Annotated in this window: 51 protein-coding genes (2 of these 51 only partly in view); 3 read left to right on the top strand and 48 right to left on the bottom strand. The window is 37.4% G+C overall.

Annotation, left to right across the window (positions count from 1 at the left end):
• The 12 genes from smc to NSQ92_RS06645 all read right to left on the bottom strand — a co-directional run.
• A protein-coding gene (smc, locus tag NSQ92_RS06700; protein WP_095257562.1) for a chromosome segregation protein SMC crosses the window boundary here: on the bottom strand, nt 1–1,738 show its 5' end (the start). It extends 1,832 nt beyond the left edge of the window; 1,738 of the gene's 3,570 nt are visible here — the first part of the coding sequence; its start codon is at nt 1,736–1,738; the stop codon falls past the left edge of the window.
• Between the two features lie 64 nt (nt 1,739–1,802).
• Nucleotides 1,803–2,543: a ribonuclease III gene (gene rnc / locus NSQ92_RS06695; RefSeq protein WP_047939968.1), complete on the bottom strand. Its 741-nt coding sequence runs from the start codon at nt 2,541–2,543 to the stop codon at nt 1,803–1,805.
• A gap of 427 nt (nt 2,544–2,970) precedes the next feature.
• The gene (locus tag NSQ92_RS06690) at nt 2,971–3,201 is read right to left on the bottom strand and encodes an acyl carrier protein (protein WP_016201082.1); all 231 of its coding nucleotides are present in this window, start codon (nt 3,199–3,201) and stop codon (nt 2,971–2,973) included.
• Between the two features lie 114 nt (nt 3,202–3,315).
• Nucleotides 3,316–4,059, bottom strand: a complete 744-nt coding sequence (gene fabG / locus NSQ92_RS06685) for a 3-oxoacyl-[acyl-carrier-protein] reductase (RefSeq protein ID WP_047939967.1) — start codon at nt 4,057–4,059, stop codon at nt 3,316–3,318.
• Complete coding sequence (gene fabD / locus NSQ92_RS06680; RefSeq protein ID WP_047939966.1) at nt 4,060–5,004, bottom strand: ACP S-malonyltransferase; 945 nt, start codon at nt 5,002–5,004, stop codon at nt 4,060–4,062. It lies immediately after the preceding gene.
• Nucleotides 5,005–5,062: 58 nt separating this feature from the next.
• Nucleotides 5,063–6,052 carry a phosphate acyltransferase PlsX gene (gene plsX, locus NSQ92_RS06675; protein WP_047940269.1) on the bottom strand — a complete coding sequence of 330 codons (990 nt, stop codon included), beginning with the start codon at nt 6,050–6,052 and terminating at the stop codon, nt 5,063–5,065.
• Between the two features lie 16 nt (nt 6,053–6,068).
• Entirely contained in the window at nt 6,069–6,632 is a 564-nt protein-coding gene (gene fapR / locus NSQ92_RS06670) for a transcription factor FapR (RefSeq protein ID WP_047939965.1), read from the bottom strand.
• A gap of 278 nt (nt 6,633–6,910) precedes the next feature.
• A complete protein-coding gene (recG, locus tag NSQ92_RS06665; protein ID WP_061796734.1) occupies nt 6,911–8,959 on the bottom strand; it encodes an ATP-dependent DNA helicase RecG in 2,049 nt (682 codons plus the stop codon).
• Nucleotides 8,956–9,843: an L-serine ammonia-lyase, iron-sulfur-dependent, subunit alpha gene (sdaAA, locus tag NSQ92_RS06660; protein WP_047939963.1), complete on the bottom strand. Its 888-nt coding sequence runs from the start codon at nt 9,841–9,843 to the stop codon at nt 8,956–8,958. Before sdaAA ends, recG begins: the two co-directional genes overlap by 4 nt.
• Nucleotides 9,844–9,857: 14 nt before the next feature.
• Nucleotides 9,858–10,520 carry an L-serine ammonia-lyase, iron-sulfur-dependent subunit beta gene (sdaAB, locus tag NSQ92_RS06655; RefSeq protein WP_047939962.1) on the bottom strand — a complete coding sequence of 221 codons (663 nt, stop codon included), beginning with the start codon at nt 10,518–10,520 and terminating at the stop codon, nt 9,858–9,860.
• Nucleotides 10,521–10,924: 404 nt separating this feature from the next.
• Complete coding sequence (locus NSQ92_RS06650) at nt 10,925–12,604, bottom strand: DAK2 domain-containing protein (RefSeq protein ID WP_341152494.1); 1,680 nt, start codon at nt 12,602–12,604, stop codon at nt 10,925–10,927.
• A 16-nt stretch (nt 12,605–12,620) separates the two neighbouring features.
• Complete coding sequence (locus NSQ92_RS06645; protein WP_047939960.1) at nt 12,621–12,983, bottom strand: Asp23/Gls24 family envelope stress response protein; 363 nt, start codon at nt 12,981–12,983, stop codon at nt 12,621–12,623.
• Between the two features lie 383 nt (nt 12,984–13,366).
• Between NSQ92_RS06645 and rpmB the strand changes: the two genes are divergently transcribed.
• Nucleotides 13,367–13,555: a 50S ribosomal protein L28 gene (rpmB, locus tag NSQ92_RS06640; RefSeq protein ID WP_016201071.1), complete on the top strand. Its 189-nt coding sequence runs from the start codon at nt 13,367–13,369 to the stop codon at nt 13,553–13,555.
• Between the two features lie 149 nt (nt 13,556–13,704).
• Here the strand turns inward: rpmB and spoVM are convergent, their stop codons facing one another.
• The 15 genes from spoVM to NSQ92_RS06565 form a co-directional block, all read right to left on the bottom strand.
• Nucleotides 13,705–13,785, bottom strand: a complete 81-nt coding sequence (gene spoVM, locus NSQ92_RS06635; protein ID WP_016201070.1) for a stage V sporulation protein SpoVM — start codon at nt 13,783–13,785, stop codon at nt 13,705–13,707.
• 89 nt (nt 13,786–13,874) lie between these two features.
• Complete coding sequence (locus tag NSQ92_RS06630; RefSeq protein ID WP_336044719.1) at nt 13,875–14,519, bottom strand: thiamine diphosphokinase; 645 nt, start codon at nt 14,517–14,519, stop codon at nt 13,875–13,877.
• 301 nt (nt 14,520–14,820) lie between these two features.
• The gene (gene rsgA / locus NSQ92_RS06625; RefSeq protein WP_047939958.1) at nt 14,821–15,702 is read right to left on the bottom strand and encodes a ribosome small subunit-dependent GTPase A; all 882 of its coding nucleotides are present in this window, start codon (nt 15,700–15,702) and stop codon (nt 14,821–14,823) included.
• Between the two features lie 138 nt (nt 15,703–15,840).
• Nucleotides 15,841–17,841, bottom strand: a complete 2,001-nt coding sequence (pknB, locus tag NSQ92_RS06620) for a Stk1 family PASTA domain-containing Ser/Thr kinase (protein WP_341152493.1) — start codon at nt 17,839–17,841, stop codon at nt 15,841–15,843.
• On the bottom strand, nt 17,838–18,596 hold the full coding sequence (locus tag NSQ92_RS06615; RefSeq protein ID WP_095257564.1) for a Stp1/IreP family PP2C-type Ser/Thr phosphatase: 759 nt from the start codon (nt 18,594–18,596) through the stop codon (nt 17,838–17,840). Before NSQ92_RS06615 ends, pknB begins: the two co-directional genes overlap by 4 nt.
• Before the next feature lie 6 nt (nt 18,597–18,602).
• Nucleotides 18,603–19,700, bottom strand: a complete 1,098-nt coding sequence (gene rlmN, locus NSQ92_RS06610; protein ID WP_095257565.1) for a 23S rRNA (adenine(2503)-C(2))-methyltransferase RlmN — start codon at nt 19,698–19,700, stop codon at nt 18,603–18,605.
• Nucleotides 19,697–21,049, bottom strand: coding sequence for a 16S rRNA (cytosine(967)-C(5))-methyltransferase RsmB (gene rsmB, locus NSQ92_RS06605; protein ID WP_047939955.1), 1,353 nt, complete (start codon nt 21,047–21,049; stop codon nt 19,697–19,699). Before rsmB ends, rlmN begins: the two co-directional genes overlap by 4 nt.
• Nucleotides 21,036–21,995 carry a methionyl-tRNA formyltransferase gene (fmt, locus tag NSQ92_RS06600; protein ID WP_095321277.1) on the bottom strand — a complete coding sequence of 320 codons (960 nt, stop codon included), beginning with the start codon at nt 21,993–21,995 and terminating at the stop codon, nt 21,036–21,038. The genes rsmB and fmt overlap by 14 nt, the downstream gene beginning before the upstream one ends.
• Nucleotides 21,988–22,476 carry a peptide deformylase gene (gene def / locus NSQ92_RS06595; RefSeq protein ID WP_047939953.1) on the bottom strand — a complete coding sequence of 163 codons (489 nt, stop codon included), beginning with the start codon at nt 22,474–22,476 and terminating at the stop codon, nt 21,988–21,990. The genes fmt and def overlap by 8 nt, the downstream gene beginning before the upstream one ends.
• A gap of 422 nt (nt 22,477–22,898) precedes the next feature.
• Nucleotides 22,899–24,734 carry a glycoside hydrolase family 2 protein gene (locus NSQ92_RS06590; RefSeq protein ID WP_341152492.1) on the bottom strand — a complete coding sequence of 612 codons (1,836 nt, stop codon included), beginning with the start codon at nt 24,732–24,734 and terminating at the stop codon, nt 22,899–22,901.
• A 17-nt stretch (nt 24,735–24,751) separates the two neighbouring features.
• Complete coding sequence (locus NSQ92_RS06585; protein ID WP_095321276.1) at nt 24,752–26,494, bottom strand: glycoside hydrolase family 2 protein; 1,743 nt, start codon at nt 26,492–26,494, stop codon at nt 24,752–24,754.
• Entirely contained in the window at nt 26,494–26,931 is a 438-nt protein-coding gene (locus NSQ92_RS06580) for a hypothetical protein (RefSeq protein ID WP_047939950.1), read from the bottom strand. Before NSQ92_RS06580 ends, NSQ92_RS06585 begins: the two co-directional genes overlap by 1 nt.
• Entirely contained in the window at nt 26,931–27,776 is an 846-nt protein-coding gene (locus NSQ92_RS06575; RefSeq protein WP_047939949.1) for a carbohydrate ABC transporter permease, read from the bottom strand. Before NSQ92_RS06575 ends, NSQ92_RS06580 begins: the two co-directional genes overlap by 1 nt.
• A 16-nt stretch (nt 27,777–27,792) precedes the next feature.
• A complete protein-coding gene (locus tag NSQ92_RS06570) occupies nt 27,793–28,716 on the bottom strand; it encodes a carbohydrate ABC transporter permease (protein ID WP_341152491.1) in 924 nt (307 codons plus the stop codon).
• 268 nt (nt 28,717–28,984) lie between these two features.
• Complete coding sequence (locus tag NSQ92_RS06565; RefSeq protein ID WP_053215544.1) at nt 28,985–30,250, bottom strand: extracellular solute-binding protein; 1,266 nt, start codon at nt 30,248–30,250, stop codon at nt 28,985–28,987.
• 224 nt (nt 30,251–30,474) lie between these two features.
• Here NSQ92_RS06565 and NSQ92_RS06560 point away from each other — a divergent pair, with 224 nt between their 5' ends.
• Entirely contained in the window at nt 30,475–31,395 is a 921-nt protein-coding gene (locus NSQ92_RS06560) for an ArsR/SmtB family transcription factor (protein ID WP_047939948.1), read from the top strand.
• Between the two features lie 111 nt (nt 31,396–31,506).
• Here NSQ92_RS06560 and priA read toward each other — a convergent pair whose 3' ends face one another.
• The 7 genes from priA to NSQ92_RS06525 form a co-directional block, all read right to left on the bottom strand.
• Nucleotides 31,507–33,918: a primosomal protein N' gene (gene priA, locus NSQ92_RS06555; protein ID WP_047939947.1), complete on the bottom strand. Its 2,412-nt coding sequence runs from the start codon at nt 33,916–33,918 to the stop codon at nt 31,507–31,509.
• A complete protein-coding gene (gene coaBC / locus NSQ92_RS06550; RefSeq protein WP_061796745.1) occupies nt 33,915–35,129 on the bottom strand; it encodes a bifunctional phosphopantothenoylcysteine decarboxylase/phosphopantothenate--cysteine ligase CoaBC in 1,215 nt (404 codons plus the stop codon). The genes priA and coaBC overlap by 4 nt, the downstream gene beginning before the upstream one ends.
• Before the next feature lie 405 nt (nt 35,130–35,534).
• Complete coding sequence (gene rpoZ / locus NSQ92_RS06545; protein ID WP_047939945.1) at nt 35,535–35,753, bottom strand: DNA-directed RNA polymerase subunit omega; 219 nt, start codon at nt 35,751–35,753, stop codon at nt 35,535–35,537.
• A 3-nt stretch (nt 35,754–35,756) separates the two neighbouring features.
• Nucleotides 35,757–36,371, bottom strand: coding sequence for a guanylate kinase (gene gmk / locus NSQ92_RS06540; RefSeq protein WP_047939944.1), 615 nt, complete (start codon nt 36,369–36,371; stop codon nt 35,757–35,759).
• 9 nt (nt 36,372–36,380) lie between these two features.
• Complete coding sequence (gene remA, locus NSQ92_RS06535; protein WP_016201046.1) at nt 36,381–36,644, bottom strand: extracellular matrix/biofilm regulator RemA; 264 nt, start codon at nt 36,642–36,644, stop codon at nt 36,381–36,383.
• Between the two features lie 60 nt (nt 36,645–36,704).
• Complete coding sequence (locus NSQ92_RS06530; RefSeq protein ID WP_341152490.1) at nt 36,705–37,577, bottom strand: YicC/YloC family endoribonuclease; 873 nt, start codon at nt 37,575–37,577, stop codon at nt 36,705–36,707.
• 317 nt (nt 37,578–37,894) lie between these two features.
• Nucleotides 37,895–40,573, bottom strand: a complete 2,679-nt coding sequence (locus NSQ92_RS06525) for a calcium-translocating P-type ATPase, SERCA-type (RefSeq protein WP_047939942.1) — start codon at nt 40,571–40,573, stop codon at nt 37,895–37,897.
• 377 nt (nt 40,574–40,950) lie between these two features.
• Between NSQ92_RS06525 and NSQ92_RS06520 the strand changes: the two genes are divergently transcribed.
• Nucleotides 40,951–42,663 (top strand): Rqc2 family fibronectin-binding protein, encoded by a 1,713-nt coding sequence (locus NSQ92_RS06520; RefSeq protein ID WP_061796747.1) that lies wholly within the window; start codon nt 40,951–40,953, stop codon nt 42,661–42,663.
• Between the two features lie 336 nt (nt 42,664–42,999).
• Here the strand turns inward: NSQ92_RS06520 and pyrE are convergent, their stop codons facing one another.
• The 14 genes from pyrE to ileS all read right to left on the bottom strand — a co-directional run.
• Complete coding sequence (pyrE, locus tag NSQ92_RS06515) at nt 43,000–43,620, bottom strand: orotate phosphoribosyltransferase (protein ID WP_341152489.1); 621 nt, start codon at nt 43,618–43,620, stop codon at nt 43,000–43,002.
• On the bottom strand, nt 43,617–44,333 hold the full coding sequence (gene pyrF / locus NSQ92_RS06510) for an orotidine-5'-phosphate decarboxylase (protein ID WP_047939939.1): 717 nt from the start codon (nt 44,331–44,333) through the stop codon (nt 43,617–43,619). Before pyrF ends, pyrE begins: the two co-directional genes overlap by 4 nt.
• On the bottom strand, nt 44,305–45,246 hold the full coding sequence (locus tag NSQ92_RS06505; RefSeq protein ID WP_341152488.1) for a dihydroorotate dehydrogenase: 942 nt from the start codon (nt 45,244–45,246) through the stop codon (nt 44,305–44,307). The genes pyrF and NSQ92_RS06505 overlap by 29 nt, the downstream gene beginning before the upstream one ends.
• Nucleotides 45,243–46,022, bottom strand: a complete 780-nt coding sequence (locus NSQ92_RS06500) for a dihydroorotate dehydrogenase electron transfer subunit (RefSeq protein WP_095319938.1) — start codon at nt 46,020–46,022, stop codon at nt 45,243–45,245. The genes NSQ92_RS06505 and NSQ92_RS06500 overlap by 4 nt, the downstream gene beginning before the upstream one ends.
• A complete protein-coding gene (carB, locus tag NSQ92_RS06495; RefSeq protein ID WP_341152487.1) occupies nt 46,019–49,231 on the bottom strand; it encodes a carbamoyl-phosphate synthase large subunit in 3,213 nt (1,070 codons plus the stop codon). The genes NSQ92_RS06500 and carB overlap by 4 nt, the downstream gene beginning before the upstream one ends.
• A complete protein-coding gene (locus NSQ92_RS06490; RefSeq protein WP_341152486.1) occupies nt 49,218–50,315 on the bottom strand; it encodes a carbamoyl phosphate synthase small subunit in 1,098 nt (365 codons plus the stop codon). The genes carB and NSQ92_RS06490 overlap by 14 nt, the downstream gene beginning before the upstream one ends.
• Nucleotides 50,312–51,598 (bottom strand): dihydroorotase, encoded by a 1,287-nt coding sequence (locus tag NSQ92_RS06485; protein WP_341152908.1) that lies wholly within the window; start codon nt 51,596–51,598, stop codon nt 50,312–50,314. Before NSQ92_RS06485 ends, NSQ92_RS06490 begins: the two co-directional genes overlap by 4 nt.
• The gene (locus NSQ92_RS06480) at nt 51,564–52,502 is read right to left on the bottom strand and encodes an aspartate carbamoyltransferase catalytic subunit (protein WP_047939933.1); all 939 of its coding nucleotides are present in this window, start codon (nt 52,500–52,502) and stop codon (nt 51,564–51,566) included. Before NSQ92_RS06480 ends, NSQ92_RS06485 begins: the two co-directional genes overlap by 35 nt.
• A gap of 186 nt (nt 52,503–52,688) precedes the next feature.
• On the bottom strand, nt 52,689–54,014 hold the full coding sequence (locus NSQ92_RS06475; protein WP_095321266.1) for a solute carrier family 23 protein: 1,326 nt from the start codon (nt 54,012–54,014) through the stop codon (nt 52,689–52,691).
• A gap of 177 nt (nt 54,015–54,191) precedes the next feature.
• Complete coding sequence (gene pyrR, locus NSQ92_RS06470; RefSeq protein WP_047939931.1) at nt 54,192–54,734, bottom strand: bifunctional pyr operon transcriptional regulator/uracil phosphoribosyltransferase PyrR; 543 nt, start codon at nt 54,732–54,734, stop codon at nt 54,192–54,194.
• Between the two features lie 189 nt (nt 54,735–54,923).
• A complete protein-coding gene (locus NSQ92_RS06465; protein ID WP_061796762.1) occupies nt 54,924–55,835 on the bottom strand; it encodes an RluA family pseudouridine synthase in 912 nt (303 codons plus the stop codon).
• Nucleotides 55,804–56,337 carry a signal peptidase II gene (gene lspA, locus NSQ92_RS06460; RefSeq protein WP_082138207.1) on the bottom strand — a complete coding sequence of 178 codons (534 nt, stop codon included), beginning with the start codon at nt 56,335–56,337 and terminating at the stop codon, nt 55,804–55,806. Before lspA ends, NSQ92_RS06465 begins: the two co-directional genes overlap by 32 nt.
• A 64-nt stretch (nt 56,338–56,401) precedes the next feature.
• Nucleotides 56,402–56,683 (bottom strand): hypothetical protein, encoded by a 282-nt coding sequence (locus NSQ92_RS06455; protein WP_047939929.1) that lies wholly within the window; start codon nt 56,681–56,683, stop codon nt 56,402–56,404.
• A 343-nt stretch (nt 56,684–57,026) separates the two neighbouring features.
• A protein-coding gene (gene ileS / locus NSQ92_RS06450; RefSeq protein ID WP_047939928.1) for an isoleucine--tRNA ligase crosses the window boundary here: on the bottom strand, nt 57,027–57,671 show its 3' portion. The gene runs 2,115 nt beyond the window's last position; only the last 645 of its 2,760 coding nucleotides appear in the window; its start codon lies off the right edge, out of view — the gene reads right to left on this strand; its stop codon occupies nt 57,027–57,029.

Genomic DNA, 57,671 nt, shown 5'->3' with positions numbered 1-57,671 from the left:
CATTCATTGGTAAAAACGTAGCTCGTCCAAACCCATTCTTCTTTAAAAAAGCGATTGCTTCCCGTCCATTTTGTTCTGTTTCCACCACAATATGCTGCATCGATCCACCTAATGCAATCTCTAAGCTCACACTATATTCCTTTGGTACTTGCATTAATTCTGCAACTGCACCTCTAATCCCTTGTAAGGATTTCCCTCTAGCTTTAAGTACTTCCTTTACTCCGTGGAAAAATCCAGAATAGTCATCTTCTAATTCCTCAAGCATTTCTTTACGTGATTTCGCCTGCTGTGCATATTGATAAGATTGATAAAGCGCCTTCTCTACTTGTTGAACCTTTGCTTCTATTCCTTGAAAATGACTTTGCTTTTCCTGCCAGTGTTTAGACCATTTCTCCAGTTCATCAGATAGTTCCTTCAATTTCTCCGTAAACTTAGTCTTTTTTTCTTGAATTTGCATACGCTCATTTGTGAAGTTAGCATTTTCTTCATCAAGCTGCGACGTCCTTTTTTCATGATTTTCTAGTTGTTGAATAACCGAATTCAATTCATTTTTTGCCGCTGCTTGATTACTCACTATCTCAATATAGTCGCTTTTTAGCATCTCAATTTTTTCTTCTAGGTTCTCATTAAAAAGAGCAAGATTTTTTTCATTAGCTTTTAAAGTTTCTTCAATCGCTTTCGACTCTGCTTGCAATTCATGAACAAGCTTTTCTTGCGTTTCTTTTTGCAGCACAAGAGTTTCTACTCTTTCTTGCAGCTCCACCTTGCTCTTTTCAAGCTGATCACGATTTTGTGTTGCATTCTTCTTTCGTTCTTTTAATACTTCTTTTCGACCTTCTAATTTTTCTAATTCTTCACTCACTAAAAGAAGTACTTGTTGAAGATCATCAATCGATTCATCTAAAGCGGCTACTTCATTTTTCACTTCCTCCATCTTCGCTTCCTTATTTTGCAGCATAGAGGATAGCTTTAACTCTTCTTGTTTATATGTTTCTAATTGCTTTGAAATAGCTTCAAATCGCTCATGCGCTTCTTCAATATCATGAACCATTAAGGCCACTTCAATCGATTCAAGATTCTCTCGATGATGTAAATATTCCTTAGCCATTGAGCTTTGAATCTTTAGTGGCTCAACCTGACTTTCTAATTCATGTAATATGTCATTTACACGGTTTAGGTTATCTTGTGTTTCTACAAGCTTTCCTTCTGCCTTTTTCTTACGAGTTTTATATTTCAATACGCCTGCTGCTTCTTCGAAGATAGACCGGCGATCCTCTGCCTTACTATTTAAGATTTCTTCGACTTTTCCCTGACTAATAATCGAAAATGCTTCGCGCCCAAGCCCTGAGTCCATAAATAAATCAATAATATCTTTTAGACGACAAGATTGTTTATTAATTAAAAATTCACTATCTCCTGATCGATATACACGCCTCGTTACACTTACTTCATGGAAATCCAATGGCAGGAAATGATCTTCATTTTCTAAAGTTAACGTCACTTCTGCAAAGTTAACCGCTTTTCTTGAGTCACTACCTGAAAAGATAACATCCTCCATCTTACTTCCACGCAAGGACTTTGCAGATTGTTCTCCAAGTACCCAACGAATTGCATCCGTAATATTACTCTTCCCACTTCCGTTTGGTCCTACTACTGCCGTCACACCTGGCACAAAATCGACAGAAATCCGATCTGCAAATGACTTAAAACCGATAACATCTAACCGTTTTAAGAACATGACCTCACCCCGATTCTTCCTTGTTTTCCTCTAGTTGTTTTTCTTCGTTCGTTTTTTTGAGCATTTAGTTTTCACTTTCCGCCTTTAGCATTAATAATGATTTTTGGGCAGCTTGCTGCTCTGCTTCTTTCTTGGAACGACCCATACCTGTTCCAAGTTCTCGATTATTTAAAAAGACTTGTGAAATAAACTCTCTATTGTGTGCGGGTCCTTTTTCAAGCAATATTTTATACTCAATTGTTCCAACAGCATCTCTTTGTACATATTCTTGTAGTTGACTTTTAAAATCCATCACATGAGAAAAAGCACCGTTATTAATTTTCGGGAAAATAACTTCCTCTAAAAATGCTACCACTGAATCCAATCCTTGGTCTAAATATAAAGCACCAATAAACGCTTCAAATACATCAGCAAGCAGCGCTGGTCTAGTTCTTCCCCCAGTCATTTCCTCTCCTTTGCCTAAGAGCACATACTTACCAAAGGAAAGTTCATTAGCAAAGGAAACAAGCGATGGTTCACACACGATTGCAGCCCGCAATTTAGTCAGCTCTCCTTCGCTCATCATCGGAAATTTGTTGAAGAGAAATTTAGATACCGTTAATTCTAGAACGGCATCCCCAAGAAATTCTAATCTTTCGTTATCTTCATGTGGTTTTCTTCGATGCTCATTCACATATGATGAATGGGTAAAAGCCTGCTTCAATAGTTTTTCATTCGTAAAATGAATCCCCAATTTTTCTTGGAGTTCCTTCATTTTTTTCTCATTTGGTCGAACAGTTCTTTTGTCTTTTCGATTGCCTCGCATTTTGCATCCACCTTAGCACTAAGTTTACAATTCATTTCAAGTTTAAGTAAAAAAGATAAAAAACGCAAAGAAACTTGGAAAGTTTTTTCTCTCCAAGCCTTTTCTATTACAGAAATCGGGCTACCACTAGGGGGCTAACCCCACTTCACATAAGAAAAACTATTTCTATCCTTTTATGCGTCAATAAACGCTGTATTTGTTATTCTTTTGAACGAATCCATATCTGTCCGTCCAATAACTCATATTTCGCCTATAATAATAAGTATTTAGTTATTAGTATACATCAAACAAACAGATATTGTCATCTATTCTTAGGGCCATTTTCATAATGGATTTTCCTGATATTTCCTCAGTCATAGAATATACATAAATCACCGCTAATATACAAAATTAAAAGCCCCGTTGCAACGGAGCTTTTAAACACTGATTAGCGATTACTTATGTAATTCACAGCATCACCAACTGTAGAAATCTTTTCAGCATCGTCGTCAGAAATTTCCATATCAAACTCATCTTCTAATTCCATAACAAGTTCAACTACATCAAGAGAGTCAGCGCCTAAATCATCTTTGAAAGAAGCCTCTAAAGTTACTTCTGATTCTTCTACGCCAAGACGATCTACAACGATTTTTGTTACACGCTCTAATACATCTGCCATTTATTTCACCTCCCCTCAAATGCATTATAGAGTATTTTAACGAAATAATAAATGAGAACTTTATCTGATGTTTATTCTCTTACTATTCGCATTTTTCCCTTTGTTTAGGAAAGATTACATATACATTCCACCATCAATATGCAATGTTTGCCCTGTAATATAGCTGCTCTCATCAGAAGCTAAAAAGACAACAGCATTAGCAATATCTTCTGGTTTACCAAATTGACCTAAGGGAATTTGCGTAAGCATGCCATTTTTCACTTCTTCTGTCAGTTTATCCGTCATATCTGTTGTAATAAATCCAGGAGCAATCGCATTTACCGTAATATTACGCTGAGCAAGTTCTTTCGCAGTTGTTTTTGTAAAACCAATCACCCCTGCTTTTGCTGCAACATAATTAGCTTGACCAGGGTTTCCTGTCACACCAACAATGGAAGTAATGTTTATTATTCTCCCTTTTCTTTGCTTCATCATTGGTCTTGTTACTGCTTTCGTGCAGAGGAACACACCTTTAAGATTGGTATTAATAACATCGTCCCACTCTGAATCCTTCATACGCATTAATAAATTATCTCTTGTAATTCCAGCATTATTCACCAAAATATCCAGACTGCCAAACGCGTCTAACACTTCTTTCATCATCGCATTTACAGCAGCACTATCGGATACATCACATTGAATGCTCATTGCTTTTCTTCCTAAAGCTTCGATTTCCTTCACTACTTCATTGGCACGATCTACACTTCCTGCATAGTTAACAACAACATCCGCACCTTGCTTTGCTAACTCAAGTGCAATCGATTTACCAATTCCTCGAGATGCTCCAGTGACAACAGCAACTTTACCAGCTAATTTCACTTACATATCCCCCTTTAATTCTTCTGCAACTTTACTACTTGTTTCCATATCGTTTACAGCATATACTTTTGCTTTTCGATCAATTTTCTTGATTAAACCGGAAAGAACTTTGCCTGGTCCAATTTCAATAAATGTATCTACTCCTAAATCAAGCATTTTGCGAACGGAATCTTCCCAAAGGACAGATGAATACAATTGCTCCACTAGCTTTGCTTTTATTTCTGCATGATCTTGAATTGGAGCTGCCGTTACATTAGCAATGACCGGAATTTTTGCATCTGTTAATTGCAATCCGTCTAATACGGAAGCAAATTTTTCCGCTGCAGGTTTCATTAACTCTGAATGGAATGGACCACTTACTTCCAGAGGGATTGCACGCTTTGCGCCTGCTTCCTTCGCTTTTTCTCCCGCTAATTCAACACCCTTTGTAGTGCCTGAGATCACAATTTGTCCAGGACAATTAAGATTAGCCAACTGTACAGAATTGCCTGCATCTGAAATCTCTTGTGTGACCGCAGTTAATTTCTCTCTTTCTAACCCTAGCACAGCGGCCATTGCTCCTTCGCCTGCTGGAACTGCTTCTTGCATATATTCTCCACGCTTGCGAACTGCAAATACAGCCTCTTCAAAAGACAGCACACCTGCTGCCACTAACGCTGAATACTCACCTAAACTATGGCCAGCAACAAAATCTGGCTGTATATTAAACTGCTTAAAGTGTTCTAAAATAGCGATGCTTGTTGTAAGTAAAGCTGGCTGTGTATTATGGGTAAGCGTAAGCTCTTCCTTTGGCCCTTCAAAAATTAAGTCTGTTAAAGAAAAGTTTAATTTTTGATCCGCTTTTTTAAATACATTTGCTGCCGGTTCAAATTGTTCAAATAAATCTTTTCCCATTCCGACTGCTTGTGAGCCTTGACCTGGAAAAACAAAAGCAATTTTACTCATTTATTTTTACTCTCCTTTTCTTCCCATTAGAAGTGGAATTCACCATATCTGTCTCAATTTATTCTACATAGCTCTCCATTGCATTCTTTATTTGAGCGACTACACCTGATTGCACAAATTCTCTAGTTTGTCTGATTGCACTAAATATCGCTTGACTATCAGACGAACCATGAGCCTTGATAACAGGGGCATTTAAACCGAATAAAGCAGCTCCGCCATACTCTGAATAATCTAACTTATTTTTAATCTGCTTTAGATTAGGCTTCAAGACGGCAGCAGCCATTTTGGAAGTAAAGCTGCTCATTAACTCGGCCTTAATCATTTTAAACATAGACATCGCTGTTCCCTCGACCGTTTTTAAAATCATATTTCCTGTAAAACCATCTGTCACAGCAACATCACATACTCCATCAAGCAAATCACGTGCTTCCACATTTCCGATGAAATGAATATTGGTGCTTTGGAGAAGTTCAAAGGTTTTCTTTGTTAACTCATTCCCCTTTTTCTCTTCTGTTCCAATGTTCAATAAGCCGACTCTTGGTTTAGCAACTCCTCTTACTTTTTCGGAATAGATGCTTCCCATCATGGCATATTGAACTAAGTTTTCAGGCTTAGCGTCTACATTTGCACCAACATCAAGTAAAAGGAAGCCTTCTCCACTGATCGTCGGCAAGGTTGGTGCTAATGCTGGACGGTCAATTCCCTCCATTCTACCAACAACGAATAATCCAGTTGCCATTAAGGCACCTGTATTTCCTGCTGATATGAACGCATCTGCTCTTCCCTCTTTTACTTCTGTAGCACCAAGGACCATACTAGCTGTTTTTTTCCGGCGTACTGCTCTTACTGGTTCATCTGTTGCTAAAATTTGCTCTTCTGTATGTAAAATATCAATTCGTTCTTTATTGGTTAGAAAAGATTGAATCTGTTTTTCATCCCCAACAAGAAGTATCTCTAGGTCTGAAAAAGTTTCAATTGCTTTTTGGGCACCAATAACTATTTCCTTCGGGGCATTGTCTCCCCCCATTGCATCCATTGCAATTTTCATCATATTGATTACTCCTTTATCTTTTGGCACGGTACATATCAAATTCGCCTTTAAAAACTAATTCTGTGTTCACATAACTATTCACTTCTACTGTTGTTCTGCCGGTCATACTATCTATATGCTTTACTTTTGCTTTGGCAATAATTCGTTCACCTAATTTAACCGATCTCGTAAAGTGAATATTTGCTTTTGCTGTTAATGCTAGCTCATCGTTAATCAGGGCAACTGCAAGAGAATTCGCTTGTGCAAAAAGATGATGTCCCCTTGCAATGCCATTTCTTTTAAAAACATGCTCTTCTTTCACTTCAAAGATAGATATAGCTGAACTATCTAATTCCATATCGATTATTTCACCAATGACTTCTTCGATAGGCAATGCTTTCACTTCGTCTTCAAGTGATTGTTTGGCGACATTTTTAATGCGCTCTCTAAGCTCTGGAATGGATAGTTCTAACCGATCTAGTCTTATCGTCTGTACACTAACAGAGAATTTTTCCGCCAATTCCTCGTCTGTAATAAATGGAGTTTCCTTGATTGTCTCCACTAAAAGCTCTTGACGTTCTCTTTTGTTCCTCTTCATTTATTCACACCACCGCACTATTAAGACTAGGTACTAATAGTAGTATATAATTTATACAATGGGATTGCAAGCCGAAGTTTTGTTCTAACTACTGGTGAATAAAAACGTAAACCTTGAGCATGAATCCCCTGCCCTATCTTTTCGGCTCTACGATAAGGGGCTTTACTATTACTATGTTGTCTGTAGTGTATTCAAGCTAGTTTAGGCTTCTTATCTCTCTATAAAAAAGCAAGTCAAAATACTTACACTTGTTTTATTTACTAGAAAATATCTTGTGATTAATCTAGCTTTTCTCCGTTAAGGACCCCTGTTTCTTTTAAAGTATCTCTTAGCGCTTTGTAGTCATCATTTTGCCAGAATGCAGTTGACTCGATTAGGATAGCAGCGTCATTTCTGGCTGTTTCCAAGATGCGATAATCGTGTATCATATCACCCATTTTGAATTCAGGTAGACCACTTTGTTTTTTCCCAAAAAAATCTCCTGGTCCTCTTAATTCTAGATCCTTTTCACTTAACACGAACCCATCGCTCGTTTCCGTCATAATTTTCATTCGTTCTTTTCCAACATCTGTTTTGGGATCTGCGATTAATACACAGTAAGACTGAGCATCCCCTCGCCCTACTCTTCCTCTAAGCTGATGAAGCTGTGATAACCCAAAACGTTCTGCATCATATACGAGCATAAATGTCGCATTTGGTACATTAACTCCGACTTCAACAACCGTTGTACTTACAAGCACTTGGATTTCATTTTGGCTGAACTGTTTCATCATATTATCTTTCTCTTCTGGATGCAGTTTTCCGTGCATAAGCCCAACATTGTATCTGCCTTGGAAAAAGGTAGATAACATTGCATGCACATCGATTGCATTTTGAACATCCAGCTTTTCGGATTCCTCGATTAACGGACAAATTACATATGCTTGTCTTCCTTGATGAAGTTCTTTTTCCATAAACTGCAGGATTCTTGTTAACATATCATGCTTTACCCAATATGTTTCGATATTTTTTCGCCCTGCTGGCATTTCATCGATAATACTGACATCCATCTCACCAAATACCGTGATGGCAAGTGTTCGTGGAATTGGGGTCGCCGTCATAAACAGAACATCTGGATTTTCCCCCTTCTCCCGCAGTACTCTTCTTTGTTCCACACCAAAGCGGTGCTGTTCATCAGTAATGACTAATCCTAATGATTTGAATACTACATCATCTTGGATCAATGCATGTGTCCCTATCAAAATATCGATTTTTCCTTCTTTTAATTGGGCTAGTAATTCTTTTCTTTTTTTACCTTTAACAGAACTTGTTAACAAACCACATACTACTCCAAATTCTGAAAAAATCTGATGCAATGAATCTGCATGTTGCTCTGCCAGGATTTCTGTCGGTGCCATTAGCGCACCTTGGTTGCCAGAAAGGATCGAAGCATATAACACAATCGCAGCAACAATTGTTTTTCCTGATCCTACATCCCCTTGCAGTAAACGATTCATTCGCACCTCTGCTTTCATATCTGTGAGAATTTCGTTTACTACCCTTTTTTGAGCATTTGTCAACGGAAAAGGAAGTGCCTCGATGAAAGTGGTTAGTTTTTCAAGGGAATATTGCTGGCTTTTACCACCAGAATGTTCTCTTTCGTATTTTCTTAAGGCACTCATTTTTAATTGAAACAATAGAAATTCCTCATACACAAAACGTCTTCTAGCTTGCGTTAAATCCTCTCTCTTTTCAGGAAAATGGATAATCTTGAGTGCTTCCTTCCGGGGCAGCAAACGATATTTCGTTAACATTGAAGAAGGAAAATTCTCTTCGATTAATTCTCCATATTGATTTAAAGCAGTGGATATATATTTACGTAAATTTTTTACGGTCATATTCCCTTTTACAGCATAGACTGGTTCGAATAAATGCCCCTTTTGATTACTGCCAATTTGCAAATGGTTTGCTGTTATGGTTTGGCGGTGCTGATCCCATTTCCCTGTTACCGTAATCAATTCTTGCACAGCTAATTTACTTTTTAAATAGGGCTGGTTAAAAAATACAACCGTAATTAAGTACTGTTCGACTAATAGCTTTATTGTTAATCTAGATTTCTTTCTTCCATAAAAAATAAGGGAGGGTTCACTATGAACCTTCCCTTCTACCGTCACTTTTTCTTCATGCTTTATTTCTTCGAGGTTTTTCAGACGATAATCCTCATAGCGATAAGGAAAATATTCTAGCAAATCATTAATCTTATGAATATTCATTTCTTCTAACTGTTTTTTTGTTTCGGGTCCAACCCCTTTTAAATGTTCGACGGATAGTTGTAAAGACTCATTCACTTATTTGCGGCAGCTGCACTACCAAAGATTTCGGCTTCTAACCTGCGGCCTGTCGGTGTTGCTGCCAACCCTCCCCGTGCTGTTTCTTTAAGCGCTGTAGGCATTGCCTGACCAATGCGATACATGCTATCAATTACTTCATCACATGGTATACGACTTTTAATACCTGCCAAAGCCATATCAGCAGCAATCATCGCATTCGCTGCTCCCATTGCATTTCGTTTTACACAAGGAACTTCTACTAAGCCGGCAACTGGATCACAAACAAGACCGAGCATATTCTTTAACGTGATAGCCATCGCATGTGCTGATTGTTCTGGTGTTCCTCCTGCCATTTCTACAATTGCCGCTGCAGCCATTCCAGCAGCCGAGCCAACTTCCGCTTGGCATCCCCCTGCAGCACCTGAGATGGAGGCATTATTTGCCACAACAAAACCAAATGCACCAGACGTGAAAAGGAATGCAATCATTTGCTCTCTTGTAGGATTCAGTTTATTTTGTACAGCAAATAACGTACCAGGTACTACTCCTGCTGAACCTGCTGTTGGTGTTGCACATATCATTCCCATAGCAGCATTTACTTCATTTGTCGCAACAGCTTTACTTACTGCGTCTAGAATGATCTCTCCGGAAAGAAATTGACCTTTCTTAATATAGTTTTGGAGAAGCACCGCATCTCCACCAGTTAATCCAGAATGGGATACAACTCCATTTAACCCTCTTTCAACAGCTTGCTCCATTACCTGAAGATTCGTTTCCATTTGACCAATAATTTCTTGTCTTGTTTTTCCTGTTACTTGCATTTCTTGTTCTATCATTATTTCGGAAATCGGTAAATTTCTAGTCGTTGCTATTTCTACCAATTCTGCTACATTACGAAACATATTTACCCCTCCCTTTATTCCACGATTGTTGTAACTTTTTCAATTGAATCTAACTCTTCAAGCTCTTTTAAAATGGATTCTTCTATATTTTGATCGACCTCAATTGTCATTAAAGCCAGTTTTCCTTTTTCTTTACGACTAACTTCCATATGACCAATATTAATTTCGTATTTAGCCAATACATTGGCCACTTTCGCAATTGCACCAAATCGGTCATTATGAACAACTAATATCGCAGGATGATGACCAGAAAGCTTTAATTGGAAGCCATTTAACTCGGTGATTTCTATTTTCCCGCCGCCAATAGAAATACCAACTAGCTCCATTTCTCCGTCTTCATCCCCCAAATGAATTTTTGCTGTATTAGGATGTTCTGGGATCGCTTCTTCTATATGAAAGTTTACTTGGATTCCATGCTGTTCTGCAATTTCTAAGGAGTCTTTAATTCGCTCATCAAAGGTATCAAAATCAAGAATTCCCCCAATTATCGCTACATCTGTTCCATGGCCTTTATATGTTTCAGCAAATGAACCATAAAAATGAATGTTTATCCATTTTGGTTCTCTTTCAAAAAGGTTACGCGCCACTCTACCAATCCTTGCCGCACCTGCTGTATGGGAACTGGATGGACCAATCATGACTGGACCAATAATATCAAAAACGCTTTTAAATTTCATGGATTTGTCTCTCCTTAAATGGCCAAAAGTCAAAATGATATTTCTTTAACATAATACTGGGTATAAATTGATTACACTATATAATATCATACTATATTAATATATGGTTCTAATTCTTATTCTTCGATAGAAAATAGCTAATTTTGATTAGGAAAGTGTGAAGGGTTGAGGGGATATATCGAAGTTTTCTTCCTGCATAACTTTTGTTATCGTGCATCTGTTCCTTTTTTCTCTTCACTATACTTTAATAAGCACTGACACTTCCTCTCTGTTACCCATTGCATCTATTCCTCCTCAAAAAAAGGAACAAACAGCAGAATGACCCTCCCATTCCATCCACTATCCCCTTTAAAACACAAAAAGGCATGCCTCCATATATACAGGCACACCCTTTTAAAATACTATTATTCAATAGAAAAAATAAAGGAATACAGTGGTTGTTTTCCATCATGAACTTCTACTTCCACATCTTCAAAATTGTCTTCAATAAAAGATACAAGCGTTTCAACCTCTTCTTCCGTCGCTTCTTCTCCCTTAATTATCGTTACAATTTCTGAATCCTCATCAATCATGGATTTTAAAAGTTCCATTGCAGATTCTGTTTTATCTTTGCTTTTTACAATGATTTTTCCTTCTGCAAGTCCCATAAAGTCGCCTGTTTCAATCTCTAACCCATCAATACTTGTATCTCTGACTGCATACGTAATTTGACCAGTTTTCACATGTTCAAGCGCCGCTTTCATATTCTTCTCATTTGTTGCTAAATCACTAGAAGGATTAAAAGCAAGTAAAGCTGACATTCCTTGAGGAACCGTTTTAGAAGAGATAACCACAACCTCTTGTTCTAATACGTCAGCTGCTTGTTCTGCTGCCATAATAATATTTTTATTATTTGGTAAAATAAAGACCTTTTTCGCATTGATATGTTGTACAGCATTAACAATATCCTCCGTGCTTGGATTCATTGTTTGACCGCCCTCAATAACATAATGAGCACCGATACTTCTGAAAAGATCTGCAATTCCGCTTCCCATCGAAACTGTTACAATCCCATACTCTTTTTGTTCTTTCAGGGAATGAGCATTATTTACTTCCTCTTTTTCTGCTGCATCCACTAAGCTGCTATGCTGTTCACGCATATTTTCAATCTTCATTTTTACCAAATTACCGTATTTTTGTCCAAATGTTAATACTTCACCAGGCTGATTGGAGTGAATATGAATTTTCACAATTTCATCATCCGCAATTACAAGTAATGAATCCCCATATTTACTTAACGCTTGTCTGAAGTCATCTTCTGAAAACGGCTTATTCCCTAACTTTTCTTGCTCTAAACGAACCATAAATTCTGTGCAGTAGCCAAATTCAATATCCTCTGTATTGATATAACTGTGAACATTTTTATGATGTTCTGCATTTACCAATTCATTCATAGAAACAACATTTTGCACAGCGTCTGGAAGTTTTTCACCCTTTAGCTCTGCAAGAAACCCTTCATATACAAATACTAGACCTTGCCCACCACTATCAACGACGCCTACTTCTTTTAACACAGGCAGAAGTTCAGGTGTTCTGTTTAAAGAAGCTCTTGCTTCTTTTACTGTATCCTCCATGATAACAATGATATCATCATTTTTTTCGGCAGATTGAACCGCTTTCTTTGCAGCATCTTTTGCAACTGTAAGAATCGTTCCTTCTACCGGCTTCATTACTGCTTTATATGCTGTTTCCACACCGAATTGTAAGGCATCCGCAAATTCTTTTCCAGTTATCGTCTCTTTTTGCTCAATATGCTTAGAAAACCCTCGAAATAATTGAGAAAGAATAACCCCTGAATTCCCTCTGGCTCCCATTAATAAACCTCGCGATAATGAGGTTCCAACTTTACCGATATGTGATTGAATATTCTTTTGAACTTCCTTTGCACCTGAAGTCATCGATAAATTCATATTCGTTCCTGTATCTCCATCTGGCACTGGAAAGACATTTAACGCATCTACATATTTAGCATTAGAGGACAAATGGTTTGCTCCTTGTATTACCATTTCGGCAAATCGCTTTCCTTCTAAAACTGTAATTGACACTGTGTTTCCTCCTCTACTACGGGTTCGTCACACGAACTCCCTGAACGTAAATATTAACCGAGTCAACGGCAAGTCCAACTGTCTTATTGAGTGTGTATTTTACTTTTGATTGAACATTGTGCGCAACCTCGGAGATTTTCGTTCCGTAACTTACAATGATATACATATCAATATGTACTTCTTCTTCAACTTTTCGAACGATTACACCACGTGTAAAGTTTTCTTTTCGCAAAATATCTGTTAAACCGTCTTTAATTTGATTTTTCGACGCCATTCCAACGATACCGTAGCAGTCTACTGCTGCTCCACCTGCGATTGTAGCGATAACTTCTGTAGATATATCAATTTGTCCGAAATTCGTTTTTAGTTCAATGGACATGAGTTTTCCCCCTTTGGAATTGCTCCTTGACTACTGACATTTTACTATAACCAAAACTTTTTTGAAAGCTATAGTTAAAAAGCTTATTATTATTATATAACAAAATAACACTTCTATTAAAGCATTGGGATAAATTCAGAAAACAGCTACTTGTTTTACTATTCCCATAAAGTCTTGAGATAAACTGATCTGTTCAGTAAAGAAATACATGTCAAGGAAATTTTCTTGAAAGCTTTTCATCCAACTATTGCATTCATTTAAGTTGTATGATAAATTATTAAGGTATCTGTAACGAGGATTATTTAGCAGACTATAAGTAAATTGCTATCTATGACTTTTCAAACTCATTTTAATGGTTTTCTGTAATAAGGAGGGAAATATACATGCCACGTAAATGTGTTATCACTGGAAGAAAAACAACTACAGGTAATGCTCGTTCCCATGCAATGAACGCTAACAAACGTACTTGGGGAGCTAACCTTCAAAAGGTTCGTATTTTAGTAGACGGTAAACCTAAACGTGTTTGGGTTTCTGCTAGAGCATTAAGATCTGGTAAAGTAGAACGCGTTTAATCAGATCGCAATAAAAAAGGACATGTCACATGTCCTTTTTTATTTTGTCTCCAAACAACATTCAAAAGCGTATACATAAGTGAGTCTTCGAAGATCCCCGCCTCATAGTGAAAGGTTGTCTTTACTAAAAAAATTCGCAGAATCTTTCGTTAGTCCTTTTTGAAGGTTCCTAACATTGCTCGGACAAGTCCTCCTAAAAATTTCGGCAATTTAATGGTATAGAATCTCATGAATACTGTCCCTCCTTAATCAATAAACATCGCTAGCACTTCCATATCCTATTCAGATTAAATAAATTAGTACCATCATTTATCAGATTTTAATCACAACTTCTTATTACCATTAATATGCCTTCATCAAAGGAAAAAGTACCAGTTTCTCGAATTAGTTCATTACTAATGCACAATGTGCTGCTAGCAGGAAGATTTCTCCTTACTAAAGGGTATTTAAAACCTTCTAAAGATAGACCTACAATCTTTGTACTATATGGGAAAAATGAAATATATTTATATTCCTCCAGTTTTTTTACCGTATAAGACCCTGCTTGTACAACAGATACGCTGTTTTGTTTATCGATTATTTCTAGTTGAATCTTCTTATTGTCTAGCGCTTCTCGTAATAGCAGGTGAAGATTAGCTATTGTATGGTCGAGTCTCCCCCCTGTCGCACCAAATAACCGAATCGTCGTTGCACCTTCTTTAATAGCCCATAAAAGAGCAAGTTCCATGTCTGTTTCGTCTTTTTCTGGCTTAAAACGTTTAATAATACCTGTTTTTTCTTCCATCGCCTGCAGTTCTGTTTCCGAAATAGAATCAAAGTCACCAAAAGCTGCATAAATCGGCACGGATCTTTCGATTAAATACATAACCCCTCTATCCACACCAATCCAGCAAATATCTTTCGGATAGTTATCTAACTGAGGAATATACTGCTTTGGTCCTCCAGCCATAATATGAACAATCATGTTTCTCCTCCTCTTATTACTTTTCTATACAAAAATACAGATCCTTTTTTATATGCCTTTGTTTTCTTTATCTACGTTGATTACTAATCAATCCAGATAAAAGTCCAAACGGCTATATAGAAAGAATCTGCTTTAAGGCTGCAAATACAAAATAAGTAAAAGTCTATCTAAGTGTAATTCCAAGAATTCTATCGCTTTTAGGTGCATATGCCCGGTCTCCACATCTCTGTCCAAGCTCATGCAAATGGAATATAGAATTCTCTCCTATTCATAAAACGCTGTTTTTTTAACAATTCAGCAACTAATACTTCGGTTTTCGATCTCTAATTTCTTGTAAGAAATCTTTGTAGTGCTCATAACGATAAGTTGGAATTTGATTATTTTCTACCGCTTCTTTCACTGCGCATTTTGGTTCTGAAAGATGAAGACAGCCCCTAAACTTACAGTTTTCGCTTGTTTTTTCTATTTCAGGAAAACAATAATTCAAATCTTCTCCTTCAATTTCTAGAAACTCCAGTGAACTAAAACCTGGTGTATCTGCGACAAGTCCATCTCCAATTGAGATAAGCTCTACATGTCTTGTTGTATGCTTTCCTCTTCCTAAACTGGCAGAAATTTCATTTGTCTTTAAGTCTAAATCAGGTCTAATTACATTTAACAAAGAAGACTTTCCTACTCCCGATTGTCCGGCAAATACCGAAATCTTATCCTTTAAATAAGGCAATAGCTGTTCTATGCCCGCTTCGGTTTCAGAAGAGGTTAAAATGACAGGATACCCTACAGCTTCATATTGCGCTGCGTACTCCTTCATTTTTTCAACCTCCTCACTACTTGCTAAATCCATTTTTGTTATACAGATTACTGGGTCAATTCTATTGTATTCAATTAATACGAGAAAACGATCCAATAGCGCGGTGCTAAAATCTGGCTCCACACTAGAAAAGACAAGAATGGCTTGATCCACATTGGCAATCGGCGGTCTTACTAATTCATTTTTTCTTTCGTTCACTTCTAAAATATAGCCATCTGTTTCATTCTCTGCTTGAAAAACGACTTCATCGCCTACTAAAGGGGTTATCTTGTTTTTTCGAAATACACCTCTACCGCGACACTGTATTAATTGACCCTCACTTAATACATAATAAAATCCACTTAACGCTTTAATAATTTTGCCTTTAGGCATAAATATAACGCTCCTTACTTACTTTCGCTCACTAATAAAAGTTCTAGTATGTTTCTAAAAACTATTTTAAAACCGACAGCTTATTAGAAAATACCTACTTAAAGAGCATTCCCTCTCTTGCTAAATTCAAACCAATTACTAGTTAGGATAAGGAACCTCTTCATCAAGGATGACTACACTGTCAATCTGCACTCGATAATATCCTTTTTGCCCTTCAGGAATTTGCAGATAGATTGTCTTTTTAGTATTTTCGGTAATCGTAAATGTTTCAGCTGGTTCTGTCATACTATTATTAAAATCACCAATATATATTCTTACTGTTTGTTCGACTGGCTTCCCATCGGCAGTCATTTCAGTCGGTTCATATGGAATCGATATTTCTCTCATTACTTCTTTCGGTTGTACTTCTTTTTTTCCTTTAGAAAGAACAACAGTAATTCCAGCACCTTTTTTCAAATTAGTACGAGGTTCAGGCGTTTGGGAAATGACTAGACCTTTTTCCACTGTGTCACTATATTCTTCCTTAAAAGTTACCGTTAAACCAGCATCGTCCACATAGTCATTTACTTCTTTTTTCGTATAATCTGATAAATCTTTGACACTAATTAACTGCGCACCTTTACTTATTGTAAATTCTAATGAAGTTTCACTTGGTACTACTTCCTCTTTTGGCTTAATATTTTGTTCTAATATTGTTCCTGGTTCACTATCATCAAAAACTTCGATAGGATCAATATCTTTAAAATCGAATCCTTCTGATTCTAATAGTTTAACAACATCATCATATTTTCTTCCTACATAATCACTTAACACGACCGTCTCTTTTCCAAGACTTTCATAGATCGTAATTTCTGTCCCTTCTCTTCGCGCGCTGCCTGCACTAGGACTTGTTTTAATAACATGACCTTTTTCTACATCATCACTATTTAAGGTAATAGTATCAGACACTACAAAGCCTTTTTCTTCTAGCGTTGTCTTTGCTTTATCTAATTCTAAACCAGTGACATCAGGAACCACTATATCTTCTGGAGCAAGTAAATCTGGCAGAAAAAATATTACTAGTCCCATTATTAATAGCAAGGCGATAAAGGTTGAAATAATAATGGCAGCAATTTTCTTTCCCTTTTTCTTAGCTTTCTTCTTTTTCTCTTTCTTTACTGGGGCTTCCTTTACCAATGTGTTTCCTTGATCTTCTTTTTCATTTGTATGAACAATCGTCTCATCAAAATTTTTATATAAACCATCATTTGTAATGACCGGAATTGCTTTTGTAGCTTCGTCATCAACGGGTATTGCAAACTTGGGTTCGTCTATTCTCTCTAAATCTAAAGCTGTTTGCAAATCCTCTGACATTTCTTCCATACTATTATATCGATAAAAAGGATCTTTCGCAGTAGCTTTTAAGACGATATTCTCCACACTTTGCGGGATGGCTTCGTTCCATCTTCTAACACTAGGCGTTTCAGACTGCAAATGTTTTAAAGCAATCGAAACAGCTGATTCGCCAGAAAAAGGCAATCTCCCTGTTAATAATTCAAACATTACAATCCCAAGAGAATAAATGTCAGATTTTTTATTCGCCATTCCACCACGAGCTTGTTCAGGAGATAAATAATGAACAGAACCTAACACAGAATTTGTTTGCGTGATGCTTGTCGCACTTAATGCCATTGCAATTCCAAAATCGGTTACTTTTACTTTTCCTTCTTTATCTATTAAAATATTATGCGGTTTTATATCGCGATGGATAATATTATTTTGATGCGCATGCGCGATTGCAGATGTTATTTGCTGCATAATTGCGATAACTGTCTCTACAGAAAGTGGTGAATTTTTATGTATGTATTGTTTCAGTGTATCGCCTTCCACATATTCCATAACAATATAATAGATGTCTCCTTCTTCTCCAACATCATATATATTGACGACATTCGGATGAGCTAAGCTTGTAGCTGATTGCGCTTCGCGATGAAATCGTTTAATAAACTCCTCATCATTGACAAAATCGAGTCTTAGCATCTTCACTGCTACATCTCGATCTAAAATCATGTCATGCGCAAGGTAGACATTTGCCATTCCACCTCCGCCAATCATCTCTAAGACTTTATAACGGCCACTTATTCTTTTTCCAATCATCATTGCCCTTCACCTGCTTGATGACCATCCCCATACTCCAAAATAACGACCGTAATATTATCTTCTCCACCATTTATATTGGCAGTTTCGATTAACGTAGAAGCCTTCTCTTCTAATGTAATCTCTTTTTCAAGAATCTCTTTAATTTGTTGATCCGTTACTTTGTTAGATAGTCCATCAGAACAAATAAATATGATGTCTCCTTCTTCAAACATAATGGTCATCACATCAATATTTAACTGCGCATCTGTTCCAAGTGCTCTCAAGACGACATTTTTTCTGGGATGATGCTCTGCATCCTCTTTCGATATCTGGCCCATACGAACTAATTCATTTACTAAGGAATGATCTTCTGTAATTTGTTTAAAGCCATCTTCATTATAAAGATAGCATCTGCTGTCTCCCACATGAGCAATCGTCGAAAAATTTTCTGTACTGATTACCCCTATAATGGTGGTACCCATGCCTTCACATTCTGGATGGGTGGAAGCATAATCGAAAACATATTGATTGACCTCTAAAATATTGGATTCCAACCAGTTTTCTGCCTCATCTGCTGTTTTAATTTCCTCTACCATTGTCCAAAGTTCTGTCAGTTTCTCAACAGTGAGTGAGCTTGCAACATCACCTGCACGGTGTCCACCCATGCCATCAGCTACGATGGCAAGGCGTTGACCGCTTTTATTTCTAATAATTGCTCCACTATCCTCATTATGTTGTCTAACTTTCCCCTTATCAGTCATAAAAATTTGACTCAAAGGTGATCACCTCGTCTCTTCTTTTCTCTCCTTCGCACGAAGCTGTCCACATGCAGCATCGATATCTGAACCTTGCTCACGGCGGATTGTTACATTTACTCCATGTTTCTTTAATGTTTTTTCAAATAAAAAGATTTGATCCTTCGGTGTTCTTACATAATCTCTTTCTGGTACATAGTTAACAGGAATTAAGTTTACGTGACACTTGATTCCTTTCACAAGCTCAGCTAACTCTTCCGCATGCTCTACTTGATCATTTACGTTGCCAAATAAACCATACTCAAAACTTACACGTCTACCTGTTTTATCCACATAGTAGCGGATAGCTTCAATTAAATCAGGTAATTTATACGCTCTGTTAATTGGCATTAGTCTGCTTCTTAACTCTGTGTTTGGCGCGTGCAGGGAAACCGCAAAATTAATTTGCATATTTTGATCCGCAAATTCATAAATTTTCGGGATAATCCCACTGGTTGACACAGTGATATGTCTTGCTCCAATATTTAATGCTTGTTCATGGTTAATAATTTTTAGGAAACTTAACATACTAGTAAAGTTATCAAATGGTTCCCCAATTCCCATAATAACAACTGAACTTACACGTTCGCCCAATTCATCTAATGCCTGTTGTACTTTTACGACTTGTGCAACGATTTCTCCTGCTTCTAAATTTCTTTTTAATCCACCTAATGTAGAAGCACAGAAAGTACAGCCGATTCGACAGCCGACTTGGGTTGTTACACAAACAGAATTACCATAATCATGACGCATTAAAACTGTTTCAATGGAATAGCCATCATGTAATTCAAATAAAAATTTAATTGTCCCATCATTTGATGTTTGCTGAATAAGCGTATTTAATGTTGTAATTGTAAAATTTTCCTGAAGCATTAAACGTAAATTTTTCGATAAGTTAGACATATCTTCAAAAGAGGTTACTCTCTTTTTATATAGCCATTCAAAAATTTGATCCGCACGAAACGCCTTTTCATTATGCGCTGTCAACCAATCCTTTAGTGCTTGCAATTCCATTGAGTATATCGAGGGAATAGCTGGTTCTGCCTTTTGTCTTCTTCTTGATGATGTTTTTACTTGTTCCATCATTGCACCTTCTTTCTTAATGCTGCAATATAAAAGCCATCTGAGCCAAAATATTGCGGTAATATCTGTAATTCATTTCCTTCTGCGTAATTCTTTACATCTTGTGGCAGACGATCCGCCAATGTTCTATCTCTCTCAAACTGCGTATTAACAGCTAAGAATTTCTCCACCACTTCTTCATTCTCTGCTGTATCAATGGTACATGTACTATATACTAATATTCCACCTTTTTTTAAAAGCGGGGAAACAGAAGCTAGTAAATCCAATTGAATTTTCTGCAGCCGATCTACATCAGCTTCTGTTTTTGTATATTTCATATCTGGCTTTCTTCTCATTACACCAAACCCTGAACATGGTGCATCTAACAGAATTCGATCAAAGCTTTCTTTCTCCAAGCTGCTGTCCAGCTTTCTTGAATCCATTGCCTTTGTTTCAATCGTTGGTAAATCTAAGCGATCTGCATTTTGCTTAATCAACTTTACTTTATGATCATGAAGATCAATAGAAAGAATGTTGCCGTCCTTATTCATCTTCTCTGCAATATGAGTAGATTTACCACCTGGAGCTGCACAAGCATCCAATACGGAATATGGTTTGTCTAAATCTAGTGCATAAGCAACAATCATCGAGCTTTCATCTTGAATCGTCAGCAGCCCTTTTTCAAAAGCAGATGAATGAGCGATATTTCCCTTTAAAACTTTAATCCCTTCTGGAATTACCTCACTTGCTTCTACTTGAAATCCTTCTTCTGTTAAAAGTTCTATACATTCCGTTACAGAAACCTTTGTTGTATTAACCCTTGCTGTTTGCATCGGTGCAGTTAGATTGATTTCGCACATTTTTTTCGCTTCTTCTACACCAAGCTGCTCGACCCATCTTTTTACAAGCCAACTAGGATGACTTGTTTCAATGGAAAGTCGTTCTATTTCATCTTTAATCTCATTAAAGGATGGCAATCCTTGTCTTAGCATATTTCTTAGTACAGCATTTACAAAGCCGCTTATTCCTTTGTGGCCTCTCTTTTTAGCAATTTCTACCGCTTCATTTATTGCAGCATGATCTGGAATACGATCTAAATAAACGATTTGATAGACAGTCATCTGCAGAAGAATATAAACCCATTCCTCTATTTTCTTTCCTTTATTAAGGAAAGGACGCAGATAAAATTCCAGAGTCATTTTTCTTTGCAGCGTTCCATAAACAATTTCTGTTAACAAACCGATATCTTTAGAAGGAATCTCATTTTTCTTAATCGTCGTATTTAGCAATAAGTTACTATACGCTTGATTTTTTTGAATGGTTTCCAAAATATCTAATGCTGCTTCTCGCACATTTTTTCTAGTTTTCTTCATTCGTAACTCCTAATATCTCATTTACTTGCATTTTACTGCCAGCCCCGCGTAAGAATTGGCTGATGTCCATTTTCTTCTTGCCCGCTGGTTGTACTTCTGTTAATTGAATGTATGTGTCATTACCTGTTGCCACAATTGGACCATGATCTGTTATGTCGACAATTGTTCCAGGAGAGGCATCTCTCTTTTTCGCCACTTTCTTACCTGCCCATACTTTCATCACTTTCCCTTGATAAAGAGTGAAAGCTACTGGCCAAGGATTTAAACCACGAATTTTATTATAAATTTCTTCTCCAGAAACAGACCAGTCAATTAGTTCGTCCGTCCGCTTAAGATTTGGAGCAAATGTTGCCTCCTCATCCTTTTGCGGAATCGGCGTAATTTCTCCTGCTAACAGTTTAGGCAAAGTTTCTGCTAATAAATCACTTCCAACACGACTTAATTTATCATGAAGTGTTCCTACTGTATCTTCTTCTTCAATTTCCACTTCCGCCACTGAAATAATATCACCAGCATCTAGCTTCTCCGCCATATACATAATGGTAATACCGGTTTTTTCTTTCCCTTGTAAAATACTGTAGTGAATTGGCGCTCCGCCTCTTAATTCAGGAAGCAAGGATGCATGAACATTCACACAGCCGAATTTTGGTGCATCTAATAGCTCTTTTGGCAAAATTTGACCGAACGCAGCAGTCACAATAATATCCGGGTTCAAAGAGATAATAGCTTTCAGCTCGTCTGATTGACGAATCTTCTCTGGTTGATAGACAGGGATATCATGTTTTAGAGCTTCTACCTTTACTGGCGGCGGGGTTAACACCTTTTTTCTGCCCACAGGACGATCAGGCTGTGTCACAACCGCAATTACTTCATACTTTTCTTCTAATAATCTTTGTAATACAGGAACAGAAAAATCCGGGGTACCCATAAATACAACTTTAGTCATTTGCTTCCACTCCTTCTAGCTCATCTTCCTCTAGATAGCGAATTACCTTTGATGTAAATAGTACTCCATCTAAATGGTCCATTTCATGTAAAATCGCTCTTGCTAAATATTCTTCAGCTTCTATTATATATTTTTTTCCTTTTCTATTTTGCGCCTCTACTTTAATAGACAATGGCCTTTCGACGTCTCCGAATAATCCCGGGAAACTTAAACATCCTTCGGGACCAACTTGAGAGCCATTCACTTCTAATAATTTGGGATTAATTAATTCCAGTGTACCCATATCATCATCAATATCTACTACAGCAATGCGCTTTGATATACCAATTTGTGGAGCAGCTAGTCCAACTCCGTCAAATTCAATCATTGTATCATACATATCGTTTAATAATTTTGCTAATTTTTTATCAAAGACTGTAACTTCCGCGCATGGTGTTTCTAACACCGGATCCGGGTACATTACAATTTGTTTTACTGCCACATTATTTCCTCCAAACATTAAGAGAGATAGTCGATTAAAGGTTTGCTCTTATTAATCGAAGACGGTCTTGCCATCATTGTTCAGACAAACAGCCTATGCTAAAACTCATTCCTTTTTGTATTTTATCAAACCCTGCTACTAAATAGCTATGTATTCCTTTTGGAAATTAATTCGTACGTTGCTTTATTTTTGGGCGGAAAAAATAAAAACCCATGTCAGGAAACTCAGGATAACTTGAAACCATCCATCATTTTCGCTGTCATGAGCCTTGAACATTTTAACATATTACTGTTGATAAGTATAGTTTGGAACAAATTAGTTTTTAAACATGGCTATATTTAAAACGATAAAAAATCCGTGTTAGAAAGTAACTATTATCTAATAACTAACTTTGAGATTGTTTGCCTTTACAGATTATTTATTTAGTTTATGCCTCCATTCATCCTCTTCCCGTTAGTAGCCAATCGCTCGGGAAAGAAGAGATTATTCAATTCTTTAATTTTGGATAAATCACATTTTGGAATACGATTATACGTTAAAATCCCATTAATTTCTTGCTCAACATCTGTCAGCTGCGTATAGCAATAGCCCCATAGTCCCTTCGATTGAAAGATTGCTTCCATGATTTTGCGGTATTCTGTTATATAATCATCCGCAGTTTCGACAGAAGTGTAGCCCCAACCGCTTTGTTCCCCCATCTTAAAGGCAATGCCCCCGAATTCTGTTAACAGAATTGGTTCTCCTTGGTGGGAGTGGTTCTCAGCATACACTTCCCATTTGCTATGAGCATGTGTAAGTAAATTTTCAACAGAAGATATAGACTCTTTGAAGTATTGATACTTTGCTTTTTCATCAGCATTTCCATGACCGTAATTATGAATCGCACAAATATCTGTAACTGTTGCTTCCCAGCCATCATTAGAGATAACCAGACGAGTATCATCAATGGCATGGAGCATGTGATACATGGTTGTAGAGAAATGCTGTTGTTTTTTATCATGATGAATATCCGGAATACCCCAGCTTTCATTTAAGGGAACCCAAGTAACGATAGAAGGGTGATTATAGTCACGGTCGACTATTTCCATCCATTCCTTCATTAATCTTGTTGCTGCTTCTTTTGTATAAACAGGAGCTGATGCACATTCTCCCCACACTAGAAAACCTAATGTATCTGCATAATACATGAAGAGAGGATCTTCTGTTTTTTGATGCTTTCTGCATCCATTGAATCCCATTTCTTTCGCTAATTCTATATCTTTTTTTAAATCTTCTGCTTCCGGAGCTGTCAAAAGTCCCTCTGGCCAATAACCTTGATCAAGGACCAGTTTTTGATAGTATGGTTTATTGTTTAAATAAACCATACCATTTTCTGTATGGACTTTTCGATAGCCGAAATAAGATTGCACTTTATCTAAAACGGTTCCTTTTTCATCACAAAGTTCGATAGATACGTCAAATAAATTAGGGTGTTCTGGTGACCAAGTATAGCCGCTATCGTGAAAATTGGTGCGAAAAATTTTATTTTGAATAATATCAACCGCGCGTTTTTCTGCAAGACTATTCATTTTAATTTGATCTTCCGCAATTAAAATGTTCTTAAAACTTATTTTGTATTTCACATAATAATTCGCTCTTGATATTTCTGCTTCTTTATTTAAAACAAAATCCATCCAGACGACACCGCGGTCTAGATCAGGAGTAAATCGAACTTTTTCCAGATAATCATTATTTACTTGTTCCACCCAGACCGTCTGCCAAATCCCTGTAGAATTCGTATACCAAATCGCCCTTGGTTCCTCTTCCCAGAACTGCTTCCCTCGTGGAATGGTTTCATCATTGATAGGATCGTAGACTTTAACAGTAATACTTTGGTTTTCGTCTAATAAATAATTCGAAATATCAAATGAGAATGAAGTATGCCCGCCTTCATGGTCTCCCACAAATTTTCCGTTCACGTATACCTTGCAATAGTAATCTACCGCACCAAAATGCAAGATTGTTCGTTTATCTGCGTATTTAGGAATCACTACTTCTTTCTTATACCAAACATATTCATGAATGGTTCTTTCCCCAATTCCACTTAACTTAGATTGGTAAACAAACGGTACTTGTATTTCTTTATCCAGTGTTTCTTTATTAAAATATTGCTCCTGTTCCCCTACATTCTTATCATCAAACTGAAATTGCCAAGTTCCATTTAAGTTAATCCACTGGTCACGCACGAACTGCGGGCGGGGATATTCTTGTCTCGTCATCTTATACACTCCTATGATTATAATCTTCGGGTATTTACTTGTCTTACTTTCTCAACAGAAACTTTTGGCTTCCGATCGATTGTAAGCAAGCCATTTACTTCTTGTTGGACATCGGTTAGTTGTGTATAACAATAACCACATACGTATTCTAAATCCTGAACTGCATGGTGAATGTCTTCAAAACGTTTAAAGAACGCTTCTTCATCCTTCACTTGATTCCCATAGCCCCAACCTTCCTCTGTTTGAAAAGCAATTCCGCCAAACTCAGAAATAAGGATTGGCTGACCTTTATACGGATAACCCTCTGCAAAAGCATAGAAACCTTTATTGAACTGGATACCATTAGACATTAACTTGTCGCTGTCTTTATATCTACTAGCAAGCAGCGCTCCATACTCCTCATAGTCATGCAATGTGATAATATCAGAAATAGTATGTTCCCAGCCGTCATTTGTGATAACAGGGCGATTACAATCATATGCTTTAGTTAAATGATAGATACTTTCCGTAAAAGCTTGTTGCTGCTTATCATGATGGATATCGCCAATGCCCCACGATTCATTAAATGGCACCCATGTAATCACACTCGGATGGTTGTAATTTTGCTTCACAATTTCCAGCCATTCATGGGTAAAATTGCGGACTGCTTTGTCACTAAAGCCATACGTCGAACCAACTTCCAGCCAGACAAGAAGCCCTTTCTTATCTGCTAAATATAGAAATCTACTGTCTTCTACTTTTTGATGCTTACGAACTCCGTTATATCCCAATGCTAATATTTTATCGATATCTTCTTCCAACGCTGCAACACTTGGTGGTGTTAAATCTGATTCTTCCCAGTAGCCTTGATCCAAAATTAAGCGTTGATATAACTCTCTATTATTAAGAAGAATTCTATTTCCTTCAATAGATATCTTGCGCATACCAAAATAAGATTGAATTTCATCCAGTAATTCATCATGGTGGTACAATTTAAGCGTCAAATCATATAAATTAGGGTTTTCTGGACTCCATACTTTCATTGTCCATGGATCCAGTCTTTCTAATACACTTCCAGTAAGGGACGCTACATTATCAATTATATTAGCTGTTAATTCATTGATTACTTTATCGTCAAATTGGATGGATGCCACTATTTTATAGCCATCTGCCGTTAGCGGAATTCCTTTTGTTTCTACTTCAATCGCTACTTGTTGGGCATCAAATAATGGTGTAATTTTCGCATGATTTAAGTAGGATTCATTTACATATTCCAACCAAACGGATTTCCATATTCCCGTTGTCTGAACATACCAGCAGCCAAAATTTTCATCATGCCAGCGTTGTTTTCCTCTCGGTTGTGCACAATCCTTTGAATCTTTGACTTTAACAGTTAGTTTATTCTCTCCAGTTGTTACAAAGTCAGTTACATCCACAGAAAAACCATGGTAACCTCCTTGATGGATCGTGGCAAGATTCCCGTTTACATAGATAAAAGCCTCATAATCTACTCCTTCAAAATGGACAATTGGATGCTTCTTTGTATCATCAATTACGATTGTTCTTTCATACCATACTGTTTCATGATGTTCTTGTTGATTGATGCCGCTTGCTTTCGTCTCATAAGTAAACGGCACATTGATGGTTTGGCTTTCTGGAAAAGAGTCATACCATCTCTCTTTGTCTCCCACTTTTTTATCATCAAACGCAAATTTCCATTTTCCATCTAAAGAAACCCATTCCGCTCTGCGAAACTGAGGATTTGGATGAAGTACATTCATTAATTTATACCTCCGACTCGATTATTTGTTGTCCTATTTATTTTTCGAATAGATTTATTTTTTGCTAAAACTAAAATACCCGCTGACATACATAAAACTAGACTGATAATATCCATGATGATATAGGATAATGCTCCACATACAAACAGCCATACGGCAACCTTTACATGAACTTGATCATCTATCATATATTTCTTGGCACAGACTAAATTTATTAACCCCAGACCAATTAATAAAGCCCCAAACATGCCAATGAATATATAGACACTTCCAACATAAGATTCCATCGCTTTCATATAGACAAAAGCCGAGTCCTCCGCAAGCCTTGCACCTTCGACCTTTTTTAGTGTTCCATATAACAGGATCGTAATAAGACCATCGATGATTTGCCAAACGCCTACTATTCTCACTAAATTCCTTTCTAGTTTTCTATTCATTATCCTTTCACTCCAGCTGATAAGGACATTGATTCCAAGAAGTATTTCTGTGCGAATAGGTACAAGATAAAAGTGGGAATTATCGCAACCAATGCGCCTGCCATTAATAAGGTTGGCTGTGCTTGATACATCCCCTGCAATAGCTGCAGACCCGGTGTGATCGGCATTTTTTCAATATCATTAAAAACAATCGATGGCCATAAAAAATCATTCCATGATCCCGTAAAGGAAAATAAGGCAACAACAAGGAGAACCGGTTTGATCAAAGGCAAGATTACTTTTCCTAAAATTTGAAAATCACTAGCCCCATCCATACGAGCAGCTTCATCAAATTCTAGAGGAATATTATTCATAAATTGTCTAACTAAAAAGATATTAAATACACCTGCTGCACCTGGAACAATCATCGCAATCGGAGAATTCACCCAGCCGAGAACGTCGATGATTTTATAAAGAGGAATAAGATTTACTACACCAGGAAACATCATCGTTGCCATTAAAAAGGCAAACAAACCGTGTTTCCCTCTAAAATTCAATCTGCTAAAAGCGAAGGCTGATAATGTCACCACAATTAATACTAATAATGTGTGTGACACAGAAATAACAACTGAATTTGTAAACCAACGAACCAATGGTGTACTTGTATTATCAACTAATAAAGTAGTGTAATTTGTCAGTACCCATTCAATGGGAAGAAATTTAAAGCCCACTGTTTGTAGTTCTATCTCTGATTTAAAGGAGGTTACAACTCCCCATAATAAAGGAATAATCCAAATCACAGCCATGATAAGCAAAAAGGCAAACCCGATTATTTTAGGTAGTGGATTGATTCTTTTACTGCTCATACTCTTCCTCCTTTAATTAATTCTTCTTCTCTCTTAAGAAAAAGAATTGTAATGATGCAACAACCATTATACAAAGTCCAAGAATAACCGCCATCGCAGACGAGATCCCCGCAATCGATTGACCTGAACCAAAGGCATTTTGCTGAATATCCATTAATAACACCCTTGTTGAATCTGTTGGGCCGCCACCTGTTAACATCAACGGCTGCCCATAGACGTTAAATTGAGCAATGGTTGTGATAACAACCGTATAAAGAATCTGACCTCTAATGCTTGGAAGGGTAATTTTCATAAACTTCTGAAAAGAAGAAGCTCCATCAATATCTGCCGCTTCATAATAATCTTTCGGAATACCATTCAATGCCGCTTGGTAAATGATCATATTTCCTCCAATCGTCCACCAAACTGTTACGGCTACTAGCGCAATCCACGCATAAGGCTGAGTACCAGTCCAAACGGTTTCCAGATTGAAAATATTATTAATTGGACCATATGTTACATTAAACATAAGCCCCCATATAATAATGACAGCGGAAATTGCAAACAACGATGGTAAATAGAATAATGACTGAAATACTTTCCACAGAACTGTTTTTGTGTTCAAAGCTGCTGCAAGAAGCAGAGGTACAATAATACAAAATGGGACAGTAAATAGAACAAATAAAAAGGTATTTTTCAACCCATTATGAAGTTGTTCATAAAAGACGGAGTCTGGTTGAAGTAATAATTCTTTATAATTATCCAATCCAACAAAAATTGGCGAACTAATTAAATCCCATTCTGTAAAAGAAATATAAACTCCAAAAAAGATTGGAATAAGAAAAAACACTCCAAAAATGATCAAATGAGGGGCTAAAAATAGCCATGGTGCAAAGGATGTATTCCTGGAGTTTTTTATTTTCATTTGTTTTACATTTTTCGTAGCGGGAACAGTTTCCATACGCCTACTTCCTTTCCTCTCGCTTCTATTAGAATAAGATTTTCATCTTATCTAGATTAAGCATACAGCCTAAATACCTCGATTCCCTGCTGCACTTTTGTTACTATATTTAGGCTGCTTGCTTTTTTATTTATTTAGCTGTTTGATATAAACTTCATCAAGAATTGCATAATTAATATGTCTCAATAGTAAACAACTACCTTTTTAAACAGTCAGCGGCTTCTCCAATCACCAGCTATAAGTAAGCGCTCTTATTTTTTAGCAAACATTAATTCGAATTATCTTTTTCTACCTTAGCAGATATTTCTTTTTCCATATCTTCTAATGCTTTATCTGTTTCTGTTTTGGAGAATACGACATCCCCAGCTTTAGAATCTAATAATTCTGAAACATAACCATTGTATTTATAGTCAAAGATTTTTAATGTTGCTTGTTGTTCAGGTGTTGCCAAGAAGAATGATTGTGGCATTGCTTTATATTCCTCATTTTCTAAAAGCGCAAGCGTTGCTGGATTTTGTCCCGATTTTGCCCATTCCATTGAATTATCACGAACCCAGTCTAAAAACTTCACAACAGCTTTTTCTTTTTCCTCCGTACGTGAGTCATCTTTCAGCATGACAAATTGGTGAGAAGAAGACCAGTTGACCGCTTTCGATAAATCATCTGATAATTGAGGCGCATTAGTTAATCCCCAATTTACCTTTGATTCTTTAATTTGGTTTTGCATCCAAATTCCTTCAGGAAGAAAAACAACTTTTCCAGTTAAGAACATTTGAGTTGGATCTTCTCCATCCTTTGTTGTATAACCTGCCTTTACATAATCTCTCCATAGATTAAAAGTATCTTTCGCTGCTTGGTTTACTAAAGTTGGTTGAATGCCATCTTCTGTTAACTCACCACCATTTTGTGCATACAAGGACAAGAAATTAGGCTTTAGCCATGTTACCCCTAATGCTCTGATTTTATCTTTTTGGGCTTTCTCGCCAACTTGTTTAATTTCATCAAATGTAACGATATTGTCATCCAATGCTGTCGGCAAATACTTATCAACTAAATCTTTGTTGTAGTAAAGTCCGAAAGTATGAATATCTAATGGGATACTATAACGCTCTGAATCTAGTTCTCCAATCTTCCAAGCTTCTGCTACATAGTTATCTGCTTTAATTTCCGGAAAATCAGCAAGCAAGTCATTATAAGAAGTTAACATATCATTATCTTTAAACTGTTTAATTCGTTCTGCATGGACAATCGTTAAATCAGGAATATTCTTTTTAGAGTTTACGATTGTTGGGATTTTCGTATACATATCTCCTTCTTTTAAAGAGACGTTTTTGATTTTGTACTCAGGATTCGTTTTATTATATTCATTTACCATCGCCTGCATATTTTTACCATCTGGACCAGTGAACGGATTCCAAAACGTAATTTCATTTTTGGCACTGCTACTTGCTTCCGAATCTCCACAGCCTGCTAAAATACCGATTGAGAGTCCAATCACACCAACATACTTCCAAAGCTTGCTCTTTGCCCCCACATTAATTCCTCCTTTTATTTAACTTATTACTTAACGAAATTCTTTAACTAAAAAGTTAAAGTTATTACTAATATTCTTATTACACTATTAATTTAACAACATAAGAAAGCGTTGTCAATCTTATTCAAACAATATTTTCAGTGTTTTCTATTGAAGTTAAACACTGTGGATGATAAAATAAACAGACAAGCTACTTTTTAACCATAAAGTTAAAGGAGATTGCTATGCAAATACAAATTTCAAAGGATTATTTTCACATTTATCAAGCACTTGCTAGTGAAACAAGAATAGAGATCATAGAAATTCTCGCCAAAAACAACATGAATATATCCGATTTAGCAAAACAATTAGGCATAAGCGCCGCCATCGTTACCCGTCATATTCAAAAACTAGAAGAAGCAGGAATTGTTAAATCGGAAAGAATCCCTGGAAAATCAGGACTGCAGAAAATTGTTTATTTAGCGATAGACAATATTGAAATTCATTTTCCAAGAAAAATATTTAAAGAATATCAACTCCACGAAACTGATTTAAAAATTGGTCATTATACAGATTTTTCTGTAAAGCCTACTTGCGGGATTGCAACAGAAAAAGAAATAATCGGAAAAGCGGATGATCCGAAATATTTTATGGACAGCCAAAGAGTGGACGCCCAGCTATTGTGGTTGTCTCAGGGGTTTGTAGAGTATAAAATCCCTAACTTACTTGGACCAAATGAAATTCCAGAAATGGTAGAAATCAGTTTGGAGCTTGCTTCTGAATTCCCACTTTCCAATAATGTTTGGCCGAGCGACATAACATTTTATTTAAATAATGTTAAGCTTGGCACATACACGGTTCCTGGTAATTTTTCTGATGTGAGAGGACGGTATACACCGAAATGGTGGAATGATAAATTCAGTCAGTACGGTTTGCTAAAAACAATCAGGGTGAATAAAATTGATACAGGCATTGATGGCGAACCCTTTTCCAGCGTAACGATTAATGAATTACAGCTCGAGAGCTCTTCTTTCCTCACTCTAAGAATTGCAGTTGAAGAGGAATCCGAAAGAGTTGGTGGGTTGACTTTATTCGGGGAACATTTTGGAAATCATAAGCAAAATATACAGATTGGCATTTATTATTTGGAGAAAGAAAATAATTAACGAAATAAAAACATGGGTAAGGTCATCGCCGGAGACCTTACCCATGTTTTTTATTACTATGGTCTTTATAGTTTTAATCTGAACAAACTGTTCGAATAGGCAAACAGAATATTACATCAATATAAACGGATTAACATCAATCGAAATCTGCAGGCCGTTTGTGCTTATTTCTGTTTGGTAATGATCTAAAATTGATTTTAAAACTTCTTCCAAGTTTGGTTCTTGTTTATACTTTATTAGGCATTGATAGCGATATTTATTTTTTATTCTTGCGATTGGTGATGCGACTGGTCCTAAAATAACTGTTTGCGGTGATAATCTATTTCGGACAATCTGGGTGATTTTTTCCGCAACCCCGACTACTTTCATTAGCTCTTCATGACTAATTGTAATCATCGTAAGAAAATAGTAAGGAGGATAAGCATGTTGTCTGCGAATCATCATCTCTGTTTCATAAAAACGGTCATAATCCTGTTCGCTCGCAAGCTCAATACTATAATGCTCAGGAGTATAGGTTTGAAAAATAACTTCTCCTTGTAATTCATGTCTGCCTGCTCTGCCGCTTACTTGGGTCAGTAATTGAAAGGTCTTCTCCGATGAGCGGAAATCTGGCAAATGAAGCATTGTATCAGCTGACAGTACACCAACTAGCGTAATTCTTGGAAAATCTAGTCCTTTGGCAATCATTTGTGTTCCCAATAAAATATCTGCTTCTCCCTCTTGAAATTTTTGCAGCAGCTTTTCGTGGGCTCCTTTTCGACTAGTTGTATCGACATCCATGCGAATAACCCTTGCTTCTGGGAGGATTTTTGTCAGCTCTTCCTCTACTTTTTGCGTCCCTGTTCCAAAATATCGAATATGCTCACTGCTGCATTCTGGACAAGTAGTAGGCGTATACGTTTCATATCCACAATAGTGACACTTCATCTGATTTTGAAAGCGGTGATAGGTCAAGCTAATATCACAATTTGGACATTTCACGACATAACCGCAATCACGGCACATGACGAAGGAGGAATGTCCCCGTTTATTTAAAAACAATACGGTTTGTTCTTTTTTTTCTAGGCGATCTTTCAGTTTTTCCAGCAATACTTCGGAAAACATAGAGCGATTGCCATTTCTCAATTCTTCTCGCATATCAATAATTTCCACTTTCGGGAGTGCTTGATTATTCATGCGATTAGGAAGAGACAATAAAGTATATACACCTTTTTGGGCTCTTGCAAAGCTTTCTAAAGATGGCGTGGCACTACCCAAAATAATCGGACATCCATGCTTTTTCCCTCTCTCGATCGCGACATCTTTAGCATGATAGCGAGGATTCTCCTCTTGCTTATATGTCATTTCATGCTCTTCATCAATAATGATAAGCCCGAGATTTGTAAATGGCGCAAAGATAGCAGATCTCGCTCCAACTACCACCTTTACTTCATTTCTTTGGATTTTCCGCCACTCATCATATTTTTCTCCCACCGATAACCCACTATGGAGAACGGCAACCTGATCGCCAAAGCGGCCTTTAAAACGATTGACCATCTGTGGTGTCAGCGCTATTTCCGGAACAAGGACAATTGCTTCTTCTCCCTTTGCCAACACTTTATCAATGGATTGTAAATATACCTCTGTTTTCCCACTACCGGTTACACCATACAACAGAAAAACATCATGCTGATTTTGTTCTACCGCCTGATGAATCGGCGCCACCACTTTCGCCTGATCATCGGTTAAAGGCAAGGCAAATGTTCTTTCAAACTCCCGCTCTTGATAAGGATCGCGGTATACTTCTTTTTCCATTTCTGCAAGAAGCCCTTTTTCGACTAGTCCTTTTATTACAGCTGTTGAAATACTCAATTTCGTAAGTAGTTGCTTTTGTTCGATTGGGTCTGGATGCTCACTAAAATAAACCAATAATTCTTTTTGTTTTTTAGCGTTTTTATTCAGCGATTCTTCATAATGAAGTAATTCTTCCCTATTTAGAAGAGGATAAATATGCTTTACCTTCTTCTTCTTGCCTCTTGATTGTACCTCATAGGAAACCTCGATTGTTCCTTTCTTCACTTCCTTTTGTAAGGAAGAAAGAGATACATTCTTTAACGCTTCCTCCCAAACCACTTCTTCCGTTTTAGTAAAAAGAGCGGCTACCCCTTCAGCCATCTTCTCTTCTTCCCTAGATACCTTTTTTACTTTACGCTCATATTTAGCTTTTAAAGCCGGTGGTAACATCGCTTGAAAAGCAGAAATCTTATAACAGAGCGTAGAATGGGACAACCAGTCAGCAAGAGATAAAAGTTCTTTATTTAAAACGGGCACTAAGTCCATCGGTTCTATAATTTTTTTTAATGATTTAAAGCTTGAGGATTCTTCTATGCTTTCCACAAAGCCTTGTACCTTTCTAGGACCAAATGGAACAATTACGCGCATCCCTGGTTGAATAACGTCTTCTAATTCTTTCGGAATTAGATAATCAAAGGGTCTGTCCGTTTGTTTTGCCGGTACATCGACAATTACTTTGGCTACCGTCATTTTTGAACAGCTTCCTTCATCTGCATTGCTTGTTCCAATATTTTTTCCGCTACCTCATCCTTAGAAAGAAGCGGTAATTCGATTGAAGTTCCATCTCTCTTATACATAGTCACAAGATTTGTATCGGTTCCAAAGCCAGAATCTTGTCTATTTACATTATTAGCCACAATCATATCTGCATTTTTCCGTTTTAATTTATCCATTGCATATTCAGCCATATTTTGTGTTTCCGCTGCAAAGCCAATGAGAATCTGCTGTTCTTTTCTTTTTCCAAGTTCGGATAAAATATCTTGGGTCCGCGTGAATTCAATTGTTTCTGGACCACTTTGCTTTTTCACTTTGTGGTCATAAACAATCGTAGGCTTATAGTCACTTACCGCAGCTGTTTTAATAATAATGTCAGCCTCTTCTCTGTATGTCATTACAGCGTTATACATCTCTTCCGCACTTTCCACTGAAATAACCTGAGCACCTTTTGGTGGAGTTAGATTTGTAGGTCCAGATATTAAAATAACATCTGCCCCATAGGCCATAGCTTTTTTGGCAATACTATATCCCATTTTTCCAGAAGAGTGGTTGGAAATAAAACGAACAGGATCAATTTTTTCGCGCGTTGGTCCAGCAGTCACGAGTACGGTTGTTCCAGTTAAGATCTTGTCCTTGTTATTATTGGAAAAATAATCCTCCATATGCTGAACAATCATTTCCGGTTCTTCCAATCTTCCTTTGCCTACATAGCCGCATGCTAAATAACCTTCGCCTGGGTTAATAAAGCGATAACCATAGTCATGAAGCGTGTTAATATTTTTAATAACGGCAGGATGATCATACATATGTACATTCATCGCTGGCGCAATCCAAACATCGCTTGTTGCTGCAAGTAAGGTTGTTGTAATCATATTATCCGCAATACCGTTTGCAATCTTTCCAATTACATTAGCCGTTGCTGGGGCTACTAAAATTAAATCAGCCCAATCAGCCAAATCAATATGTGCAATCACTTTTGGATCTTTTTCATCAAAGGTGTCTGTATATACTTCGTTTTTAGAGAGGGCTTTAAAGGTTAATGGATTCACAAATTCCATTGCTGATTCCGACATAATAACCTTTACATCTGCTCCCTTTTGCGTTAATTTACTAGTTAAAGCACATACCTTATATACCGCAATGCCCCCTGTTACACACAGAAGAATCTTCTTGCCATTCAACATCATGTGCCTCCTTCCTTTCTTTCTATTCTAAAGTTTATGATATAGTAATCGTATTATCAGCCAGATAAACCCTCTGCGACCGGATTAATTGAACCATTTGTAGCTGTCAGACAATATGAATCTTTTTTGTTCGTTAAGAGTGAGATATATTGTTTGTTTATGAATAAGTTCTAATGAATTGGCGAAGCAAGTTGCTAATAAAAAATGCGAGCAATCCTAAGCAGAAATTCTCCCACTTTGTTAAAATTAATATCCTTAAACTTCAGCCATATGTAAGATTTGTATTTCTTTTATTATTGTTAGCATATAATTAAATAATCATTATGTCCATGAAAAAAGACTTAGTAAATGGAATCATTCCTTTTACTTAAGCCTTTTATTTCGTACTATATGATAAAAATTTAATTATTCCTCGCTTGCACCATTGGGTGTATTTACACGATAAGTTAATTGATCTTTGTTGATTTCTTCTAATGCTTTCCCTACATTTTTATGAGAAACATATTTTGCTAATTGTGGTTTCGCATTAGTTTGTAGTTTTCTTGCTCTTTTTGCAGCAACAGATACTAATGAATATTTTGAATCGATTTTTGTCATTAATTTATCAATAGATGGATATAACATAGATTAATTGGCCTCCAGCATTTTTTTGTATTTTGGTTCTACTCTTTCTCTGCGACAATGCTCCGCAACAATGATTGCTTTTATTTTTTCACAAGCATTCTCTACTGTATCATTTTCTACGACATAATCATATAAGTGCATCATTTCTATTTCTTCTCTTGCCACATTCATGCGGTTGTTAATAATCTCTTCTGACTCGGTACCTCTTGTCACAATACGATTTTTCAACTCTGATAAACTTGGCGGACTCAAGAAAATAAATAATCCATCTGGAAACTTTTCGCGAACCTGCTTCGCGCCCTCTACTTCAATTTCTAAAAAGACGTCTTTGCCTTTTAATGTCGTTTCTCTAACGTAATCAACAGGTGTACCATAGTAGTTTCCAACAAACTCTGCATATTCTAGTAACTTTCCTTGTTCAATTAAATCCTCAAATTCTTCTCTTGATTTAAAGAAATAATCTACTCCATCTACCTCACCAGCACGCGGTGATCTTGTGGTCATGGAAATAGAATATTCAAAGGATGTATTTTTTTGTGAGAAGATTTCCTTTCTCACTGTTCCTTTCCCTACACCAGAAGGTCCAGACAAAACGATTAAAAGTCCCTTTTCTACCAAATTTTTCTCCTACCCTTCCTCTATGATCTCATCACGATCGTTTAAACGGTGTGCAACTGTTTCTGGTTGAACTGCTGAAAGAACAACATGGTCACTGTCCATCACAATAACAGCTCTCGTTCTTCGACCATATGTTGCATCTATTAAGGATCCTCTATCCCTAGCATCTTGGATAATACGTTTAATGGGAGCAGATTCTGGACTGACAATAGAGATAATTCTATTTGCAGAAACTATATTTCCAAAACCAATATTGATTAATTTTATGGACATTCGTCTTCTCCAATCTTATTATTTTTAGTTTTAACTAGGAAGATTTATTCTAAACCCTTTTTATTCAATATTTTGAATTTGCTCTTTCATTTTTTCTAAACAGCTTTTCATCTCCACCACATTTGCTCCAATATCTGCTGAATTAGCTTTGGATCCAATGGTGTTAACCTCTCTGTTCATTTCTTGAAGTAAGAAATCGAGCTTTCTTCCAATCGGGTTGCTTTCTTCCATAATTTGGTAAAACTGTCTAATATGACTATGTAATCTAACCAATTCCTCATTAATATCTGCTTTATCTGCAAAAATCGCCACTTCTGTAATAAGGCGTGCTTCATCAATCGGTTCCGTTAAATAGCTTTCTATTCTTGTCTTGAGCTTTTCACGGTATTGTGCAATCACTTCTGGTGCCAACGACTGTAACTTCGCAACTAGCTTTTCTATCTGCTTAAGATTGCTTTCTAAGTCTTTGGATAATTCCACTCCTTCAATAGTGCGCATCTTATTTAACTGGACAACCGCTTCTTCCATTGTAATAAGCAACACTTCTGATAGTTCTTCCATATCAAGCTCTCGTTCTACTATCTGAAAACACTCTTCTTGATTTAATAAATCACGAAGCGAGATGGACTCTTTGATAGAATATTTGTCTTTTAATTGGTGAAGCAATTGATAGTATTGATCAAGCAATGGCCAATCCACTATAATTTCTTGACCTTTTTTGTCTTCATCCTCTAATGTTACAAATACTTCGATTCTACCTCTATGTATATAGTTTGAAATAATTTTCTTTATTTGATTTTCCAAATATAGAAATTGCTTGGGCATCCGAATAATCTGATCGCTAAACCTGTGATTGACCGATTTTATTTCGATATGAAGTGTTGCATGGTGATATTGTTTTGTTGCTCTTCCAAATCCAGTCATACTTTTCATTATACTGACACATCCGTTTTCTAAAAAATGTGCGAATTAATGTTTGCTTGTGCTTTTTCCACAAAGTTTAATCGCTGCTAACCTCCAGCAAGAGTGCACTTCACTTTCCGCAGGCTTACGCTTATGCCTCTTCAGCTTTGCCTCAAGGATCTGACAATCCCCTGCCGTCTTCGTGTATTCACGCTGCTTTATTATTCGATCATTTCTCATTATACATTATATGGTTACTAACCTTTTAGAAATCAGCATTAAAAACAGCATCAAATAAATAAAAGGTAATAGAGTGGTCTCTACTACCTTTTGGATTATAACATATTTTATTTTGATTTACTTAATAAAAATGATCCTGCGAGTAAAAAAGTTGGTACAGAGGCGAATCCGATGATCATTGGCCAATCTTTCATTGCTATTGGCAGTGTATGGAAGATTTCTTGCAAGCCTGGCACGTAAATAACAGCAAGCGCCAATACTAAGGAAGAAATCACAGCCCAGACTAGATACATATTGCCAAACGGATTTCTTGAAAGAATGGATTTTTCACTGCGGCAGTCAAATACATGAATTAACTGGGCAAGTACTAATGTTATAAAAGCAACCGTTTGGGCATATTCAAGATTTTCTGGATTATTGTTATAGGCAAACATAAAAGCTAAAATAGTCGAAATACCGATAAGGAACCCGCGAGAGATAACCTTCCATCCAAGCCCTCTAGAAAATACACCTTCATTCGGACTGCGTGGTCCTCTTTTCATAACATTATCTTCCGGTCTATCTAAGCCTAAGGCCATCGCTGGTAATCCGTCTGTTACTAAATTCACCCATAAAATTTGAATAGGAACAAGCGGCAAAGGAAGTGCTAACAGCATCGCAAATAACATCACCAGTATTTCCCCAACATTTGAGGCAAGTAAATAACGGATGAATTTACGAATGTTTTCATAAATATTTCTTCCTTCTACAATAGCAGATTTTATACTCGCAAAATTATCATCCATTAATACTAAAGAAGATGCTTCCTTCGCAACATCCGTCCCTGTGATTCCCATCGCAATGCCGATGTCTGCTTTCTTTATCGCTGGAGCGTCATTTACTCCGTCACCAGTCATCGCAACTACATGCCCTCTATTTTGAAATGCTTGAACAATCTTCAATTTATGCTCTGGGGAAACCCGTGCAAAGACAGCAACATCTTCTACGATATCCTCTAATTCTTTTAAACTTAAATCTGAAAGCTCTTTCCCTTCCATTACTTTAGAGCGATTATTGGCAATGCCTAGCTGTTTCGCAATAGCATTTGCAGTAATAACATGGTCTCCTGTAATCATTACTGTTTTAATACCAGCTTCTTTACATTCTTTTACAGCTTGTTTTACTTCTGGTCTTGGCGGATCAATAATTCCTTGCAGACCAATGAAAATCAAGTCCTTTTCTGCTTCTCCTTCATGCATAATAAGAGTGTTTGGTGAAATTTCCTTATAGCCAATTGCAATGGTACGAAGCGCCTGGGAGGCTAAGCCATTGATCGCTTCTTGAACTACTTGCTTTTCATTATTTCCTAAAGCTTGTGAACGATTTTCAAAAAGAATTGATTTACTCTGACCAATTAAGACATCGGGTGCACCTTTAGTAACAACAAATTGACGTCCAGTTGGATCTTTTACCACAACACTCATCATTTTTCTTGTAGAATCAAAAGGGAATTCATTGACAATCGCAAATTGATTTAATAATTGAGCACGAGTGAATCCTGCTTTCATCCCTGCAACTAAAATTGCTCCTTCCGTCGGGTCCCCATTTAAAACATAATCGCCATCTTTTTGCAGAATCTCGGCGTGATTACAAAGCATTCCAAAGGTTAAAAGCTGCTGTAATGCCTTATCCTTTGCTGGATTTATTAATTGTTCGCCTACATAGTATTGTCCTTGCGGCTCATATCCAGTTCCATCTACCGTATATGTTTTTCCGCCGATCCAAGTTTTTGTTACTGTCATTTTATTTTGCGTTAATGTTCCGGTTTTATCAGAACAAATGACTGAAGCACAGCCAAGAGTTTCGACAGCAGGCAGCTTTCTGACAATGGCATTTTTGCGAATCATTTTCTGAACACCAAGAGATAGAGCAATGGTTACAATCGCTGGCAAGCCTTCTGGAATCGCGGCTACCGCTAATGATACACCTGCTAGTACCATTGTGTATAAATCATTCCCTTGAAGAACCCCAATCACCACAACTAATACGGTTAATAGTAATGCTGTGACAATGAGAATTTTCCCTAGCTGCTCTAAACGTCTTTGCAGCGGGGTGGTAACCGAATCTGCATTTTGCAGCAAATCAGCAATTTGCCCCATTGCTGTTTTCATCCCTGTCCCAATAACAACCCCGACACCACTTCCACGGGATACCATAGTTCCCATAAAGCCCATATTTTCCATATCACCAAGTGCTAGATTGTTATTTTTGATTGCAGATACTGTTTTAGGAACTGGCACAGATTCTCCGGTTAAAGCAGATTCCTCCACTTCCAGGCTTCTTGATTCAATAATTCTGACATCTGCTCCAATTCGATCCCCGCTCGCGAATTTTATGACATCTCCAGGAACTAGCTCTTTCGATAATAGACTAATCCATTCTCCATTCCGTAGTGCCTGAACATGAGGCTGTGATAATTCTTTTAAAGCAGATAAAGATTTTTCTGCTCTTATCTCTTGAAAAAATCCAAGAAAACTATTGAGAATGATGATTGCAATTATCGCAATTGCATCAATATATTCGCCTAATAAACCTGAAATAAGCGTGGCAGCTAAAAGAACGAGTACCATAAAATCCTTAAATTGACTGAAGAAAATAAGCAGGAGTGATTGCTTTTCTCCTTCCTCTAATTCATTGTATCCAAAGTTCTTTCGTCGCTTTTCCGCTTCTTCATCTGATAACCCAGCCGAAAAATCAGTATTCAATGTTTGTTCTACTTCTTTTTCGTTCATTTCATGATAGTTCATCCGGCCATCTCACTTCCCCCTTTTCATTCACCGTTCGCTATAGTAGCAGCGAAGAAATTCGTAGCTGTTTTGAACAAAAGTTAGCAACTTACTAACATACATAGTTGTCCCAACACCACTCTAAGAGAATCATATTCAAGCTTGGCCGAAAAAATGCTAAGGATAGAGATTTAATTCCTATTTACTATGAGAAAAAATACCATATGCCTAGATCTCATCTATTTTTTACAAATTAAAACTTTGCGAAGGCTGCCTCCACTTCTCATTATTCTTGCATCTATAGCAAAATCACAAGCATTTTCAACCCAAATCCTTGTATTTCTTCCTCAATAAAGATAGAGTAAAGAGGGAAATTATTATAAATGAGGTCGTTAGTTATGTCATTTGATGGTTTATTTACACGCGCAATGTCTCTTGAATTAAAAGAGCTTTTACTAGGAGGCCGAATTAATAAAGTTCAACAGCCTTTTACCAATGAAATTATTTTATCCATTAGAGCTAATGGAAAAAATCAAAAATTGCTATTATCGGCTCATCCTAGCTATGCCCGCATTCAAATTACGGAAGAAAATTATGAAAATCCTAAAGAACCACCAATGTTCTGCATGCTTCTCCGCAAGCATTTAGAAGGTTATTTTATAGAAGATATTTATCAAATAGACAATGAACGGATCATTGTTTTAGAAATTAGGGGAAGAAATGAAATTGGCGATACTTCCTATAAAAAACTGATGATCGAGATAATGGGTAGACACAGCAATATCATTTTGGTTGACCGCGATAAAAATACCATTCTAGATAGCATTAAACATATTTCGTATGCTGTTAATAGTCATAGAGCTATTCTTCCCGGTTATGAGTATTTAGCTCCGCCAAAACAAGAAAAACAAGATCCTTATACAGCATCAGAGGAAGATGTACTGCGGGCTATTGATTTTAATAGCGGCAAACTGGACAAACAGCTTGTCCAGCAGTTTGCTGGATTATCTCCACTAATTGCTAAAGAAATGGTCTATCTGGCTGGTCTTGCAAACCGTGAAACTTTACCAAAAGCATTTCTTATGGTAATGGAGCCAATAAAAAAAGGCAATTATGCTCCTTCTATCATGGATACTCCAGAGAAAGAATATTTTTACTGCCTATCAATGGAACATGTCAAAGGAAACGTGAAGTCCTTTCCTACATTAAGTAAAATGCTCGATCGCTATTATTTCGGAAAAGCAGAACGAGATCGAGTGAAACAGCAAAGCAATGATTTAGAACGATTTATTGTAAATGAACGAGATAAAAACAAAAAGAAAATAAAAAAACTAGAACGTTCTTTATCGGAAGCTGAAAATGCGGAACAATATCAATTACTTGGTGAACTTTTGACTGCAAACCTTTATGCGGTTAAAAAGGGCATGTCAGAAGTAGAAGTAATCAATTATTACGATGAAGATAGTAAAACCGTTAAGATTCCGCTTAGCCCAAGACTATCTCCTTCTGAAAATGCGCAAAAATATTTCACAAGATATCAAAAAGCGAAAAATTCGATTGATATTATTAAGGAACAAATTAAACTAGCAGAACAAGAATATGAATACTTTGAAACACTATACCAGCAAATTCTTGCTGCCTCTCCAAAAGATATTCAGGAAATTCGGGAAGAGTTAGTGGAAGAAGGTTACCTTAGAGAAAGACAGAAAAAGCAAAATAAGAAACAGCAAAATGTAAAGCCTGTCTTAGACTACTATGTTTCGTCCGAGGGTACAGAAATTATCGTCGGAAAGAATAATAAACAAAATGATTATTTAACAAACAAAGTAGCAGCTAGAGATGAAATTTGGCTGCATACAAAGGATATTCCTGGATCCCATGTTGTCATTCGCAGCAAAGAGCCTTCCGAGGAAACAATCATGCAAGCAGCAAAGTTAGCAGCTTATTTTAGCAAAGCACGCCAATCTAGTTCTGTTCCCGTTGACTTCACATTAGTACGTCATGTGAAAAAGCCAAGTGGCGCAAAGCCTGGTTTTGTAATTTATGATAACCAGCAAACTGTTTATGTTACACCAGATGAAGAAACGGTTATTCGCTTGAAAAAAAGCTAAATAGTTTGAAACGAGAGGTCTTTAGCTGCCTCTCGTTTTTGTTTAATTATGCATGGGGCTTTGGTTTCTTATGATGATAATAGCTTGAAGAGCTGATTTGTCTCCGATCCTTGGTCTTCTGTTTTCATCCTTCTTATGAACACCACTTCTCTTGCCCGCCGCACTAATTTCGGCGTTCACCCTTCTTATGAACGCAACTTTTCTTGCCTCCTGCTCCTATTTCGGCGTTCATCCCTCTTATGAACAATTCTTCTCACCAAATCCCAAACAATAACTAACTTTTTTACTCAAACTAAAAAACAGCACTTTACATAAAAGTGCTGTTCACTCCTTAATCTATCCCCAATTCTCCGGACTTTCCTTCCAAGCATTTAAGCTTGCCAAATCTCCTTCTTGAATATAGCCTTTTTTCTGTGCTACATCTAATAAGCTCGTATAGTCTGTTAATGAGTAGGCTGTAATCTCAGCCTCCCCAAGTAATTCTTTCCCCTTTGGTAATTCGTATGTAAAAATAGCAACCACTCCAAGCACCTCACAGCCTGCTTCTCGTAAACTATTAACAGCTGTGATAACACTTCCACCAGTAGATATTAAATCCTCGACTACTACTACTTTTTGGCCCTTTTCCACTTTTCCTTCAATCTGATTTCCCTTTCCATGCGCTTTTGCTTTAGAGCGCACATATGCCATTGGCAAATCTAGAAGCTCACTTACCCAAGCAGCGTGAGGAATGCCGGCTGTCGCTGTTCCCGCCACAACTTCTGTTTCAGGGAATTTCTCCTTAATTAAACCAGCTAACCCTGATGCAATATTTTTTCGCACTTTAGGATAGGACAAAGTTAAGCGATTATCGCAATAGATTGGAGATTTTAATCCTGAAGACCAAGTAAATGGATCATTTGGCTGTAAAAATACGGCTTTAATCTCTAGTAATTGTTCGGCAATTTCATGTTTCATAGCGTGATACCCTCCCACTCTGATTTAAATAACGTATAACTTTTATATGGATTTTCTGCTCTTGTAATCGAACGACCAACAACAATTGCTGATACACCATTCTCACGGGCAACTTGAGGTGTTGCAACGCGCACTTGATCCTGTACTTCATCTGTTTTTAAACGAATGCCAGGTGTTACAGTGAGAAACGATTCTCCTAATTGTTCACGAATGGCCCCAGCTTCCAATGTGGAGCAAACAACGCCATCCAGTCCAGCCTCTTTCGTAATCGATGCATAATGTAAAACAGACTCCAATAAAGGAACTTGAATTAACTGCTCTTTTTGCATGCTTGCTTCAGACGTACTTGTTAGCTGAGTTACTCCAATACATTTCGCTCGCTTCATTCCAGATGGTGTCCCCGCTTCAAGTCCTTCCACTGCACGAGCCATCATGTCCACTCCACCAGCTGCATGGACATTTACTAAATCAACGCCTAAGCTAGCAATATTTTTCATCGCACTTCCAACAGTATTAGGGATATCATGTAATTTTAAGTCGAGGAAAATTTGATGATTTTGCTCTTTTAATTCCTTGATAATACTTGGACCTTCTTTATAAAAAAGTTCCATTCCTACCTTTAAAAATAAAGATTCCCCATTAAATTTTTTCAAAAAGGAATGTACCTCTTCCTTTGTTGCAAAATCAAGCGCGATGATAAGCGAATTGTTCATGCTTTCCCCAGCTCCTTCCAGTTACTTCTGAAATATGTTCAAATCCGTATTTATCTAATAACTCAGGTAAGTCTTCGATTATTTTTGGGCAGATGAATGGGTCCACAAAGTTTGCTGTGCCGACTGCTACTGCACTTGCACCAGCATAGAAAAACTCTAGGACATCCTCAGCCGACGCAACACCGCCCATTCCGATAATCGGCAGATTTACCGCTTGACTTACTTCGTAGATCATTCGAATTGCTACAGGTTTAACAGCTGGGCCTGATAACCCCCCTGTTTTGTTTGCTAAAATGGGGTGTCCTGTCTTTAAGTCAAGGCGCATGCCAACAAGCGTATTAATCATGGTAATCCCATCTGCTCCCCCTGCTTCCACCGCTTTTGCCATTTCTACAATATTTGTTACATTTGGTGACAACTTTACATATACCGGAACCTCTGAAACTTCCTTTACTTTTTTCGTCAATTCCTTTGCAACCTCAGGAATCGTTCCAAAAGCAATTCCACCTGTTTTTACATTCGGACAAGAAATGTTTAGTTCTAATGCGGCGACATTCGAAGCACTGGAAATTTCTTTCGCAACCGCAACATAATCCTCTTCAACGGATCCAGCAACATTTGCAATAATTGGTACATCAAACTGACTTAGCCATGGCAATTCTTCCCCAACTACTTTTTTAAGACCGGGATTTTGCAGACCGATGGCATTAAGCATCCCAGAAGTAGTTTCTGCGACCCTTGGTGTAGGATTGCCAAAACGAGGCTCTACTGTTGTCGCTTTAATCATGATGGCACCAAGCTTGCTTAAATCATATAAGTTACTGTATTCCCGTCCAAATCCAAAACAGCCAGAGGCAGGCATAATAGGGTTTTTAAGCTCTAATCCAGGAAGCTTTACCTGAAGTCGGTTCATAGGACAACCTCCCCTGTTCTAAATACTGGTCCATCTGTACATACCTTTTTATAACTAAAACCTGTTGGATCGTCTGCTGTATGACATACACAAGCAAAACATGCACCTATCCCACATCCCATTCTTTCCTCTAGAGAAATGAACACCTTTTTATCTGGAAATGTTTTTTCTAGATTTTTAAGCATTGGTGTTGGTCCACAGGAGTATAATACGTCAAATTCTAGTTTTTCTTGAAAAATAACGTCTGTTACAAATCCTTGTGTACCATAACTACCGTCTACTGTAGCGATATACGTATCCCCCAGTTTCGCAAACTTTTCTTCATAAAAAGCAACGGATTCTGTTTGAAAGCCTAATACAGCCACTACCTTTACTCCTTCGGCAACTAGACGATTGGCTAATTCATATAATGGCGGCACTCCAATTCCTCCACCAATTAATAAAGCTGTCTGCCCTGACTTGCTTTCTTCAACTGGGAAACCATTTCCTAAAGGACCGAGGATATCAATAGCTTCTCCCGCTTGTTTTTTGGCAAGAAGCTTTGTGCCCGCTCCTTCAGCGCGGTAGATCATCGTAAATGTTTTTCTTTCCGGATCAATGTGGCAAATACTAATTGGACGTCTTAATAACGGTGCAGAATGATCACTTACTTTGATATGAACAAATTGACCTGGCTCGTTCATTTCAGAGACAAGCTCACCTGTTAAGGTGAGCTCCATAATATTCTCCGCTATTTCCTTCTGTTCAACTACTGTACAAATTTCGTTTTTGATCATACTAACAATGCCTCCAGTTGCTTTTTACTTGGCTCCATTGCCTCTGTAGAAAATGTCATGGATTCAACTACTCGAAGGATCGCCTCTGCTGTGTCTAAAGAAGTTAAACATGGAATCCCATTTTCGACAGATTCACGTCTGATACGGAATCCATCTCTTGCTGGCTGGCTTCCTTTTGAGAAGGTATTAATGACAAATTGTGCTTCCCCATTGCGGATGACATCAATTAATGTATGTCCTTCTCCACCAATTTTACCGACCACTTTTACTGGGATGTTGTTGCTTTCCAGAAACTCTGCTGTTCCGCTTGTTGCCATCAAACTATAACCAATATTCACAAATCTTTTTGCGAGCTGTAGTGCCTCTTCCTTATCTTTATCACCAATTGTCAGAAGAACGGTGCCGAATGTTTTAATCTTCATGCCTGATGCAATTAAGCCTTTATAAAGAGCTTTTTCAAGGGTAATATCTTTGCCCATTACTTCTCCTGTTGACTTCATTTCAGGACCCAATGTGATATCTACTCTTCGTAATTTTGCAAAAGAGAATACTGGCACTTTCACATAGACACCAGACTTCTCTGCTACTAAGCCGGATTGATAGCCTTGTTCTTTTAAGGAGGTTCCCAAAATAACTTTTGTAGCGATTTTCGCCATTGGCACATTCGTAATTTTGCTTAAGAAAGGTACTGTTCTACTTGAGCGAGGATTTACTTCTAGGACGAATACTTCTCCTTTAGAAACAACGTACTGGATATTGAGTAAACCTACGATTTTTAATCCTTTTGCAAGCCTTGTTGTGTAATCTACTAATGTTTGCTTAATTTCAGCAGATAGGCTTTGTGAAGGATAGACAGCGATCGAATCGCCTGAGTGTACTCCTGCTCGCTCAATATGCTCCATAATTCCTGGAATTACTACATCGGTGCCATCACAGATTGCATCCACTTCAATTTCTTTCCCTGTTAAATAACGATCAATTAAGATTGGCTGTCCTGGACTTGCTTTAACAGCATTTTCCATATAAGGAATCAGCTCTTCTTCTTTATAAACGATTTGCATCGCTCTTCCACCTAATACATAAGATGGTCTTACAAGTACTGGGTAGCCAATTGATTGTGCAACTACAATTGCTTCTTCAACTGTCAACGCTGTTTTTCCGTCTGGCTGTGGTATACCCAATTCTTGAAGACTTTGTTCAAACTTATCCCGGTCCTCTGCACGATCTAAGTCTTCTAGAGATGTTCCTAAAATTTTGATGCCGCGCTCTGCTAATGGACCAGCTAAGTTAATTGCTGTCTGTCCGCCAAACTGAACCACTACTCCTTCCGGCTTTTCTAAATCAATGATATGCATGACATCTTCAATCGTAAGTGGCTCAAAGTAGAGTTTATCTGAAATACTAAAGTCTGTTGAAACAGTCTCTGGATTATTATTGATGATAATGGCTTCATATCCTGCTTCCTTGATTGCCCAAACAGAATGAACCGTTGCATAGTCAAACTCAATTCCTTGTCCGATGCGAATTGGTCCAGAACCAAGGACAACAATGCTCTTCTTATCTGTAACAACCGATTCATTTTCCTCTTCATAGGTTCCATAGTAGTATGGTGTTTCTGATTCAAATTCAGCAGCACATGTATCGACCATTTTATAGACAGGTACAATGCCTTTCTCTTTTCTCCAGTTATATACTTCGAGCTCTGTTGTGTTCCAAAGCTTTGCAAGCTGAATATCAGCGAATCCTTTTTCTTTTGCTTCTTTTACATATTCCTCATCAAACGGATGATTAATTAACTCTTTCTCGAACTTAATAATGCCTTCCAGTTTGAAAAGGAAGAAGAGATCAATTTTACTCCACTCATGAATGGTTTCTATGCTTATGCCCCGATTAAGTGCCTCTGCTATATAAAACAATCTTTCATCACCGGCAACTCTTATTCGTTTCTCGAGTAATTCATCACTTGTTTCATCTGCTGCATTTAGGGAGAAATGATATACTTTTGCTTCTAGAGAGCGGATTGCTTTTAGTAAAGATTCTTCAAAAGTACGGCCAATTGCCATTACTTCCCCAGTCGCTTTCATTTGGGTCCCTAAATTACGTTTTGCTGATTCAAACTTATCGAAAGGAAAGCGTGGGATTTTACTTACTACATAATCAAGGGCTGGCTCAAAGCTTGCATAAGTTTTTCCCGTTACAGGATTCATCATCTCATCCAATGTTAAGCCTACTGCAATTTTTGCCGCCAGCTTTGCAATTGGATAGCCAGTTGCTTTACTAGCAAGGGCAGATGAACGACTTACTCTTGGGTTTACTTCGATAATATAGTATTGAAAGCTATCTGGATCTAAGGCAAGCTGCACGTTACAGCCGCCTTCAATTTTTAAGGCACGGATAATTTTTAAAGATGTATTTCTTAGTAATTGATATTCACGGTCGCTTAATGTTTGGCTTGGTGCCACGACAATACTGTCACCCGTATGGATCCCTACTGGATCGATATTTTCCATATTACACACTACTATGGCATTATCATTGCTATCACGCATTACTTCGTATTCAATTTCTTTAAAGCCCGCGATGCTTTTTTCTAATAAACATTGTGTAACTGGGCTATTTTTTAAGCCGCTTGTTACGATTTCTTCTAATTCTTCGTCATTATGGCAAATCCCTCCACCAGTTCCTCCTAGTGTAAAAGCAGGTCTGACGATAACCGGATAACCAATTTTCTCCACAAAAGCTTTTGCTTCCTCCATATTGTGGATAATATCACTAGCTGGTACAGGTTCACCTAATTCATTCATCAAATTACGGAAAAGGTCGCGGTCCTCTGCCTGCTGAATGGCAGCTAGCTTCGTTCCTAGTACTTCAACTCCACATTCCTCCAACACACCAGCATCGGAAAGCTCAACAGCAAGGTTCAAGCCAGTTTGCCCCCCTAATGTTGGAAGAATAGCATCTGGTCGCTCTTTGCGGATAATTCTGCTGACAAATTCAAGTGTTAATGGTTCGATATACACTTTATCTGCCATTTCTGTATCTGTCATAATGGTTGCAGGGTTGGAGTTTACTAGAATAACACGATAGCCTTCTTCCTTTAAGGCGATACATGCTTGCGCTCCTGCATAGTCAAATTCTGCTGCCTGCCCAATGATGATTGGTCCTGATCCGATTACTAATATACTTTTAATATCTTTACGCTTTGACATATGCGGCACCTTCCTGTTTGTGAGATTGTATCATTTCCATAAAACGATCGAATAAATAGTTGGCATCCTCTGGTCCAGGTGAAGCTTCTGGATGATATTGCACGGTAAATGCTGGATATTCCTTATGCTGTAGGCCTTCAATTGTTCCATCATTTAAAGCAATATGTGTTATTTCTAAGTTTGTATGTTTAATAGATTCTTCCTCTACTGTATAGCCATGGTTTTGCGATGTCAGCGAAACCTTCCCTGTTAATAAATCCTTCACTGGGTGGTTTGATCCTCTATGACCAAACTTCATTTTCTCCGTGTTTGCCCCACTTGCAAGTGCGAACAATTGATGACCTAGACAGATTCCAAACAACGGTACTTTCCCAATAATTCCTTTAATTGCTTCAATGGACTCTGGTACATCCTTTGGATCCCCAGGTCCGTTAGATAACATCACACCATCTGGACTTAAATTTAGAATGTCTTCTGCTGAAGTGTTATAAGGAACAACGATTACATCACAATCTCGTTTATTTAATTCTCGTAAAATACCATGCTTCATGCCGTAATCTACTAAAACAACGCGGCTTCCACGGCCAGGACTTGGATAAGGTTTCTTTGTTGAAACTTGCTTTACTTGTTCTGCACTTAATGTAATATCTTTTAATTTTGCAATTACATCCTCAGCATTTTCTTCGATGCTGCAAATGGCGCCTTTTAACGTTCCATATTGACGGATAATACGGGTTAATTTTCTCGTATCTATTCCTGCAATTCCGGGAATTTTCTTTTGTTTAAAATATTCGTCTAATGATAGTTCATTTCGCCAGTTTGAAGGGAAATCACACACTTCTTTGACAATAAATCCATGGATGGCAGGCGTTATCGATTCAAAATCATCTCTATTGATGCCATAATTCCCCACTAAAGGATACGTAAGTGTGACAATTTGTCCACAGTAGGATGGATCGGATAGAATTTCCTGATAGCCTGTCATACCTGTGTTAAATACTATTTCACCAAATTTTTCTGTATCGGCACCGAAGCCTTTTCCGATAAATACTGTGCCATCTTCAAGAATTAGTTGTTTTTTCATGCGTGTACACTTTCCTTTCTCCAAGCAATCTTTCCACTAACGATTGTTGCAACTGGCCAACCCTGACATTCCCAACCAGCAAATGGAGTATTTCTTCCTTTTGATAAAAATGTTTTAGGATCAATTTTATTCGTTTCATTTAAATCAAGAACGACAATATCTGCAAGTTTTCCTGCTTCTAATGTTCCAGCATCCAGCTTAAAGGCTTGTGCTGGTTTTACTGTTAAATAATTTATTAACTGTTGTAATGTCATTATCCCTGTTTTCACAAAGTTTGTATAAAGGAGCGGGAATGCTGTTTCTAAACCAACAATTCCGAATGGTGCAAGCTGCATCGTTTGTGCTTTCTCTTCTGCTGTATGTGGTGCATGGTCTGTTGCAATAAAGTCTATTGTTCCATCTAGCAGCCCTTCGATTAAAGCTTCACGATCCTCTATTCCTCTTAGCGGTGGATTCATTTTATAGTTTGTATCAAGGGATGGAATATCGGTATCTGCTAATAGTAAGTGGTGTGGTGATACCTCTGCAGTCACTCTTATGCCAGCTTTTTTCGCATCTCTTACAACACGTACAGATTCTTTTGTACTGATATGGCAAACATGATAATGACAGCCTGTTGCTTCTGCTAAAAGAATATCTCTTGCAATTTGGACTGATTCACAAACACTTGGTATCCCATTTACACCGTTCGCCTTCGAAAATTCCCCTTCATGGACACAACCTTTATTAATGAGGCTGTTGTCTTCACAGTGAGCGACAATCGCCATATCCAATGCAGCAGCTTGCTTCATTGCTTCAAGCATTTGGCCAGCTTCTTGAATTCCCACGCCATCATCTGTAAAGGCAAATGCCCCTAATTCTTTAAGCGCCTTAAAATCAGTAAGCTCCGTCCCTAATTGCCTAATGGTAATGGAGGCATACGGTAAAACATTTACATTTGCTGTATTTTTAATTCTTTCATTTAATTTATGTAGATTTTCGACAGTGTCAGGCACAGGTCTAGTGTTTGGCATATTCGCAATCGTTGTGAATCCGCCGCGTGCTGCTGCCATTGTCCCTGTTGCAATTGTTTCTTTCTGTTCGCCGCCTGGCTCTCTCAAATGAACATGTAGGTCGATAAAGCCTGGAGCAACAACTTTTCCAGCTGCATCAATCACTTCATCTGCAATTGCTTTGATTTCCTTTGCAATCATCTTAATTGCTCCATTATCAATCAAGATGTCGTTCTGTTCTAATTCCCCTATAGTATTAAGCAACTGGCCATTTTTGATAAGTATTGACATGTTCATTTCTCCCTCCGATATTTTCTAATGATCTTTTTAGTACACTCATGCGGATAAATACACCATTTTCCATTTGCTTAAAAATTCTGGAGCGTTCGCATTCCACAAGCTCATCGGCAATTTCAACATCTCTGTTTACTGGGGCAGGATGCATGATAATGCTTCCTTGCTTCATTTTTCTTTCTCTTTCTATTGTTAGTCCATAAAGCTTATGGTAGCTTTCTTTGTCAAAAGCAGCTCTTTCGTCACCGTGCCTTTCATGTTGGACACGCAGCAGCATCACAACATCGGATGTTTCAATCGCTGTATCAATATCTTCATAATTTGCATCTTGTAAGACTGTTTCATCAAACCATTCTCTTGGTCCGGAAAAAACAACCTCTGCCCCTAGCCTTGTCAGAGCATCTGCATTAGATCTTGCAACACGGCTATGGCTAATATCACCGATAATACTTACTTTTAAGCCGTTGAAGCGTTGGAATTCCTGCTGTATCGTTAGAAGGTCAAGCAATGATTGAGTAGGGTGATGACCACAGCCATCTCCTGCATTAAGGACTGGTATATTTACTCTTCCGACTAACTCATCAAAGTAGCGGTCATTTTCGTGCCTTATGACTACAGCATTTACTCCTATTGATTCCAGCGTTCGAACAGTATCATATAGTGTTTCTCCTTTCACAACACTTGAGGTTGTCGTTTCAAATGGAATCACTTCAAGTCCTAACTTTCTTTCCGCTACTTCAAAGCTGCTTTTTGTTCTCGTGCTAGCTTCGAAAAAAAGATTTGCTATAAAACATTGATTTGCCGGCCGCCATATTTCTCCATCTGCAAATTTTTGTGCATCTCTTAAGATTTCCTGAATCTCTGTAACGGTTAACTCAGTCGTCGTTAATAAGTTTTCCATGATACTACCTCCCGTTATTTGCTGCTTTTAATAACTTCACTTCGCAAAAAAACGCCCTAACATACTCGTTAGGGCGTCAAAAATTTCACTTTTGCATAGATTTAGGCAAAGTAAACCTGCGGCTATAATCTATGCATCGTTTTTGGCACCCTTATAAGTCTCTCTGTACTTGTTTAAAAGGTGTTCTTATTTAGTTTCATCTACTGCGATTGAATCTTCGAATAAATCTTCTTTTGCTTTTTCTCTACCAGGTAATACTAGGTTTAAAATAATTCCGAGGATTGCAGCAAAAGCCATTCCCTCTAATTTAAAGTGTTCACCCATATGAATCGAGAATCCGCCAATTCCAGTTACAAGGATGACAGATGCAATAACTAAATTGCGGTTTTTATTGAAATCAAGCTTTGCTTCTACAATAATTCTTAATCCAGATGATGCGATGATTCCGAATAGAAGGATAGATACGCCTCCCATTACTGGTGTTGGGATAGACTGTATAAGGGCAGCGATTTTTCCGATAAACCCAAAACCTATTGCTAATACTGCTGCTCCTCCTAAAACATATACACTATACACTCTCGTTATTGCTAAAACCCCAATATTTTCTCCATAAGTTGTTTTTGCAGGCCCCCCCATTAAAGCAGAGATAATCGTCGCAGTTCCATCTCCTAAAATACTTCTGTGAAGGCCAGGATCTTTTATATAATCTTTTCCAACTACTTTACTTAATACAAGCTGATGACCGATATGCTCTGTTAGTGTGACGATTGCCACTGGAACAAAGATTGTAAGTAGTGCAAGGTTTATCGTTACAGGATAATCTACGAATGGGAAGATAAAATCTGGCATTGCAAACCATTTGGCATCCAAGACTCCTTGAAAGTTAACCACCCCTACAAGCAAGGCATAGACATAGCCGATTACGATACCTGCTAATATTGGGATAAAGCTGAATACTCCTTTGCCAAACATCGTGAAAAGGATGGTTGCAAGTAACGTTACTAGTGCAACAGAGATATAAAGTAAGCTGTATTCTTGATTCTCAGCTCCATTATTTATATACATTGATTGTCCAACCGCTGTTGTAGCAAGCGCTAATCCAATGACCATGATTACAGGTCCGACAACGATTGGCGGTAAGATATTCATAATCCAACGATATCCTGCTTTTTTAATCGTTAAGGCAACAATTCCATAAACAATTCCGGCAATAAAGGTGCCGATCATGGCTGCGCCTGGTCCGCCGCCCGGCATTGTCTTCGCCGCGATAACTGGTGCGATAAAAGCAAAAGAGGAACCTAAGTACGCAGGTACTTTAAATTGTGTAATGATTAAGAATGCGAGCGTACCTATTCCACTTGAGACTAAAGCAACCGCTGGACTCAATTCAATTAAGAATGGTACTAAAACAGTTGCGCCAAACATGGCGAATAAATGCTGTAAGCTTAAGGTAATCCATTGAAGGGCACTTGGTTTATCATTAATTCCTAATAAGGGTTTTGTTTCGTTCATTTCTGTCTCCTCTTTCTGTTAAAAAAATTGAGTATAAATTAGTTATTAATATCCCCTATTGAACAAATAAAACCCCTTTTCTGCGCAGCAAAAAAGGGGTTTTAAGCAGGTTTAAAGAAACCTTAGGAAAAAACTCCCCTTTTCAGCCTCACAGGACTGCTTTTAAAAGGGATCTATTTAATTTTCAAATATATTTACTTCATCATGACCATCGACTTCATCAAGCTCAACTACAATTTTTTCTGAACTGGAAGTAGGAATGTTTTTCCCTACATAATCAGCTCTTATTGGAAGTTCTCGATGACCTCTGTCCACTAGAACCGCAAGCTGTATGGATGCTGGTCTACCCATATCCATCAGTGCATCCATTCCGGCACGAACAGTTCTTCCTGTATATAATACATCATCTACCAGAATGACTTTTAAGCCTTGGATATCTGTTGGAATATCTGATCCTTTTACTAATGGTTCTTCATTCTTTGTTTTCTTCGTTAAATCATCTCGATATAACGTAATATCCAATTCGCCAACTTCGATTGGCTTTCCTTCTATTTGGGCAATTTTTTCGGCAAGACGATTTGCAATATAAATACCTCTTGTCCGAATGCCAACTAGAATACAATCTTCTATCCCTTTATTCTTTTCAATAATTTCATGAGCGATTCTTGTTAATGCTCGTCTAATTGCTTGATCGTCTAGTACAAGTGCCTTTTTCGACATTTTGATCACCATCCATGCTGTGATTCAATCTTAAAAAAATATCCTCTCACCCTTTTGGATGAGAGGATATACGTATACTAAGATAGCTATTACTAAAAATAGCTAGAATCCGTTACCTTCTCAACCTCACAGGATTGATTTAAAGGACTTATTCAACTAAAGTTATCTTAATATATGATAGAGCGCTTGTCAACGATTATTTCGTAACGTATCTAAAAGCTGTTCATATTCTTTAGGTAAGGGTGCTTCGAACTCTAAATATTCTCCAGTTCGTGGATGTTCAAATCCTAGTAAGCCAGCATGAAGTGCTTGACCGCCAATATCTAGTGTTTTTCTTGGTCCATATTTAGGATCTCCCACAAGCGGATAGCCAATATACTTCATATGCACACGAATTTGGTGGGTGCGTCCCGTCTCTAATTGGCATTCAATATAAGTGTATTCCGCTATTCTTTCTAGTACATGAAAATGAGTAACCGCGTGTTTACCCTTATCTACAACAGCCATACTTTGTCTGTCTTTCGTGTCACGACCAATCGGTGCCTCAATTGTCCCATAATCATGGGGAATAGAACCATGTACTAATGCCTTATATTTTCTCGTTACAGTTTTTGCTACTAATTGATTCACTAGACTTTCATGAGCAGCATCATTTTTAGCAACCATCAGCAGTCCAGACGTATCTTTATCGATTCGGTGAACAATTCCAGGTCTCATCACCCCATTAATTCCAGAAAGATCTTTACAATGAGCCATTAGACCATTCACTAATGTTCCTGTTACATGGCCAGGTGCTGGATGTACAACCATTCCTTTTGGTTTATTTACTACGATAACATCTTGATCTTCATAATAAATATCCAAATCCATTTCCTCTGCCTCTACATCTAGCTCAACTGCTTCCGGTACTTCAATAGCTACTACATCGTTTAAAACACCTTTATACTTTGTTTTAACGGTTTGTCCGTTAACAGTCACATGACCGTCTTTTATCCATTGTTGAACCTGCGTTCTTGACCAATCTGCATTAATTGTGGAAACAATCTTGTCGATTCGTTCATTTACTTGCTCACTTTGAATGATATGTTCCTTTTTTTCCATGTTTCTTCTCCTTCTTTGCGTCTCGATCCTCCCTCAGCATCACTAGGATTAATAAAATAACACCAATTACTAAAGATGAGTCTGCAATATTAAATATAGGGAAATCATAATTGAAGATATACGTATTGATAAAGTCGACTACATATTGATGTCTGGCACGGTCAATAAAATTACCAAGCGCACCACCTAAAATTAGACCCAGTGCGACGCCGTATAGCATTTTTCCTTTTGTACCAGTTTGAATCAAATAAATTAACCCAATCACAACAACGACGGTGATAATATAGAAAAATACCATTTGGTTTTCCAGCATGCCCCATGCGGCTCCACTATTACGATGAGATGTTAGGTAGAAAAAATCTTTTATTACTTCGATGCTTTCCCCCAGCTCCATATTTTTTACAACTAACCATTTTGTCCATTGATCAATAATAATAATAATAGCTGCAATTATGTAATAAAACACTAAAGTTTCCTCCAATTCTCGAGTCTCCTTTAGCATTTTAGCATAAACTAGATGAAAACGATAGCTTGGCCGCATATTTCCATTTGAAGTAGTGTTTTAATCAGTGGATTGACTTTCGATAATAGGATTGAATGCTGTTTATATCGTTCTTTGTCCTAATTATCGGAACCATCTCTAACAAATCAAATGGTAGCAATTCACCAGACATTTCACACATTCCAAAATTGCCATTTTCTAATTTTTGCATCGTTTCTTCTACATCTTTTAGTTCGTCTTCAATATATTTGTTTATTTTTGAATCTCTTTTTACGCTTAACGTTGTTACTAATTCAATTTGTGTCATACGGAGTTCTGTATAAAGCTTTTCAATAGTTGAATTCAATTCCATTACCTCCGTTTCTTTAATTATTTTTAGCATTTCCATTGAAGGAGACAAAAACCGATTAAAGATTTAACAGGCATAACAACTATTAACGGAGGTGGAAGTATTTCACTTCTTTTCACATGTATAAAAAATTCCCTCCGCTTTATGATAATAGCCAGGTATGTCTTTTACACTATGTAATCACTTTTCTGTTTTCTTTTTCCCAATAAAAGACTTTTCCAAAACTTTTTTCCTTTTATAAAAAAACCCAAACAAGTGATTCGAAATATTTTTTCGAATCCTTGTTTGGGAGTTAACTTCAGCTACTGGAAAGTTTATGTTCCAGTCTCCTATATAGTTTTTAATAATTTTCTTCTACTACATGTGCGCATCTTTCACATAGTGTTGGATGTGCTTCCACTTTACCGACATCTGTTGTTACAGTCCAGCATCTTTCACATGTTTCACCAGCTGCTTTTGTAACGACAATGGCCGCATTTTCAAGTTTTAAAGCTTCTTCAGGTGCGTTATTGTATTCACCAGCAATTTCGAAACCTGATACGATAAATAGTTGCTGTAAGTTTTCTTGAATGGAATTTAGAAGGGTATTTACTTCTTCATTAACATACAATGTTACTTTCGCAGCAAGTGATTTACCGATCACTTTTTGATTACGAGCTTCTTCTAATGCTTTCAGCACATCATCCCGTACAACCAAGAATTTATTCCATTTTTCTTCTAACACATCACTATTTTCAAATGTTGTGTATTCTGGGAAATCAGTTAGCTGTACACTTTCTTCTTGTACAGAAGAGATATGATCCCAAACCTCATCCGCAGTATGCGGTAAGATTGGTGCAACTAATTTTGTTAAGCTGATTAAGCTTTCGTAAAGAACGGTTTGAATCGCTCTTCTTTCTTTATTATTTGCTGCTTCAATGTACAGTACATCTTTTGAAAAATCAAGATAGAATGCACTTAAGTCCAGTGTACAGAAATTATTAAT

The sequence above is a fragment of the Niallia sp. FSL M8-0099 genome, assembly GCF_038006945.1.
In the GTDB taxonomy this organism is placed as follows: domain Bacteria; phylum Bacillota; class Bacilli; order Bacillales; family Cytobacillaceae; genus Niallia; species Niallia circulans.
This window is presented reverse-complemented; position numbering and strand designations above follow the sequence as displayed.

What these genes read in the sequence shown, in the direction of transcription:
- NSQ92_RS06485 (WP_341152908.1), bottom strand. Translation starts at nt 51,598, where the DNA reads ATGTCAATACTTATCAAAAATGGCCAGTTGCTTAATACTATAGGGGAA.
- NSQ92_RS06585 (WP_095321276.1), bottom strand. Translation starts at nt 26,494, where the DNA reads ATGAATGTACTTCATCCAAATCCTCAGTTTCGCAGAGCGGAATGGGTT.
- NSQ92_RS06690 (WP_016201082.1), bottom strand. Translation starts at nt 3,201, where the DNA reads ATGGCAGATGTATTAGAGCGTGTAACAAAAATCGTTGTAGATCGTCTT.
- pyrR (WP_047939931.1), bottom strand. Translation starts at nt 54,734, where the DNA reads ATGTCGAAAAAGGCACTTGTACTAGACGATCAAGCAATTAGACGAGCA.
- plsX (WP_047940269.1), bottom strand. Translation starts at nt 6,052, where the DNA reads ATGAAAATTGCAATGGATGCAATGGGGGGAGACAATGCCCCGAAGGAA.
- fmt (WP_095321277.1), bottom strand. Translation starts at nt 21,995, where the DNA reads ATGACTAAAGTTGTATTTATGGGTACCCCGGATTTTTCTGTTCCTGTA.
- rpmB (WP_016201071.1), top strand. Translation starts at nt 13,367, where the DNA reads ATGCCACGTAAATGTGTTATCACTGGAAGAAAAACAACTACAGGTAAT.
- NSQ92_RS06500 (WP_095319938.1), bottom strand. Translation starts at nt 46,022, where the DNA reads ATGATCAAAAACGAAATTTGTACAGTAGTTGAACAGAAGGAAATAGCG.
- NSQ92_RS06465 (WP_061796762.1), bottom strand. Translation starts at nt 55,835, where the DNA reads ATGGAAAAAAAGGAACATATCATTCAAAGTGAGCAAGTAAATGAACGA.
- NSQ92_RS06520 (WP_061796747.1), top strand. Translation starts at nt 40,951, where the DNA reads ATGTCATTTGATGGTTTATTTACACGCGCAATGTCTCTTGAATTAAAA.
- rsmB (WP_047939955.1), bottom strand. Translation starts at nt 21,049, where the DNA reads ATGAAGAAAACTAGAAAAAATGTGCGAGAAGCAGCATTAGATATTTTG.
- NSQ92_RS06570 (WP_341152491.1), bottom strand. Translation starts at nt 28,716, where the DNA reads ATGGAAACTGTTCCCGCTACGAAAAATGTAAAACAAATGAAAATAAAA.
- rnc (WP_047939968.1), bottom strand. Translation starts at nt 2,543, where the DNA reads ATGCGAGGCAATCGAAAAGACAAAAGAACTGTTCGACCAAATGAGAAA.
- fabD (WP_047939966.1), bottom strand. Translation starts at nt 5,004, where the DNA reads ATGAGTAAAATTGCTTTTGTTTTTCCAGGTCAAGGCTCACAAGCAGTC.
- remA (WP_016201046.1), bottom strand. Translation starts at nt 36,644, where the DNA reads ATGTCCATAAAATTAATCAATATTGGTTTTGGAAATATAGTTTCTGCA.
- NSQ92_RS06630 (WP_336044719.1), bottom strand. Translation starts at nt 14,519, where the DNA reads ATGATTGTTCATATTATGGCTGGAGGACCAAAGCAGTATATTCCTCAG.
- pyrE (WP_341152489.1), bottom strand. Translation starts at nt 43,620, where the DNA reads ATGAAACATGAAATTGCCGAACAATTACTAGAGATTAAAGCCGTATTT.
- pknB (WP_341152493.1), bottom strand. Translation starts at nt 17,841, where the DNA reads ATGATGATTGGAAAAAGAATAAGTGGCCGTTATAAAGTCTTAGAGATG.
- coaBC (WP_061796745.1), bottom strand. Translation starts at nt 35,129, where the DNA reads ATGTTGAATGGCAAGAAGATTCTTCTGTGTGTAACAGGGGGCATTGCG.
- spoVM (WP_016201070.1), bottom strand. Translation starts at nt 13,785, where the DNA reads ATGAGATTCTATACCATTAAATTGCCGAAATTTTTAGGAGGACTTGTC.
- NSQ92_RS06580 (WP_047939950.1), bottom strand. Translation starts at nt 26,931, where the DNA reads ATGAATAGAAAACTAGAAAGGAATTTAGTGAGAATAGTAGGCGTTTGG.
- NSQ92_RS06530 (WP_341152490.1), bottom strand. Translation starts at nt 37,577, where the DNA reads ATGAAAAGTATGACTGGATTTGGAAGAGCAACAAAACAATATCACCAT.
- NSQ92_RS06480 (WP_047939933.1), bottom strand. Translation starts at nt 52,502, where the DNA reads ATGGAAAACTTATTAACGACGACTGAGTTAACCGTTACAGAGATTCAG.
- NSQ92_RS06525 (WP_047939942.1), bottom strand. Translation starts at nt 40,573, where the DNA reads ATGAACTATCATGAAATGAACGAAAAAGAAGTAGAACAAACATTGAAT.
- sdaAB (WP_047939962.1), bottom strand. Translation starts at nt 10,520, where the DNA reads ATGAAATTTAAAAGCGTTTTTGATATTATTGGTCCAGTCATGATTGGT.
- NSQ92_RS06645 (WP_047939960.1), bottom strand. Translation starts at nt 12,983, where the DNA reads ATGTCCATTGAACTAAAAACGAATTTCGGACAAATTGATATATCTACA.
- NSQ92_RS06490 (WP_341152486.1), bottom strand. Translation starts at nt 50,315, where the DNA reads ATGAAAAAACAACTAATTCTTGAAGATGGCACAGTATTTATCGGAAAA.
- priA (WP_047939947.1), bottom strand. Translation starts at nt 33,918, where the DNA reads ATGACGGTAGCCAAAGTAATTGTCGATGTACCGGCAAAACAAACGGAC.
- pyrF (WP_047939939.1), bottom strand. Translation starts at nt 44,333, where the DNA reads ATGAACAATTCGCTTATCATCGCGCTTGATTTTGCAACAAAGGAAGAG.
- NSQ92_RS06560 (WP_047939948.1), top strand. Translation starts at nt 30,475, where the DNA reads ATGCAAATACAAATTTCAAAGGATTATTTTCACATTTATCAAGCACTT.
- lspA (WP_082138207.1), bottom strand. Translation starts at nt 56,337, where the DNA reads ATGCTAAAGGAGACTCGAGAATTGGAGGAAACTTTAGTGTTTTATTAC.
- NSQ92_RS06590 (WP_341152492.1), bottom strand. Translation starts at nt 24,734, where the DNA reads ATGACGAGACAAGAATATCCCCGCCCGCAGTTCGTGCGTGACCAGTGG.
- rsgA (WP_047939958.1), bottom strand. Translation starts at nt 15,702, where the DNA reads ATGCCTAAAGGCAAAATTATTAAAGCGTTAAGTGGATTTTATTATGTA.
- rpoZ (WP_047939945.1), bottom strand. Translation starts at nt 35,753, where the DNA reads ATGTTATATCCATCTATTGATAAATTAATGACAAAAATCGATTCAAAA.
- sdaAA (WP_047939963.1), bottom strand. Translation starts at nt 9,843, where the DNA reads ATGTTTCGTAATGTAGCAGAATTGGTAGAAATAGCAACGACTAGAAAT.
- fapR (WP_047939965.1), bottom strand. Translation starts at nt 6,632, where the DNA reads ATGAAGAGGAACAAAAGAGAACGTCAAGAGCTTTTAGTGGAGACAATC.
- rlmN (WP_095257565.1), bottom strand. Translation starts at nt 19,700, where the DNA reads ATGATGGAACAAGTAAAAACATCATCAAGAAGAAGACAAAAGGCAGAA.
- NSQ92_RS06505 (WP_341152488.1), bottom strand. Translation starts at nt 45,246, where the DNA reads ATGAACCGACTTCAGGTAAAGCTTCCTGGATTAGAGCTTAAAAACCCT.
- carB (WP_341152487.1), bottom strand. Translation starts at nt 49,231, where the DNA reads ATGTCAAAGCGTAAAGATATTAAAAGTATATTAGTAATCGGATCAGGA.
- NSQ92_RS06475 (WP_095321266.1), bottom strand. Translation starts at nt 54,014, where the DNA reads ATGAACGAAACAAAACCCTTATTAGGAATTAATGATAAACCAAGTGCC.
- NSQ92_RS06575 (WP_047939949.1), bottom strand. Translation starts at nt 27,776, where the DNA reads ATGAGCAGTAAAAGAATCAATCCACTACCTAAAATAATCGGGTTTGCC.